The organism is Leyella stercorea, assembly GCF_021531655.1.
Genome location: NZ_JADYUF010000028.1, coordinates 1 through 48,039 on the forward strand (window position 1 = coordinate 1; position 48,039 = coordinate 48,039).

General features: G+C 47.4%; 33 protein-coding genes, 1 tRNA gene and 2 pseudogenes. 19 read left to right on the forward strand and 17 right to left on the reverse strand.

Annotation, left to right across the window (positions count from 1 at the left end):
• Window positions 1-88: 88 nt before the first annotated feature.
• Both I6E49_RS09140 and I6E49_RS09145 read right to left on the reverse strand, forming a co-directional pair.
• Complete coding sequence (locus tag I6E49_RS09140; protein ID WP_235401887.1) at window positions 89-1,342, reverse strand: M56 family metallopeptidase; 1,254 nt, start codon at window positions 1,340-1,342, stop codon at window positions 89-91.
• A 2-nt stretch (window positions 1,343-1,344) separates the two neighbouring features.
• Window positions 1,345-1,752, reverse strand: a complete 408-nt coding sequence (locus I6E49_RS09145; protein WP_235401888.1) for a BlaI/MecI/CopY family transcriptional regulator — start codon at window positions 1,750-1,752, stop codon at window positions 1,345-1,347.
• 245 nt (window positions 1,753-1,997) lie between these two features.
• Here I6E49_RS09145 and I6E49_RS09150 point away from each other — a divergent pair, with 245 nt between their 5' ends.
• Complete coding sequence (locus I6E49_RS09150; RefSeq protein ID WP_235401889.1) at window positions 1,998-3,293, forward strand: alpha/beta hydrolase; 1,296 nt, start codon at window positions 1,998-2,000, stop codon at window positions 3,291-3,293.
• Window positions 3,294-3,298: 5 nt separating this feature from the next.
• Here the strand turns inward: I6E49_RS09150 and I6E49_RS09155 are convergent, their stop codons facing one another.
• The gene (locus I6E49_RS09155) at window positions 3,299-4,885 is read right to left on the reverse strand and encodes a DUF6377 domain-containing protein (protein WP_235401890.1); all 1,587 of its coding nucleotides are present in this window, start codon (window positions 4,883-4,885) and stop codon (window positions 3,299-3,301) included.
• 262 nt (window positions 4,886-5,147) lie between these two features.
• On the opposite strand from I6E49_RS09155, the gene I6E49_RS09160 reads away from it, so the two are divergent.
• The 3 genes and pseudogenes from I6E49_RS09160 (at window position 5,148) to I6E49_RS09170 (ending at window position 10,747) form a co-directional block, all read left to right on the forward strand.
• Complete coding sequence (locus tag I6E49_RS09160) at window positions 5,148-7,466, forward strand: TonB-dependent receptor (protein WP_414602727.1); 2,319 nt, start codon at window positions 5,148-5,150, stop codon at window positions 7,464-7,466.
• A 49-nt stretch (window positions 7,467-7,515) separates the two neighbouring features.
• Window positions 7,516-9,696 carry an alpha-galactosidase gene (locus I6E49_RS09165; RefSeq protein WP_235401892.1) on the forward strand — a complete coding sequence of 727 codons (2,181 nt, stop codon included), beginning with the start codon at window positions 7,516-7,518 and terminating at the stop codon, window positions 9,694-9,696.
• 182 nt (window positions 9,697-9,878) lie between these two features.
• Window positions 9,879-10,747: pseudogene (locus I6E49_RS09170) on the forward strand (PD-(D/E)XK nuclease family transposase).
• A 105-nt stretch (window positions 10,748-10,852) separates the two neighbouring features.
• Here the strand turns inward: I6E49_RS09170 and I6E49_RS09175 are convergent.
• The 4 genes from I6E49_RS09175 to I6E49_RS09190 form a co-directional block, all read right to left on the reverse strand.
• Window positions 10,853-12,268, reverse strand: coding sequence for an MFS transporter (locus I6E49_RS09175; protein WP_235401894.1), 1,416 nt, complete (start codon window positions 12,266-12,268; stop codon window positions 10,853-10,855).
• Between the two features lie 429 nt (window positions 12,269-12,697).
• Entirely contained in the window at window positions 12,698-14,866 is a 2,169-nt protein-coding gene (locus tag I6E49_RS09180) for a S9 family peptidase (protein ID WP_235401896.1), read from the reverse strand.
• Window positions 14,867-14,964: 98 nt separating this feature from the next.
• Window positions 14,965-16,863 carry a membrane protein insertase YidC gene (yidC, locus tag I6E49_RS09185; RefSeq protein ID WP_235401897.1) on the reverse strand — a complete coding sequence of 633 codons (1,899 nt, stop codon included), beginning with the start codon at window positions 16,861-16,863 and terminating at the stop codon, window positions 14,965-14,967.
• Between the two features lie 258 nt (window positions 16,864-17,121).
• Window positions 17,122-18,738, reverse strand: coding sequence for a CTP synthase (locus tag I6E49_RS09190; protein WP_235401898.1), 1,617 nt, complete (start codon window positions 18,736-18,738; stop codon window positions 17,122-17,124).
• A 151-nt stretch (window positions 18,739-18,889) separates the two neighbouring features.
• Here I6E49_RS09190 and I6E49_RS09195 point away from each other — a divergent pair, with 151 nt between their 5' ends.
• Both I6E49_RS09195 and tsaA read left to right on the forward strand, forming a co-directional pair.
• Entirely contained in the window at window positions 18,890-20,173 is a 1,284-nt protein-coding gene (locus tag I6E49_RS09195; RefSeq protein WP_235401899.1) for a DUF3078 domain-containing protein, read from the forward strand.
• Between the two features lie 161 nt (window positions 20,174-20,334).
• On the forward strand, window positions 20,335-21,006 hold the full coding sequence (gene tsaA, locus I6E49_RS09200) for a tRNA (N6-threonylcarbamoyladenosine(37)-N6)-methyltransferase TrmO (RefSeq protein ID WP_235401900.1): 672 nt from the start codon (window positions 20,335-20,337) through the stop codon (window positions 21,004-21,006).
• 17 nt (window positions 21,007-21,023) lie between these two features.
• Here tsaA and I6E49_RS09205 read toward each other — a convergent pair whose 3' ends face one another.
• From I6E49_RS09205 to I6E49_RS09220, 4 genes are all read right to left on the reverse strand, one after another.
• Window positions 21,024-23,591 (reverse strand): beta-mannosidase, encoded by a 2,568-nt coding sequence (locus I6E49_RS09205; protein WP_235401901.1) that lies wholly within the window; start codon window positions 23,589-23,591, stop codon window positions 21,024-21,026.
• An 814-nt stretch (window positions 23,592-24,405) separates the two neighbouring features.
• The gene (locus tag I6E49_RS09210) at window positions 24,406-24,639 is read right to left on the reverse strand and encodes a hypothetical protein (RefSeq protein WP_235401902.1); all 234 of its coding nucleotides are present in this window, start codon (window positions 24,637-24,639) and stop codon (window positions 24,406-24,408) included.
• A 274-nt stretch (window positions 24,640-24,913) separates the two neighbouring features.
• On the reverse strand, window positions 24,914-26,338 hold the full coding sequence (locus I6E49_RS09215) for an SLOG family protein (RefSeq protein WP_235401903.1): 1,425 nt from the start codon (window positions 26,336-26,338) through the stop codon (window positions 24,914-24,916).
• Between the two features lie 133 nt (window positions 26,339-26,471).
• Entirely contained in the window at window positions 26,472-26,894 is a 423-nt protein-coding gene (locus I6E49_RS09220; protein ID WP_235401904.1) for a hypothetical protein, read from the reverse strand.
• A gap of 329 nt (window positions 26,895-27,223) precedes the next feature.
• Here I6E49_RS09220 and I6E49_RS09225 point away from each other — a divergent pair, with 329 nt between their 5' ends.
• The 3 genes from I6E49_RS09225 to I6E49_RS09235 all read left to right on the forward strand — a co-directional run bounded on the left by I6E49_RS09225 (window position 27,224) and on the right by I6E49_RS09235 (window position 30,751).
• Window positions 27,224-27,955, forward strand: coding sequence for a hypothetical protein (locus I6E49_RS09225; protein WP_235401905.1), 732 nt, complete (start codon window positions 27,224-27,226; stop codon window positions 27,953-27,955).
• A 165-nt stretch (window positions 27,956-28,120) separates the two neighbouring features.
• Window positions 28,121-29,002, forward strand: a complete 882-nt coding sequence (locus I6E49_RS09230) for a DNA-methyltransferase (protein WP_235401906.1) — start codon at window positions 28,121-28,123, stop codon at window positions 29,000-29,002.
• A gap of 186 nt (window positions 29,003-29,188) precedes the next feature.
• Complete coding sequence (locus I6E49_RS09235) at window positions 29,189-30,751, forward strand: ATP-binding protein (protein WP_235401907.1); 1,563 nt, start codon at window positions 29,189-29,191, stop codon at window positions 30,749-30,751.
• Between the two features lie 107 nt (window positions 30,752-30,858).
• On the opposite strand, the gene I6E49_RS09240 is transcribed toward I6E49_RS09235, so the two are convergent.
• The gene (locus I6E49_RS09240; RefSeq protein ID WP_235401908.1) at window positions 30,859-31,278 is read right to left on the reverse strand and encodes a DUF3127 domain-containing protein; all 420 of its coding nucleotides are present in this window, start codon (window positions 31,276-31,278) and stop codon (window positions 30,859-30,861) included.
• A 179-nt stretch (window positions 31,279-31,457) separates the two neighbouring features.
• Here I6E49_RS09240 and dnaN point away from each other — a divergent pair, with 179 nt between their 5' ends.
• From dnaN to I6E49_RS09270, 6 genes are all read left to right on the forward strand, one after another.
• Complete coding sequence (gene dnaN / locus I6E49_RS09245) at window positions 31,458-32,585, forward strand: DNA polymerase III subunit beta (protein ID WP_235401909.1); 1,128 nt, start codon at window positions 31,458-31,460, stop codon at window positions 32,583-32,585.
• Between the two features lie 198 nt (window positions 32,586-32,783).
• On the forward strand, window positions 32,784-33,635 hold the full coding sequence (locus tag I6E49_RS09250) for a 3'-5' exonuclease (RefSeq protein ID WP_235401911.1): 852 nt from the start codon (window positions 32,784-32,786) through the stop codon (window positions 33,633-33,635).
• Between the two features lie 156 nt (window positions 33,636-33,791).
• Window positions 33,792-35,000, forward strand: coding sequence for a bifunctional phosphopantothenoylcysteine decarboxylase/phosphopantothenate--cysteine ligase CoaBC (gene coaBC, locus I6E49_RS09255; protein WP_235401912.1), 1,209 nt, complete (start codon window positions 33,792-33,794; stop codon window positions 34,998-35,000).
• 26 nt (window positions 35,001-35,026) lie between these two features.
• Window positions 35,027-35,944, forward strand: coding sequence for a DUF4835 family protein (locus I6E49_RS09260; protein ID WP_235401913.1), 918 nt, complete (start codon window positions 35,027-35,029; stop codon window positions 35,942-35,944).
• A gap of 3 nt (window positions 35,945-35,947) precedes the next feature.
• Window positions 35,948-37,624, forward strand: coding sequence for a DNA repair protein RecN (gene recN / locus I6E49_RS09265; protein ID WP_235401914.1), 1,677 nt, complete (start codon window positions 35,948-35,950; stop codon window positions 37,622-37,624).
• 20 nt (window positions 37,625-37,644) lie between these two features.
• Window positions 37,645-39,318, forward strand: coding sequence for a tetratricopeptide repeat protein (locus I6E49_RS09270; RefSeq protein ID WP_235401915.1), 1,674 nt, complete (start codon window positions 37,645-37,647; stop codon window positions 39,316-39,318).
• 126 nt (window positions 39,319-39,444) lie between these two features.
• On the opposite strand, the gene I6E49_RS09275 is transcribed toward I6E49_RS09270, so the two are convergent.
• On the reverse strand, window positions 39,445-40,260 hold the full coding sequence (locus I6E49_RS09275) for a hypothetical protein (RefSeq protein WP_235401917.1): 816 nt from the start codon (window positions 40,258-40,260) through the stop codon (window positions 39,445-39,447).
• A gap of 221 nt (window positions 40,261-40,481) precedes the next feature.
• Here I6E49_RS09275 and I6E49_RS09280 point away from each other — a divergent pair, with 221 nt between their 5' ends.
• The 4 genes from I6E49_RS09280 to I6E49_RS09295 all read left to right on the forward strand — a co-directional run bounded on the left by I6E49_RS09280 (window position 40,482) and on the right by I6E49_RS09295 (window position 43,559).
• The gene (locus I6E49_RS09280) at window positions 40,482-41,762 is read left to right on the forward strand and encodes a replication-associated recombination protein A (RefSeq protein WP_235401919.1); all 1,281 of its coding nucleotides are present in this window, start codon (window positions 40,482-40,484) and stop codon (window positions 41,760-41,762) included.
• A gap of 4 nt (window positions 41,763-41,766) precedes the next feature.
• Window positions 41,767-42,726, forward strand: coding sequence for a D-2-hydroxyacid dehydrogenase (locus I6E49_RS09285; protein WP_235401921.1), 960 nt, complete (start codon window positions 41,767-41,769; stop codon window positions 42,724-42,726).
• On the forward strand, window positions 42,723-43,355 hold the full coding sequence (locus I6E49_RS09290) for a trimeric intracellular cation channel family protein (protein WP_235401922.1): 633 nt from the start codon (window positions 42,723-42,725) through the stop codon (window positions 43,353-43,355). Before I6E49_RS09285 ends, I6E49_RS09290 begins: the two co-directional genes overlap by 4 nt.
• 126 nt (window positions 43,356-43,481) lie before the next feature.
• Window positions 43,482-43,559 (forward strand) — tRNA-Arg (locus I6E49_RS09295).
• Between the two features lie 292 nt (window positions 43,560-43,851).
• Here I6E49_RS09295 and I6E49_RS09300 read toward each other — a convergent pair.
• The 4 genes and pseudogenes from I6E49_RS09300 to I6E49_RS09315 form a co-directional block, all read right to left on the reverse strand.
• Window positions 43,852-44,421: pseudogene (locus I6E49_RS09300) on the reverse strand (IS1634 family transposase); the annotation flags it as partial.
• Window positions 44,399-44,557, reverse strand: coding sequence for a hypothetical protein (locus I6E49_RS09305; RefSeq protein ID WP_235401926.1), 159 nt, complete (start codon window positions 44,555-44,557; stop codon window positions 44,399-44,401). The pseudogene I6E49_RS09300 and the gene I6E49_RS09305, both read right to left, overlap by 23 nt.
• Window positions 44,558-44,666: 109 nt before the next feature.
• Window positions 44,667-46,394 (reverse strand): alpha-amylase family glycosyl hydrolase, encoded by a 1,728-nt coding sequence (locus tag I6E49_RS09310; protein ID WP_235401927.1) that lies wholly within the window; start codon window positions 46,392-46,394, stop codon window positions 44,667-44,669.
• A gap of 432 nt (window positions 46,395-46,826) precedes the next feature.
• Window positions 46,827-47,780 (reverse strand): helix-turn-helix transcriptional regulator, encoded by a 954-nt coding sequence (locus tag I6E49_RS09315; RefSeq protein ID WP_235401928.1) that lies wholly within the window; start codon window positions 47,778-47,780, stop codon window positions 46,827-46,829.
• Between the last annotated feature and the right edge of the window lie 259 nt (window positions 47,781-48,039).

A 48,039-nucleotide genomic window follows, 5' to 3' on the forward strand; every position in this document is an offset into this window, starting at 1 on the left:
ACTTTTACCCAGGGTGTTGCCCTGGGCTATGAGCTTCTGCCCCTTCGGGGCGTACTGCTGTGACTTTTGACACACCCTCTTTTCTCAACTACTTCTGACTGAAGGTTATCGGCACAAAGTACTTCACATTTACAGGCTTGCCTTTTTGTTTGCCAGGTTCCCACGCAGGCATAGACTTAACCACACGCATAGCCTCGTTGTCAAGCACATCATATCCGGTTGACTTTTCAATGTAGACGTCGCTAACTGTTCCGTCTTTTCTGACAACAAATCCTACGATAGCCCTGCCTTGCTGTTTGGCTTTGATTGCAGACTCTGGATATTTCATATTCATCATAAGCAATTCCATCAGTTTAGCATCCCCACCTTTGAATTTTGGCATCTCCTCAACAACTCTAAAGATTTTTTTGTCAGACTTTTGTGTCTGCATATTGGTTGTTGATAGGGCGGCTGCTGTGGGGGTGGTTTCTTTTGCCATATTGCTCACGTCTGTACCGTTGGCAAATACACTCACTGCCAGTGTTGCCACTGGGATAACGAACAATGCCTTAAGCATCATCCATCTGTTTGATTTCTTCTGGTTCATCATAATGATTCTTCGTTTTAGTGATTCTTTGTTAAGGTTGTTGGCAAATGGCTGCAGACGATTGCCGACCGCCTTTATTACAAGAAATTTCTGATATTGTGTTGCATCAATGCCTTTGTTTAATACCGCCTCATCCACCTCAAACTCGTGTATGGCTTTCAGATTCTTGCCTATCAGCCACACGAACGGATTGAACCACTGTATGATAGTGGCTGCCTGAAGAACGACGAGGTCAATGCTGTGCCCTAAGCGTATATGTTCCTGCTCATGCGTCAGTATGTAGCTGCGGTTGTTGGCGTAGTCGTCACGGCTCATCACGATGTAGTGGAATAGACAGAACGGACTCGTTGCACAATCGGTGAGAACAACGGTGTTGCCTCTGTTGTCGGTGATATGCTCGCACTGGCGCAGCTGTCTTGTCAGACGCACGGTCTGAACCACTGTCATCGTGAATATAGCCACTACACCTATTATATATATACAGGTCATAATGTCAGCCCAACTCCATACTGACTGTTCTTTTGCATCGCCGTCTATCAGTACTTCAGGCAACTGCACCGCCTGCCGAACCATGTCTACTGTCGGATTTGTGCCACCGGTGAAGTGAACCAATGGAATAGCAAACGACATAATCAGACATCCAAGTATTAATATTCGGTTGAGCCGATGGAATGTCTCCTTTTCAAGCAATGGTATAATGCAAGCATATAGCAGAGCCAATGCCATGGCTGATTTAATAATATAAGGTAGTATCATAGTTATTCTGTTTTTGAATTATCTCTTTTCTCCGTACCTTTGTCTATCAGACTTAGTATCTCCTCCAGTTCCTCGTCCGAGATGTTTTCTTCTTTCACAAAGAACGAAATGAGCGAGTGAAGACTGCCGCCAAAGAACGATTTCTTTACTTCCTTCATGGCATGGCGTGTGTATTCGGCTCTTGTTATGAGTGGCGAAAATACGTATGTCTTACCGCCGCCGTCGCGCTTGTAAGAGCTGACGTACTGCTTGTGGGTGAGTATCTTCATAAACGTGGCGATAGTGGAGTAGGCAGGATGTGGCTCGGGGTAAGCGTCGATTATCTCGTGCGTAGTCATACCGCAACCCTTGTCCCACAGAATGTTCATTATCTGCATCTCGGCACGTGTCAATGTATTGAAATCTTTCATTTTTTTTCTGTAGTTTATTGTGGGGTTTATGGGCTTATCTAATGTTTTAGATTTTCTATTGGCAAAGATACTTTAAATGCCTATTCGTTGGTTGCGGATACAAACAAAAACTGTTTGTGGAATATTGATTTTAACGTATGTTGTTAGATATTAGTTTCGATTTATTAGATATTAACCGCAATTTTTTATATGTTCTGATTATTTTATTTACATTTGCAACATATAAAACCATAAAACACCAAAATATGAAAGCATTAAGAACATTGACATCCGTTGTTTTCGCAATGATGGCATTCGCTGCCAATGCCCAGGAAGGCACATGGAATGGCGAACTTAACGTTATGGGAAACAAAGTGCCCTTGGTATTTAATTTCTCTACTAACGGATGCACCATCGACTCACCATCACAAGGAGTGAACGGTATTCAGGCTGAGAAGACCGTGAAGGACGACGGCACGATAAGCGTGAAAGTGGGGATGATAGGAGCTACCTTCGAAGGAAAGATGACAGACGGAGAGATAAAGGGAACGTACGTACAGAATGGTTTCCCATTGCCGCTGACACTAAAACCTGGTAAGCTGGTGGTGAAACGTCCACAAACGCCCGTTCCGCCATTCCCATACAAGGAAGAGCCTGTGAGCTTCACGAATGCACAATATACATTTAACGGAACACTAACATTACCGGAGAACTACTCGAAGAACACTCCTGTGGTGCTTATGGTGACTGGTAGCGGACAACAGAATCGCGACGAAGAACTGTTCAGCCATAAGCCATTTGCCGTGATAGCCGATGCCCTGGCTCGTCAAGGCATCGCCTCATTGCGTTATGACGACCGCGGATGGGGCGACAAGAGCGTCAACTTCGCTGATTTCACTACTGACGATTTCCGTCAGGACGCAGCTGCTGCAATACCATTACTGCGCAAGCGTTTCAACAAAGTGGGCATACTCGGCCATAGCGAGGGCGGCACCATTGCCATGATGCTTGCCGCAGAAGGCAAAGCCGACTTCATTGTGTCGCTTGCAGGAATGGCCATATCGGGCAAGGAGACGCTCATCATGCAGAACCGTCAAGCCATGTCGGCCATAGGACTGCCAAAGGAAACGGTCGACTCCTACTGCAATAGCATCAGCAAGGCGCTCGACGAGATTGCCAGTGGCAAGAAAGCAAGCGAAATAAACATCGATGATGTGCCTGTAGCTCTCAAACCTGTCACCATTAAAGCGTTGCAGCAAGCTGACACACCGTACATACGCCATTTCCTGACTGTAGACGTAGGCAAGCTGCTGCCTGAAATAAAGTGCCCGGTATTGGCTCTCAACGGCAACAAAGACACACAGGTGGATTGTGATGCCAATACAACAAGAATAGAAAAGGGACTTGCCGACTGCAAGCACTCTATAAAGAAAATAGACGGTGTCAACCATCTGTTCCAACATTGCAATACTGGCATTGTTACAGAATACCAACAAATAGAAGAAACCATTGCACCGGAAGTGCTGCAAGAGGTGGCGAAATGGATTAAGACGAATATTTGAACAGCTTACCCTACATGACACAGTCGGTTGATGTCATCGTCAAAAGTGTCGCGGTTGATGGCACGGGCACGCATCGACGACTTGTAGTTGTAGATGGTTTGGGTAGAGTAAAACAGTAGCGTGGCTATCTCCTGACTGTCGGTCACTCCAAGTCGCATAAGCGCATAGATACGGACTTCGGTGGTGAGACTGTTCGGAGATGGCTGCGCTATTTTTGATTCTGGCAGAAGCAGACTGTTCAGTTCATCAACAAAGCCAGGATATAGTTCGATAAATGCTCGGTCGAAACGTGTATAGAAGGTAGTGGCTTCCTCCTCGGCAAGTTTGTAGCTGTTGATAGTCTTCAACAAATCGGCAGCCTGATTAGCCTTTATCTTACGGCTTACGAGTTTGCGATATTCAATGATTTTGCGTATATACACGGCACTGATGTCCATAAACAGTCGCATATAAGTCTCGCGTCGGTGGTTTGTGGCTATCAGTTTTTCGTTCAGTTCGGTGAGTTGACGGTTCTGGCTCTTCACCTCGCGTCGGCTTGTAACAAGCCATTTGTTCTGCTTGTAGCCGAATATTGCCATAGCAAACAACACGAGCGATAGGAAACTTACCACGGCAAGCACCCCACGCACAATGCGCTCCTTATGAGCCAGTGCCTCTTGGTTGGCAGTGGCGATGATGGGCAGAATGTTTGAAATCTCAAGCATACGTAAGCGATTGTTGTAAAACTTTGCGTCTTCCATTGAGCAATAAATATAGCGTGCTGCACGGTCGGCATATTTAGTGTCTTTCTTATACAGATAAGTAGATAGCTCTTGCAATGCGAGGTTTTCCTTCAGTGGGCACACAATATCCGATATGGCAGCTTCTACAATGTATTTCTCGTAAAGCTGCATATTGCCTATTTCACGGTAGTAGCGTGCTATGCAGTAAGCGGCAGATGCATGTACGCGGCTGTTTACCGGGCTATTGTTGATGGCTATAGTGTAATGGCGCAGCACGTTCTTGCCTAATGGGTTTTCGAGATAAGCGAGCTCACCACTAAGATAGGCATACAGTCCAACGTAGTTGCTGTGTGTGGTATTGACCGTTAGCCGTAGAATTTGCAGTTTCTTTTGGCGGTAATAGTCTTTAAACTCAGACTTGTCGCAGAATGCTTCCCAGTAGCTGTACAGCCATGTTGTAGTATAATAATAGTATTGTTTGAGTTGATGAGGTACATTATTCTCTCCAATTTCATTTATCAGAGTTTCTGCCTGGCTATAGAATCCGCCGGTAGACAGTACGGCAGCGCGGTTTATACGGTTGAGTGTTGTGTAATAGGCATTGTTTACGCTTTGTGCAAGTGCAAGTCCGCGATTGGCGTATACCATCGCCGAATCATAGCTGTAAGTATAGTATTCGTGGTATATCGTATTCAGAAGGTTGAGCCGAGAAGAGTTATTGTCGGCTGTCCGTAATCTCAGTTTTAGTTTTTTTATTTTTTCTTCCTTTATTTCAGAGTATGTATTGCGCTTGTCGATATAACTATCGAGAAGTTTCAGCAGTTGCTGTTCTTTGTCGGCATTAGCTGTTGCCAATGTCGATTTTGCCATTACATGCAATGGAAGGAGGGCGAGAATTATATATAAAAACAGGCGCATAACGAAAGGTTTAAGGATTTATAGTGCAAATTTAGCTATTATTATCGAGATAAAACTGTCTACTTTGATAAAAAAGTATAATCTCTTAAATATATTGATAATTAATGCTTTATGATTTTATAAGTCTTAATAGTCATTTACTTTGAGTTTACGCATCCATACATACAGCCAATATAGCGAGTAACTTTGCAACCGTAATCAAAACATCACGAATATGAACCTAAAACTCAAAACATTTTCATTTGCCCTTTTGGCTTCTGCCTCTACGGGTATGTATGCACAAACGCATACCGATAACAAAACAACAAATGATTCGGAGCAGACTAAGAAGGAGGAGCGCAATGTAATGCTCAATGCTGCTGATGCCAATAAGCCTCGCGAAATTCAGATAGGATTACCGAGTGAGGATGTCACCGTATACGAGAACGGACTACCTGCTGTATATTCTTCGTCGGTGCATAAGCTCTCTGCCCATTGGCGCAGTGATGCATCGCTCAAGGGTACTGATCTGATGACTCCATCTGAGAGTGCTATCAAGACGGGCAACATTGCTTATGCTGTATCGGCATTCAGTGAGTTGGGCGAGAAGAAATTCAGCGGCAAGCTCAACTACAAAGCCAATCATTTCGGCATGCAGAACTTCGACCTTAATCTCTCTGGTGGTATTGGCGACAAATGGTTGTATACCGCAGGTATGTATCAGAACTTCGATCCGGGTAGCTTCAAGCTGCGTTTTACCGATTATGCCGACCGCACACAGATTTATCACTTAGGTTTGACACGTATCCTTGGTGATGGCAAGGGACGCATCTCCTTATTATATAAGTATTCCAACAGCAAGAATCCCGGCAACTTTGCCAATGCGGCACCGTTTATCTATGTCGGCGATGGCAGCATAAAGAAGCTTGCAGGTTTTGATCCTGGCATGGACTCATACGTTCAGCGTCAAGGCTCATTCAAGTATCTGAACACCAAGACCGGCAAGATGGAGACGTGGAATATGACCGATGGCAACGACAATCGTGCCAATGAGGTGGCTCTTATCAGCCAGTATCAGTTTGACAATGGTTGGTTGTGGAAGCTTAACGCCAAATATATGAATGCTCCTCGTGCCAACTATGTTGATTATGGAGGCAGTACAATCTCTGAGGTTAGTGCTGCTGACGGCTATCAGCTTTCTGACGGTTCAGCCTATAGCGGACTAATTGAGGGTCGCCGCACATGGCTGCACTTTGGCAAGGTGAGCAACGCTCTATTGACAACTGAGATGAGCAAGCAGCTCAACAATCACAAGCTTATGATCGGTTTGAACGAGTGGTATTATAATCTCAACTACTATTCGTCGTCGTTCCAGTGGGCGGGTACCGTTGAGGCTTATCCCCAGACATTGAGCCAGATGTATGTCAATCCGCTTGACCCTACACAGACTGCCCGTCGTTCGGAAACATTCGGTTACAATGAGCTTAGTCCTGAATATACCAAGGGTTCGGAGAATAAGCTTGCTGTATACTTTACCGACGAGTGGCGCGTGTCGCCAAAGTTCAAGGTGTTCTATGGCGGTCGTCTGGAATACTATCGTATGTCTGCCGATCAGATAGCCACTTCTCGTTTCAGTGGTTTCCACCTTGGCAACTACAACACCTACTCAAGAGCAGAGGATGGCTCGATTGTTGCTGCTGAGCATAATATAGTGCCAGCCAATGTCACAAAGAATAAGCTCAACTATGCTGCAACATTACAGATGACGTACAATCTCACCAAGCAGTTTGGTCTTACTGCCGATGCTACCGTAGCCACTCGTTTTCCACGCATCAGCGAGTATGCCGGAACAGGTCCTACTGAGGAGCAGTACAAGCGAGTTACAATTCCATTGATTCGTGGCGGTATCTTCTACCGAAACAACTGGCTCGACCTCTCATCAATGGTGACATACATCTCAAAGTCGAACAATATCGATCAGCAGAACCTCACCAAGCCCGGTACGTCTGAAGGCAAGACTGTATTGCTTATCTACAACATCCAGACCCTGGGTTGGACTACTTCTGCCGAGATCAATCCATTCAAGAATTTTCACATGCACGCCCTCTTCACCTATCAGAAGCCGGTGTACAAGAACTATAACGCAAGCGTAACGTTCAGCGACGGCCAGTCGATGGGTGTCAATGCCAACAATATGATTGTCAAGGAGATTCCGCAGGTGCTTATCGAGCTTGACCCCAAGTACGACATCACCAAGAATCTCAATGCATGGCTCAGCTTCCGCTACTTCGGCAAGACATACGCCAATCTTCAGGAGGCTCTCTACTTCAATGGCCACTGGGAGACATTCGGAGGCGTAAACTGGAATGTAAACAAGAAGCTCAGTCTCGGTGTGAGCGTGGTGAACATCTTCAACGAGAAGGGAGCCAAGGGTACAATCAGCGGTTCGGAGCTTATCACTAAGGAAGAGGCAGGCAAGTATGCAGGCAAGTATATGAGCGGCAGCTATATGCGTCCGTTCACTGTGGAGTTCAGTGCTGGCATAAAGTTCTAAGTGAGAAGTTAAAGAAAATATAGAATTTAATAATAAAAACCATTCGACAATGAAAAAGTCTATTATTTTGATTGCAGCGATGTGCATGACTTCTGTTATGACATTTGCCCAGAAAGTAATCCGAGTGTCTACCGACAAGACCGACCTCGTGATGAAAGTATCGCCTAAGGGCCGCCTATATCAGGTCTATCTTGGCGACAAGTTTCTGAATCCTGCTGATTACGACAACCTGAAGTGGGACGTATATGCAGCATCCGATGGAGCTGTTTGCCAGCGTGGACATGAGGTGTATGCCACTTCTGGTGCCGAAGATTTCTTTGAGCCTGCTGTGGCAGTGACTCATGCCGATGGCAATATGACAACATACCTGTATTATCAGTCGTCTGAGCAGAAGGCTGTAAAGGGTGGCACCGAGACCATAATAACGCTTAAGGACAAGGTTTATCCATTGACAGTGAAGCTGCATTATGTGGCTTATGCCAAGGAGAACGTCATCAAGGCTTGGAGCGAGATTTCACATAATGAGAAGGCACCTATCACTCTTTGGCGTTATAGTTCTACCATGCTCTATTTCAAATCTTCAAAATATTACCTCACCAATTACCACAGTGACTGGGCTAAGGAGGGACAGCCCGAGACCACACAGCTGAGCACAGGCAAGAAGATTATCGACACTAAACTTGGCACACGTGCTGCAATGCAGGCAGAGCCTTTCTTCGAACTTGGTTTTGACGAGCCTGCCAAGGAGAACGAGGGCAAGGTGATGCTCGGTACAATAGGATGGCCTGGCAACTTCCGCTTCACTTTCGAGGTGGATAACGTGGGCGCTCTGCGTGTTATTCCTGCCATCAATCCTTATGCTTCCGACTATAAGCTGAAGGCTGGCGAGGTGTTCGCAACACCTGAGTTTATCTTCGCTATGAGCGACAACGGTATGGGTGAGGCTTCGCGCAATCTGCACGACTGGGCTCGTCAGTATCAGGTGAATATGGGTATGGACGACCGCCTCACTCTTCTTAACAACTGGGAGAACACTGGTTTCGATTTCAACCAGCAGAGTCTTGCCGAACTGATGAAGGATGCCAAAGACCTGGGTGTAGATATGTTCTTGCTCGACGACGGATGGTTTGCCAATAAGTATCCTCGTAAGGACGACCATGCCGGTCTTGGCGATTGGGAAGCCACTAAGAGCAAGCTGCCAGAGGGAATACCAGGATTGGTAAGAGATGCTAAGAAGGCAGGAGTGAAGTTTGGTATATGGATTGAGCCGGAGATGGTTAATCCAAAGAGCGAACTCTTCGAGAAGCATCCTGATTGGGTGATTATGCAGCCACAGCGCGAGACATATTATTACCGCAACCAACTGGTGCTCGACATCTCTAATCCTAAGGTTCAGGACTATGTGTTTGGCATTGTTGACCGCATTATGACCGAGAATCCCGATGTGGCTTACTTCAAGTGGGACTGCAACAGCGTTATTACCAATATATACTCGCCCTATCACAAGCAGAATCAGGGCAACTTCTACATCGACCACGTACGTGGCATATACAATGTGCTCACACGCATCCACAACAAGTATCCTAAGCTCCCGATGATGCTTTGCTCTGGTGGTGGCGGCAGAATGGACTACGAGTTGCTGAAGTACTTCACCGAGTTCTGGTGTTCGGACGACACCGACCCCTACGAGCGTATCTACATACAGTGGAGCTTGTCTAAGTTCTTCCCGGCTAAGACTATGGGTTCGCATGTTACCAACTGGAACAAGAACACTTCCGTGAAGTTCCGCACTGACGTTTGCAGCTCATGCAAGCTTGGTTTCGACATCGACCTCAAGTCGCTCTCTAAGGACGACTACAAATTTGTGCAGCAGGCTGTAAAGAACTATAATGAAATGAAGCCGATGATTCTTGAAGGCGACCAATATCGTTTGGTTTCTCCATACGAGGGCAGCCACTGCGCCATCAACTATGTAAGTAAGGACAAGCAGCGTGCCGTACTCTTTGCCTACGACCTGCACCCACGCTACAAGGAACCACAGCTTAACGTCAAGCTTCAGGGACTCGATGCAAGCAAAACATACACCGTCAAGGAAACTAACCTTATGCCAGGCAAGACTTCGGAGCTTGAGTGCGACGGCAAGCAGTATAGTGGCGACTATCTTATGAAGGTTGGATTGAATGTATTCACAGCCCAGGATGGAACAAGCCACGTGCTGACATTAGAGTAAGAGGATGATTTTGTAAGTAGTTAGTTTTAACAAACAAGTCAGTTATGAGCGAGGTCATGGCGATGCTGTATTCAGCGTCGGCTATGGCTTCGCCTTTTCTCAATAATATTTGCCATTCCGATTAAAAATCTCTATATTTGTAGCGTTCAACTGATAATTAACAAATCAACGCCTATAAAGTTATGGGAATATACATACGATTTGATTGGGCTATGAAGCGCCTGCTTCGCAACAAGGCCAACCATGCCGTGCTTGAAGGACTGATGGCCTCGCTGCTTGGACGCAAGTATACTATACTAAGGTTCTTGGAGAGCGGGTCGAATCAGGAGAGCGAACTCGACAGTTCAATCGTGTGGACATACTTGCCGAGAGCGAAGAGGGCGAGCTTGCCATCGTTGAGATTCAGAACAACCGTGAGCTGACGTATTTCCACCGTATGCTGTATGGAGTGTCGAAGGTGATAACCGATTATATCGAATTGGGCAACGACTATGTTTATCATGGCAAGACCCTCTTCAAGGGATTGCATGACGAAAACGATATACTAAAGCTATCGGTACGTCAGAACGGGCGCTTCTTCGGACTTGCAAGTAAAGACATCCTGCAACGCAAGGAAGCTGGCGACCTCTTCCCTGAGTATTATGTGTTGCGCGTCAACGATTTTGATAAGGTGGCAACCACACCGCTCGATGAGTGGATGGAATTTCTTAAGACGGGCAAGATAGCCCGTGAGTCAACGGCACCCGGACTGAGCGAGGCGCGTGAATGTCTGCGTATCGACTCGCTAGGCGCTTCGGAGCGTAGCGCATACATCCGCCATATGGAAGCATTGCGCTATCAACGCAGCGTGCTTGATACAAGCCATGACGACGGATATGTAGAAGGACGCGAGGAAGGACGAGCTGAAGGACTGAAGGAAGGTCGTCAGGAAGGAATTGCCCAACGCAACATAGAAATAGCCAAGAGTATGCTTTCCTTAAATCTTCCCATTGTACAAATTGTGCAAGTGACGGGACTTGCAGAGGACAAGATAAAAGAATTCACACGCTAAATCATTTTATGCTACAATAATAAAAAAGGGAATGTAAAAGTTTTGCACTTTTTACATTCCCTTTTTCTGTTTATGTGAGTTTCGCTATAACTCTTCTTACGCTGTTTATCCCTTGATGTTGGGCTCTTCCAGACCGAAGCCACGCTTCTTGTCGAGAGCCTTGAGATAGATGGCGAAGAGCAGGGCGAGAACGCCGAAGCTTGCGAATACTATCAATGGCACGGTGTAGTCGTAGGGGATGAAGTCGGCACCGGCTTCCTTGGCTGCTATAACGGCTGGATTGTCGGCGTTGGTGGAAGCGAGGAGGTTGCCGATGAGCTTCGGTACGAAGCAGAGGCCGATGTTCTGTACCCAGAAGATGAGGCAGTAAGCCGAACCGAGTATCTTCTCGTCGATAATCTTCGGAACGCTTGGCCACAGGGCTGCCGGCACGAGGGCGAACGAGATGCCGAGCAATACGATGGTAGAGTAGGCGATGAGCGGACTCTTTGTTGCCGGCAATACGAAGGCGAACACGAGATGGCAGCAGATGAGGAGCAATGCGCCGCCCATAAGCATTGTGGCGCCCTTACCCTTGCGGTCGAGGAAGTTGCCGAGGAACGGAGTGATTACGGCAGCACCAATAGGGAACCAACGGAAGATGTTGGCAGCATCCTCAGGCGAGATACCGTCGAGGTTGCACTGCAGCATGTTGGCACCGTAGCGCTGGAACGGGAAGATGGCCGAATAGTAGAGCACGCAGAGCAGAGCTACAATCCAGAACACCTGCGAAGAGAAAATCTTGCCGAGGTCGCTGAACTTGAACTCCTCCTCGGGGTCGCCTGCCTCTTCGGTTGTGCCCAACTGCTTGTCGAGCGTCTTGTCCATGAAGGTGAACACGATGAAGGTGATAAGGCCGATGAGCAGCAATACTGTGCAGAATGCTACAGGGGCCACTACTGTGCCGAAGTGGTTGGCGATGATTGGCGAGATAGAGAAGATAGCGAACACGCCTACACGTGCGATAGCCATCTCCAGTCCCATAGCAAGCGCCATCTCCTTACCCTTAAACCACTTTGCTATGGCCTTAGACACGGTAGTACCTGCCATCTCGCAGCCACAGCCGAAGAGCATGAAGCCGAAGCAAGCCATCTTGGCACTTGCAGGCAGAGTCACCCACCATGAGTTGAGCCAGTCGGCAAAGGCTGTCTGAGCGAACCAGTCACTGATACCGATAAGCTTGATAAGCGCACCGATGAACATCATTGAGGCTGACAGAACGCCAGTGAAGCGAACGCCCATCTTGTCGAGGATAACACCTGCAATGATGAGGAAGCCGAGCACGTTGACGATGTACTCAGATGCTGCATAGGTACCGAATGTGTCCGGACCCCATCCCTTCTGGCTTTCCATAAGGGCCTGGATTGGTGACATTACATCGACAAACATGTAGCCGAAGAACATCATGGAAGCGACAAGCACAAGGGCTGTCCAACGTGCCCAAGCCTTATCGTTCAATAATTGTTTTACTTGTTGAACCATATTTTAAATTTTGAGTTTTGAATTTTGAGTTTTGAATTGTTGCGCGGTGCGCAATTTTGAGTTTTGAGTTTTGAGTTTTGAGTTTTGAGTTTTGAATTGTCGCCTGCGGCGATTTTGAATTGTTCAATTTGGAATTTTGAGTTTTGAGTTTTGAGTTTTGAATTGTTGCGCGGTGCGCAATTTTGAGTTTTGAGTTTTGAATTTTGAGTTTTGAATTGTCGCCTGCGGCGATTTTGAGTTGTTCAATTTGGAATTTTGAGTTTTGAGTTTTGAGTTTTGAATTGTCGCCTGCGGCGATTTTGAATTGTTCAATTTTGATTTTTGAGTTGTTGATTCTTTGTTTTCCTATAAGTAATTTTCAATTCAAAACTGAACAATTCCTAATCGGCTTTGCCGATAATTCAAAATTCAAAACTCAAAATTCCTAATTCACTTAAGCCACTTGTCGAGCCATCCGAAGAATGTGCGCTGCCAGAGCACACCGTTCTGCGGTTTGAGTACCCAGTGGTTCTCGTCGGGGAAGATGAGCAGCTCGGCGGGTATGCCGCGCATACGTGCCGCGTTGAATGCGCCGAAGCCCTGGTTGGCATTGATGCGGTAGTCCTTCTCGCCGTGGATGCAGAGTATAGGTGTGTCCCACTTGTCTACAAACTTGTGCGGCGAGTTCTCGTAGGTGCGGCGTGCACGGTCGGTCATGTCCTTGTTCCAGTAAGCGTCTTCATACTCCCAGTTAGAGAACCATGCCTCCTCGGTGTCGGTGTACATCGACTCAAGGTTGAAGGCACCGTCGTGCGAGATGAAAGCCTTGAAGCGCTTGTTGTGGTGACCGGCAAGATAGTAAACCGAGAATCCGCCGAAGCTTGCGCCTACACATCCCAGACGGTCCTTGTCTACGTAAGGCAGGTTGTTGGCAGCGTCGTCGATAGCTGACAGATAGTCGTCCATGCACTGTCCGGTCCAGTCGCCCGATACAGCCTCGTTCCACTCATGGCCGTAGCCCGGCAGTCCGCGACGGTTGGGGGCGATGACTATGTAGTCGTTGGCAGCCATAATCTGGAAGTTCCAGCGATAGCTCCAGAACTGGCTTACGGGGCTCTGTGGTCCACCCTCGCAGAAGAGCAGCGTGGGGTACTTCTTGTTGGGGTCGAAGTGTGGAGGCAGAATCACCCATACCTGCATCTGCTTGCCGTCGGTGGTCTTCACCCAGCGCTCCTGCACCTTACCCATTTCGAGCTGGTCGTAGAAAGCCTTGTTCTCGTTTGTAATCTGCTGCACCTTGGTCTTCTTCACGTCCTTGCCCGGAGTGATGACGTACAGCTCGTCGGCCTGCGAGATGCTGTGGCGTGAAGCCAGAATCTTGCCGGTGTTGCCGAGCATCTGTATTGATCCGAAGTCCATCCAGTCGTCGGTGAGTGCACGCACGTCGCCATTGAGGTTGGTCTGATACATGTTGATGCATGCGTGCCAGCATCCGATGAAGTAGAGAGTCTTAGAGTCGGCATTCCAGCAGAATGCGTCAACGTTCGAGTCGAACTTCTCAGCCACATACTTCTTTTCGCCGGTAGCGAGATTGTACACGCAGAGACGGTTGCGGTCGCTCTCATATCCGTTGTTCTTCATCGACTGCCAAGCCACGTACTTGCCGTCGGGCGAGAACTGCGGATTAGTGTCATATCCCATGTTCAGGTCGCCCTGCTGATGGTTTACGGCCTGGGTCTTCATGGTCTTGGTGGCGTTGATTTCGGGGTCTTTATATCCCTCAGGCTTGCAGAGGTTCTTGGTCGAACCTGAAGCCACGTCATACAGATAGATGTCAGAGTCGGTAGAGATGGCGTAGTTTACACCAGTCTTCTTGCGGCATGTATAGGCAATGGTCTTCGAGTCGGGACTCCAAGCCAACTGCTCCACACCGCCGAAGGGTGCCATAGGGCACTCGAAAGGCTCGCCCTCGATGATGTCCTTGCCATCATCTACACCATTCTCAGTTACGTCAGCCACAAACGGATGAGCTACGCTTTCCACGTAGTGGTCCCAGTGGCGGTAGTTGAGGTCGGTAATGCGTCGACCGGTAGCCAGTGGCAGGTCATCGGGATTCTTCTGTATGCTTTCGTGATAAGGCAGCGACTTGATTAGAATCACCTTCTTCCCGTCGGGCGAGAACTTGAATCCTTCAATGTCGATGTCGCTCTTGGTGAGCTGTCGGCGGTCGGTGCCGTCGGCGTTCATCGACCACAGCTGTCCCTTTGTTAGGAAAGCGATGCGTTTGCCGCCCTCTATCCATGCTGCGTCAGTCTCGCTGGCAGCGGTAGTGGTAAGGGTGCGCTGTAGCTTTCCGTCGGCGCTTACGGTATAGAGCATCTGGTGGCTCTTGTTCTGCTTAACGCTGTAGTAGCCCACCTGATAAACTACGGTCTTGCCGTCGGGCGAAGCTGCAGCTCCGCCTACGCGTCCCATTGCCCATAGTGTTTCGGGTGTCATACGGTCGCCCTTGCTGATAGCAGCAACATTGGTAGTTTTTCCAATCATAGTTTGTGCTTCGGCATTGATGCTGGCGCAACCTATAAGGGCAGCGGCAGCGATTGATAAAGCTTTGTTCATTATAGGTATGTTTAGGGTAAGATATTTAAAAATAAAGTTGAGAGTTGTTTTTAAACTCTCAACTCTCAATTAATGTAGCTCTCAACTGTCTATTTCTTTTAAAGTCCCTTGCGCTTGCGTTCCAGTTCTTCGCGCTTGCGCTGCATTTCCTGCTGCTGCTCCTGCATAGCCTGGAGGCGTGCAGCCAGTCCGCTCATCTTCTTAGGATTGTTCTTGTTCTCCTCATACTTCTTCTCGAGAATGGCGAGCAGCTTCTCGTCGTTTGTAGTCTTGCGCAGAGTCCACATAATGGCAGCGCTGAAGAACAGCGAGATGAAGTAGTAGAAGTTCAATCCGGCAGAGTAGTCGTTGAACATGAAGAAGAACATCAGCGGCATGAGGAACATCATCCACTGCATCATCTTCATCTGTTCGGCCTGCTGTCCTACCATCTGGTCGCGCTGCTGGCGCATAGTCATCAGCGAGTACAGGATGTTGGCTACGCAGAAGAGAATACATGTCAGCGAGAGGTGGTCGCCGATGAGCCACAGATTGGTGTTCCACTCGATGATGGGGTCGTATGTCGAGAGGTCGCTAATCCAGAGGAAGCTTTCGCCACGCAGCTGAATGGCGTTAGGCACGAAGTTGAACATCGCAATCCAGATAGGCATCTGTATGAGCATAGGCAGACATCCCGACAGCGGGCTTACGCCATACTTGGCATATTCGGTCATCATGGCTTGCTGCTTCTGCATCTGGTCCTCAGGCTTGTTGAGGTGCTTTGTAGCCTCTTCCAATTTCGGCTTCAGCACACGCATCTTTGCCGACGACATATAGCTCTTCTTCACCATAGGATAGGTGATGAGCTTCAGCAGCAGAGTGATAAGTATCAGCACGATACCCATGTTGATGTTCAGTCCGGTGAGGAAGTCGAACACATAGATTGTAAACCATCGGTTGATGATGCGGAAGAGCGGCCAGCCGAGGTATACGAGGCGCTGCATGTCGAGATCCTTGTCGAATGTACATTCCTTTTCAACACGCTTCAGCAGACGGAAGTCGTTCGGACCATAGTAGAAGTCAAACTCCGACGGTGTCTTACCGCTTGGGTCGAAGAAGGTCTTCATCTTAGCCTCATACTGCTTCAGATAGCCCGAGCCCTTCTCCTGCGGGATGCTCGTCATCTGCGAGTTTTCGGCGAAGTCGTTCTTGGCAATCATCACAGCCGAGAAGAACTGGTTCTTGAAAGCCACCCAGTCAATCTTCTTCTCGATGGTCTCGTTCTCCACCTTCTTGCTTTCCGACAGGTAGTCGGTGCCACCGTCGGCCTTATGATAGGTCAGAGTAGAATAGCGGTTCTCGAATGTGAATCCGCGCTCCTGCTGACGCGCCATGTCCTTCCACTGCACGTCCATCTGTGTAGTCGACGGAGCGAAAGCGCCAGCCAGTCCTATGGCCTGCACCTTAGTGTGCAGCATATAGTCCTTGCCCAGCACATAGTCGATTACGAGCGACTTGCCGACACCAGCCGTTGCAGTCATAGTCACAGTAGAGTCGGTCTGGTTTGACGGTGTGAAGTAGAGGTCGGCAGTATTGATGTTCACCTCCTTGGCAGCCAGAGCGAAGTTGAGGCTCTGAGTCTTGCTGTCGAAGAGAGTGACGTCCTTGTTGCCGTTACGGTCCTCAAAGTTCTTGATAACAGCCTTCGACACTACGCCGCCCTTGGTGTTGACGGTCAGTTCCACGTTCTTGTTCTTCAGTACAACGTCTGTAGCGTTGCCCTGCAGAGCAGCGTAAAACAGAGCAGTAGTGTCGGCTTCGACAGCTGCCTTAGCCTGAGCAGTCTTCTGCTGTGCTGCCATTTTTGCAGCATTTTCGGCCTTTGCCCGTGCCACGTTCTCGATTGAGTCCTGCTTCTGTTGTGCAGCAATCTGCTCGGCAGAAGGCTGGCTCCAGATGCCAAATCCAATCAGTACGGCGGCTATAAGCACAAAACCGATGATGTTGTTTTTGTCCACTTTTTTTAGTTGTTAATTAGTATTTGTTTAATTTCTATTTTTATTATTGTTATTTTTTCTTTCTGTTTCTTTATAGCTTTATTGCCCCCGCAAGGGGCGACGATGCGAATTTTGAATTTTGAGTTTTGAATTTTGAATTTTGAATTATTCTCGGCTACGCCTGCGATTAAGAATTAACGAATTTTGAATTCACAATTGAATAATTCAACATCGCCGTAGGCGACCAATTCAAAATTCAAAACTCAAAATTCCTAATTTCTAATTCGCAGCTCCGCTGCGTTGCGCTGCTGCTGTCTTTATGAAGTCGACAAACAGGGGGTGGGGGTGCAGCACGGTGCTTTGATATTCGGGATGGAACTGTGTACCGATGTACCACTTCATGCCCGGAATCTCCACAATCTCCACGAGGTCGCTTTCGGGGTTGCGTCCCACGCATTGCATACCGGCACGCTCAAACTCCTTCTGGAAGTCGTTGTTGAACTCGTAGCGGTGGCGGTGGCGCTCCTGTATGTGCTCCTTATTATATATATTGAACACGCGCGAGCCCTGCTTCAGTGTGCACTCGTATGCACCCAGACGCATTGTTCCGCCCATATTCGTGATGTTCTTCTGCTCCTCCATGATGTCGATGACGTTGTGCGGAGTCTTCTCGTCCATCTCGCGGCTGTTGGCGTCGGCATAGCCCAGCACGTTGCGGGCAAACTCTATCACCATCATCTGCATGCCCAGACAGATGCCGAAAGTCGGGATGTTGTGCGTGCGGCAGTAGTGGGCAGCTACAATCTTGCCCTCGATGCCACGCTGTCCGAATCCCGGACAAATCAGTATGCCGTCCTGGCCTTCTATCTTCTCAGCCACATTCTCCTCGGTCAGATATTCCGAGTTGATGAATGTGATGTTCACCTTGCGGTCGTTGTACGTACCGGCGTGCGAGAGGCTTTCGCGTATCGACTTGTAAGCGTCCTGCAAGTCGTATTTGCCCACGAGTCCGATGTTCACCGTCTCGGTAGCCTTGCTGCGACGTTCGAGGAACGAGCGCCACGGACCGAGCGACGGTTTCTCTCCGATAGGTTCGCCCATCTTGCGCAGAATGGCTGTGTCCAGCCCCTGGTTCTGCATGTTTATGGGCACTTCGTATATACTGGGCAGGTCTTCGCTCTGTATCACACAGTCGAGGTCGACATTGCAGAATCCTGCCACCTTTTTCATTATCCCCTCATCCAAGTGTTTCTCGGTGCGTAGTATCAAAACGTCTGGCTGAATACCCACACTCTGCAGTTCCTTCACGGAGTGCTGAGTAGGCTTGGTCTTCAATTCGCCGGCTGCCTTCAGATATGGCACGTATGTCAGGTGGATGTTAATGGCGCGCTTGCCCAGTTCCCACTTGAGCTGTCGTATGGCCTCCATGTATGGAGCGCTCTCGATGTCGCCGATAGTTCCGCCAATCTCGGTTATCACGAAGTCGTAGCCATACTTCTTGCCGAGCAGCTTCACGTTGCGCTTAATCTCGTCGGTTATGTGCGGCACCACCTGAATGGTCTTGCCCAGATAGTCGCCACGGCGTTCCTTGTCGATAACGGCCTTGTATATGCGGCCAGTTGTCAGCGAATTGGCTTTGGTGGTTTGGATTCCGGTGAATCTCTCGTAGTGGCCTAAGTCGAGGTCGGTTTCCATTCCGTCAACCGTCACATAGCATTCGCCATGCTCGTAAGGGTTGAGTGTTCCAGGGTCGATGTTGATGTACGGGTCAAATTTTTGGATAGTGATGTTGTAACCTCTTGCCTGCAAGAGTTTACCGATTGACGACGAAATGATGCCTTTACCAAGTGAAGACACAACGCCGCCTGTTACAAATATGTACTTTGTTTCAGCCACGGTGATATAAATTATAAAGAATTAAATATTCTAATACGTACAAAAATACAAGGTGCAAAGTTAATATAATTATGCGAAACCTACAAAATTTTTATTTTTTATTCTTACCTTTGCACCATTATTTATCAGCATTTAATTTATTTTTATGCATATGAAAATCTTACATATCGCCATAGTGGCAATGTTGTTTTTTGTGGGTCATGCCGATGCACAGGTGCGTTCGCGTCATGCCAAGGTGCATGATGCCGACACGGTGCCGTTCATTGTACGTTCGTATGTCGACTCTTTGCAGGTGGGCCGCATGCGTGTCGACTCGCTTTTCGCCATGCGTCGCGACAGTCTTTCGGCACCCGATGGCCGCTATTACCGCCTCTTCGTTCCCCTCACTTTCTATCACGGCATAGCCGGCAATGCCTTCAAGCTTGATGGTAACATTCCCGAGCTCGACCGCAGTCTGCTTGATGTTTATCTGCATCGTCCCGACCTTGTGGTCAGCACGCAGAGCCAGCTCGACCGTGTAGGCCCTATCATCGAGCCATCTGCCACTCCCGTCAAGCCCGAAACCGACATAGTCGACCTTGTATCGCCTAAGGTAGACGATGACGATGTGGTGTCGCCCGTGCAGATATACGTCGAGAAGCCCAACTTCTGGAAGTTCAGCGGCGACTACAGCCTGCAGCTCTTCCAGAACTATGTGTCCGACAACTGGTATAAGGGTGGCGAGAGCAATTACTCTATGATAGCTGCCGTGACTCTACAGGCCAATTACAACAACAAGCAGCGATTCCAGTGGAACAACAAGCTCGAGATGCGTCTCGGACTGCAAAACTCTCGTGGTGACACCCTCCACACGGTGCGTGCCTCCGAAGACCTTATACGCTACACCAGCAAGCTCGGACTGCAAGCCTCCAAGCATTGGTATTACACATTCCAGCTCATAGCCAGTACCCAGTTTATGCGTGGATTGCGCAGCAACGACCCCAGGATGTATTCGCGCTTCCTCTCGCCGCTCTACGTCAATCCCTCGCTCGGTATGGACTACAAGGTCAACTGGTTTAAGGGTCGCATGACGGGTTCTATCCATCTTGCTCCCGTAGCCTACAATCTCACTTATGTGCGCGACAAGGAACTCGCCACACGCTTCGGCATCGACGAAGGTCGTCATGCGAAGAACGACTTCGGTTCGGAGGTGACAGTCGACCTTGTATGGCAGATGTCTAAGGACGTACGCTGGAAGACGCGTCTCTATGGCTATACCACCTACCACCGTATGCAGATGGAGTGGGAGAACACCTTCACCTTCGTTGTCAACAAGTACATCTCGAGCAACCTCTTCCTCTATCCGCGCTTCGACGACGGTGTGAAGCGCGACGACAAATACGGCTTCTTCCAGTTTAAAGAGTACGTGTCGCTCGGATTCAGCTACGGAATATAGCACGAAATCGCGAATGTTGAATTTTGAGTTTTGAGTTTTGAATTGGTCGCCTGCGGTGATTTTGAATTATTCAATTGTGAATTCAAAAATCGTTAATTCTTAATCGCAGGCAAAGCCGAGAATAACTCAAAACTCAAAATTCAAAACTCAAAATTCAAATCATGCAAATCGAACCTATAGCTTATTTCCACTCACCGTTTGCCACGAAGTTTGGCGTTCCTAAGCAGAGCGGACTGGTAGAGAATCTGGAGGGCACAATCGAGTTTGTGCCCCAGTATCGCAATGCCGATGCCTTGCGAGGCATAGAGGCTTTCGACTATCTGTGGCTTGTGTGGGAGTTTTCTGCCAACAGCCATGCTGCCGTCAGCCCCGTAGTGCGTCCGCCGCTGCTTGGCGGCAATACCCGTATGGGAGTGTTTGCCACACGCTCGCCGTTCCGTCCCAACCGTATAGGACTCTCGTCGGTGCGTCTTTCGCACGTCGAATACAATGCCTCCAACGGTCCGCTTATACACGTTCTTGGTGCCGACCTCATGGATGGCACCCCCATCTACGACATCAAGCCCTACGTGGTCTATGCCGACTCCCATCCTGATGCACGTAGTGGCTTCGTCGACACCCACGCCTTGCAACGCCTTCAGGTCGTCATACCGCAGCCGTTAGCTACGCGTTTTACGTCTGCCCAGCTTGAAGCCTTGCGCGGAGTACTATCGCTCGACCCTCGTCCGCATTATCACAACGACCCCAATAAGATCTACGGCATGTCGTATGCCGGTCGCGACGTGCGGTTCAAGGTGGCAGATGGCGTGCTGACAGTAGTAGAAGTGGAGTAAGCCTGCAAGCCGCCTTTTTATCTTACACCGCCCAATTGGTGCAGTCTGAATGTGAAGTCCTTCAGCGAAAGTCCTTCAGTCGAGGTTATGACAATCGTCTTACGTTGTCCGGGCAGAAGGTCGAAGAAGTTGTCTGTGAAGCGCACGCCTTGTACTGGCACCTCTATGAATATGTCGCGTGCCAGTCTGTCGGTCTTCAATGTCATTTCTACGCTGTCGCCCCGTCTTCTCAAGCTTGTCTCTATATGGGCCTCGGGCAGCTTCTGTTCTTTCGGATAAGCAAAATAATATACATTGTCGGCCAGCGTCGCTCCGTTCTTAGCCTTCAGCGTTAGGTGCAGTAATGAGCTTGTAGCATCCTGCTTGCCAAGCCACTCGCCGACAGGCTTCTTCATGAAGAGCAGGGAAGAGTTGGCTGTTAGCCTGCCGTTGCAGGTCCATCTGCCGTGTGTCTTTCCGTCGAAATCCATCAGTTCTACAGTCATACTTACATCATCGCGGTCGTGCAGTTCGTCCGAAATCAGATAAACGCACAGGTCGTTGTCCTCCCTTATGGCATTGATAAGGATAGGGGCAAAGGCCCTCTGCGACTGATACATAAGGGCCTTCCAGTTGCCGTAGTAGTCTATGGCCGACCACGACACCACTGGCCAGCTGTCGTTAAGCTGCCAGAAGAGGCTGCCCATGCAGTAGGGCCTATTGCGGCGATGGGCCTCAATGCCGTGTCGCATGCCCTGTCCCTGTAGCACCAGTCCCATGTACACAAGGTCTTCAAACCTTGCAGGCACCTTATAGTACAGCCCCATGGTCTGCTTGATGAGCGCATTGCCTATCGTGGCCTTCTGATGCGCATTCATCACAGGCGATTCCAGTTCAAAGTCTTTCTCTTCGGCAAACATCCGTATTGTCTTCATTTCGGGGAAAGCCTGAAATCCGTATTCGCTCATAAAGCGTGGTATGCTGGAGTCGAAACTCTCAAACGGTTTGCGTCCGTGCCATGTGCCCCAGTTGTGGCTGTCGGCAATCTTCCAGCTTTCGGGTCTGCCCCAATTGGCTTCGTATGGCGAACTGTGCATATAGAAGCGGGTGCTGTCCAGACGCTCTACCATCTTCGGCAGCAACTGACGGAACAATACGTCGTATCCGCGTTCCATTTCGGCAAATGTCTCGGCTGTGTATTTTCTCTTCCATCCCCAGTAGCGCATACCCTCGTATATCTCGTTGTTGCCACACCACATGGCGAGCGACGCATGTCCGCGCAGACGCTTTATGTTATATTCTGCCTCAGTCTCCACGCGTTTGACGAACAGCGGGTCGTGTGGATAAGTACTGCAGGCGAACATGAAGTCCTGCCATATCAATATGCCGTTGCGGTCGGCTTCGCTGTAAAAGTCGTCGTCTTCGTAGATGCCGCCTCCCCACACGCGCAGCATGTTCATGTTGGCAGCCTTTACGTCTTCAAAAATACGCTTGTAGCGCTGGGGCGTGACGTTGGGCAGCAGGGCGTCGTCGGGTATGAAGTTGGCACCCTTGGCAAACATCGGGCGACCGTTCACTACGAAGTAGAACGACTTGCCGTGTTCGTCGTCGTCCATAACCACATTGACTGAGCGCAGTCCTACCTCTCGTTCTTGTCGGGCTATCTCTGCTCCGTCTACCGTCACCGATGCCTTAAACCTGTATAACGAAGGCTCACCCCATCCGTTGGGCATCCATAGGTGCGGATTGTCAATACTTGCAGGCAGGCTGACCGTATTCTCTCCAGGGCGCAGTTCTATACGCTTGCTTATTTCTTTAGTGTCGTTGGCAGAGTAGTGATAGTCCACCTTGAGCAATGCCGTTACAGTACGTGAAGTGACATTGTTTATCTCCAGACGGTTGTCCACCTCAGCCCTGTTAGCCGACACCGACTTCTGGCATACGTAGTAGTCTTCAATCCTTGCCACGTCCGAAAACACAAGGCGCACGGGGCGCCATATCCCGCACGTAGCCAATCGTATGCCCCAATCCCATCCGTAGGAGTATGGAGCCTTGCGTGTGTAGACGCTGGTGCGCCATGGCGAATGGTCGTTGCTGGCAGGATATTCGAAGCCGTTGGTAGCCAGTTGCGGAAGCACCTCCTTCACCGTCGAGCGGAATCGTACAAGCAGATGGTTCACACCCTTGCGTAGCACGGGTTTCACCTGTATCTTGTGTCCTACAAACATATTGTCCGAGTGCAATATCAATGCACCGTTCAGATATACGTCGGCATACGTGTCGAGTCCGTCCATTTCCAGTACGGCAGCATCACGACTGAGCTGCTGTTCGTTTACGACAAACGATGTGCGATACATCCAGTCCTCGTTTTCCACCCATTGCACGGCTTTCTCGTTCATGCCGTAAAAGGGATTAGGTATTCTGTTGTGGTTCAGCAGGTCCTGATGTACGGTGCCTGGTACCTTGGCGTCGCTCCATAGCGTATCGCCCACCTGGCAGAAGGTCCAGTTGGTATGGAGAGTGCAAACCTGTGGTCTTTCATAGGCGCTTGCAGTCAGCGACACAATACATGTAGCCAAAGAGCATGCAAAGTCTTTTCCTGTCATATATACGGATTAGTATGATTTCTATTAAACAATATTTTGCTGTAACAGCCAAAGCAAAAGTACTGAAAAATTCCAGTATTGCGTATTGTTTCCGCAAAAAAACATGTAGAATGTTGAATTAGTAGCTTCTGGCGAAGCAGAGTTGTGAGTTTTGAGTTTTGAATTGGTCGCCGATTTTGAATTAGGATTTTTGAGTTTTGAATGTTGAATTGGTCGCCGATTTTGAATTAGGATTTTTGAGTTTTGAATGTTGAATTGGTCGCCTACGGCGATTGTGAATTATTCAATTGTGAATTCAAAAATCGTCAATTCTTAATCGCAGGCGAAGCCGAGAATAACTCAAAATTCAAAATTCAAAACTCCTAATTCCGAATGTAGTCCTTTTGGTGTCTAAAAGGAGTCGTTTTGGACTGTAAAAGGAGTCCTTTTGGTGATCAAAACGAATCGTTTTGAAAGGCAAAAGGACTCCTTCTGTTTAGGCATCGTTTAGGCATCGTTTTGGCTTCGTTCATCCTATGTTATGCCTCCGTTGTGCCTCAGATACATTTCCGTTGCTTCTTCGTTGATTCTGTTATTGTTCTTCGAATCCCGAACGAATCCCGAACGAATCCCGAACGAAGGATGAACGAAGGATGAACGAAGGATGAACGAAGACCGAACGAGAACCGAACGAGAACCGAACGAGGACCGAACGAGAACCGAACGAGAACCGAACGAGGACCGAACGAGAATAATAACGTTGTATAGTGCATTTAACCCTAATCGGTCATTTGTGCCTTGAAACGATCGTATCATGCCTTGATACGACGTTTGTTCATTGCTCAATCTTCCATTTGCTGTTGCCGTACCATTCTTTGACTTCGCTTTCAATGATTGGCGAGAAGGGCCAGTCGCGCGTATGCATAAACGTTCGTTTCTGAGCGTCCCAATACCAGTAATGAGTAGAGCCAAGACGATGGCCCAAGTAAAGTCGGCATTCCTTCTCATCGTCGGGATGAGCCTTAAGATAGGCTATGAGTTCAGCGGTTGTAATCCATTCTTTATTCATTGTCTTTATCCGTTTGTTGTAATGTGATAGCAAAGGTCGTAGATCAAATGCACATCTGCAAATCATTTAGATCACCTTAGATCTTGCAGTCGGATATTTATAACCTTTTAGATCTTGCCGTTCTGCTTTCATCAGTAGAGTCTCAATAGTCGTTTTAGTAGTCCTAATAGCTGTAGGATGTTGTGCAGCTTACACAAAATGTAGTGTAGGAGGGCATGGTGTCCTCGCCGTGCCCTGAGCAAGCAAAGGGATGACCAATAGGAACATACCAATTTTAGTATTCTATTATCTTACACTGAATACCTTTCAATTTTGCTTTATTTATAAGTTCGCCAGTTATTCTTCCTTGTCTATTCCAAAATGCAATAATAGCATCTGCTTCATTTATCATTTCGTCCAAGAAATCCAATGCTCCCCTTTCTTTATACTTACCCCAATTTGCTTTGTGTTGTTCTACATGGATGTTCTTTTCCTCGGCATATTCATTTATCAGTTCTTTTGTAAAAGTTGATGTTCCTGCTAGGATTATTACATTATGGGTTTTTATCTTTCCTGACAAATAGTAATCTATTTTTTTCCGAAAAGTACTCTTGTCATGAAAATCGCTACTTCCTGCAATAATCACTTTGTATTCTTCTTTCTCGTTCTTATGTATTGCAGGTGCTTCATAACAGCGGAATTCATCGTTTGTAAAAATCCTATTATTATCAATGCTAAAACTGCTACATTGCTCTGCATAATTAGTGTTTGGATATTTGGGCTTGCCGTATTTCTTGCTAAGTCTACAAATTGGGTATTCTTCATGTATTGTCGCATAGTAGAATTTGCAAATATTGCAACGTCGAATTCCCTTATTCCAGTATAGCCAATGTAAAACACTTATTATTTCATTGCTACTATAAAAGTTTCCTAATACATTAAGTTCAAACAAAGAATTTTTTCTTAAACGATAATTTGCGTCTGAGCAATCTATTTGTGTTAAATATCCTTCTGCTATACTCTGTGGATTGTAAATATACCTTGTTATTGGCACTATTCGTTGTTTTTGAAATATTCTCTTGAATGAAATAAACTCTACATTAGAAAATTTTACATCCCAAGATGGTACAATTTCTTTTAATATTCCATCTGAAAAGATTTTATCCAAATCAGTTTCGTCTTTTATTTTTATCTCGATGATTTTTAATCCAGAATTTCGTTTTTCCTCTTCACATGCATGAGATACACATATTTCAATTAATATTGGAGGGATATTTGGATTCTTGCTGCTTGATAAAAGTAGATCGGCAACAAAGCCGTTAATAGAAACCTCTTCCTTGCAGGTGTCATAGATTTCTTTCAAGTTAACTTCATGTGGCAGATTGTCTTCTTTACATCGTTCATGTCTAAGCGCACATGCAGAATTGTCGCAAGCAATAGTTACTGGGTAGGATATATTAAAATGTTCAGAATTATAAAATCGTTCTTTTATAATTCTCTTGCCTAACTTGTGCAAATAAGTCTCACCAGAACAGTCTATATATTCTTTATGATAGAAATGAGCACGGCGTTTCATACTGCCTATAGCTCTAGGAAGTAAAATATTGCCACAACCAATACACCTATATGTATGTAGGTGTCGACTTTCACTCGTTAAACTATTAATGTTTACGAGTTTTCCATTTTCATCTAATGAATATTGATATTTTACTTCTGCCATGGTATAAATTCTATTAGATAATTTATGACGTAAAGTTCTTGTGTGTTTATTGAACTTTACGTCATTCACAGGTCTTCTGGTATTGATTTCACTCCTTAAGTGTTCATAAGGGAAATAATGACTTGAACCGTGCTTATTTGTCATAGATAGCAATCACCGGAACCGTCTTTACCATATCCTGCTGGGTGGTATAACGATAAGTGCCAACCTGTTTAAAGCACTTTCCCTTTGGTAATGAAATCACTTGATCATCGTAATAAGAGTTCTCTTCTGAAACTTGAAACATTACAACCATACCATATTCTGGAGCATCTTTTTCTGGAATAATATTATCATAAGTAGCTAATGCACTACCATCTGGTAATACCTGTATAACCTTGAAAGATGTTGCCTTTATTTCTTGTTTGGGGCTGTCAAAAAGTTGCACAGCTTGATTTTTTGTTTCCCCTTCAGAAAAATTCATAACGGTATAAAAGCTAATAGCAAATACAATTACAACACCTGTGATAATTCCTGCAACATAGGTGAGAATAAATTTTGTTCGAGTACTCATCATTTTGGTATTTAAGTTTAATTATTGGTTTTGTTTTATATATAATACGCAAAGGTACATAAAATATAATTACCCATTGTCATTTATTGTGTAAACTTTATAAAATGCTATTTGCTCGTTGGATGGGACTTCGCCGTTCCAGTAGATGTTTGGCTTGTGCTGTGAAGACTGGAGACATTCACAACTTATAAATGTTGCAACCTCTGATATTTAATTAGTAACTTCGTAGTAATTATTATAATGTTTCTTTCTCCGTTTTTCAAATGAAAATGCTACCTTTGTAAGAAGCTAGTACAAAGATAGAACAAACTATTCTCTAATAAAGTAAGACAATGGGACAGAAGAAATATACACAAACCCAACAGGTGATAGACACCCTACGTAAGTATGGTGGATATGCTACGCTTGGAAATTTGTATCATTTGGTTGATACTAAATCATGGGCTACTAAGACACCTAATGAGTCTATAAGAAGAATTGTGCAGAAGTCGGATGAGATTTTCAGAATTCAGCCAGGTCTTTGGGCTTTGGAAGAATGCCGTGATGAGGTTATGCGCAAGTTTGACATTCAGCCCACAGAGCAAGAAAGTGTTGACAAGTTTAATCATAGTTATTATCAAGGGCTTATCATTGAGATTGGCAACATGAAGCATTATAGCACCTATGCTCCAGCTCAAGACCAGAATCATAAGTTTCTTGACAAGCCGTTGAAAGATATTTGTACAACGGTTCATATACCGGACTTTTCGTTTGACAGTATCAAGAATAGAGCAAGAACTGTAGATGTGATATGGTTTAATGAGCGCAATATGCCCGACAGTTTCTTTGAGGTAGAACACTCTACAGATATTCAGAATTCTGTGGCAAAATTCTGTGACTTGCAAGATTTCTCCAGTCGTTTTTTGATTGTTGCTCCCAAAAATCGTGAGGAACAATTCAATAAGGTAATGAGTAGAACGGCTTTTAAAGATATGCGAGAGCGCATAAAGTTTCACAATTACGAGAGTATTTTGCAGCAATATGAACTTATGTGTAAGTTGCAGAAGAATGATGGGTTTATCTGATTCGTATGATCAATAATTAACACAGCCGTATATCGGTGGATGTTGCTATACGGCTGATGCGTAAACATTTGTAACTTATTGATAATGATCATTTTTGATCACAAAAGTCAAAGATTGATCTTTTCGGGTTCGCTTAAGTTTTTTGATATACTTTTGTGTCCGAATATGGAATATCAGAAACCGAAAACATATTATCAATCGAAGACAAATGACTTTGTTCTTGCTCATGGCGATTGCTTCAAACTCCTCAAAGAGTTTGACTTCAAGTTCGACATGATATTTGCCGACCCTCCTTATTTTCTCTCCAATGGAGGAATCTCGTTGCAGAATGGTAAGGTGGTGTGTGTGGACAAAGGCGATTGGGACAAGGGCAGGTCGCAAGAGGATATGATGGATTTCAATATGGAGTGGCTGCGACTGTGTCGTGACAAGTTGAAAGACAATGGTACGATTTGGATTAGCGGAACTTATCACAACATTTTCTCGGTGGCTAACTGTCTGACTACTCTTGGCTATAAGATTTTGAACGTGATAACGTGGCAGAAGACCAATCCTCCTGCCAATATATCGTGTCGCTTCTTCACGTATTCTACGGAATTTGTGATTTGGGCACGAAAGAAACAGAAGGTTGCCCATAAGTTCAACTATGGTCTGATGAAACAGCTGAACGATGGCAAGCAAATGACCGACGTGTGGCGTATGCCGGCTATAGGCACTTGGGAAAAGACGTGTGGCAAACATCCTACGCAAAAACCTTTGCGCCTTCTTGTTCGTATGATTCTTGCATCAACCAACCAAGGCGATTGGATTCTCGACCCTTTCAGCGGAAGCTCTACAACAGGCATTGCAGCCAACTTGTGTGGCAGACGGTTTGCAGGACTGGAGCAGGAAGAGAAGTTCTGCCGACTAAGCATGGCACGGCGAGAGGAAATAGAAAACCTGACAAGCTACGACCGGCTTGTCAAGCATATCGACGACTTGCAAGCTCTGCAGGATTGCAATGTGGTGAACGAGAATGACAGCGAGTGCATACAAATGCCATTTTAAGGACTGGGCATGCTGCAACGTAAGCTACGGCGGGGACGCCATAGCCACCTACAATTTTTGCGTTATGGCTTGCTTCTTGTCAAAATTGTTTCTATCTTTGCAAAATATTAATTATGCAAGAATGACTTTTATTTCAACTTTTATGCTGAAGGTTGAAAGTCCAACGAAGTTAAAGACAAGAAAATTATGGCATTGAAGTTATATCCTATAGGCATACAGACATTTGAGCGAATCCGTAAGGAAGACAAACTCTATATCGACAAGACGGAATATATTTATCGTATGGCCCATACCAGCGGTACTTATTTCTTCTTGGGACGACCACGCCGTTTTGGTAAGTCGCTCCTTGTCACTACGATGCAAAGCTACTTTGAGGGCAAGAAAGAACTCTTCAAAGGACTTGCCATCGAAAAGTTGGAAAAAGAATGGACGGAATATCCAGTGCTTCACTTCGATATGAGCGGTGGAAAGCACATGGATAAGGAGCAACTGGAAGAGTATCTGGATTATCGTCTGCAAGAAGAGGAAAAGAAATGGGGTGTCACGAAACCTGTCAAAGGGGCAAACAATCGTTTGATAGACCTCATCAATACTGCTTACGAGAAGAGTGGCAAGCAGGTGGTGGTGCTCATTGACGAATATGATGCGCCAATGCTGGATGTCGTGCATGAGAAGGAACAGTTGGATATGCTTCGCAATATGATGCGCAACTTTTATAGCCCGCTGAAGTATAGCGAGGCTAAGCTTCGTTTCGTCTTCCTCACAGGCATCACGAAGTTCTCGCAGGTTAGTATCTTCAGTGAGCTTAACAATATCATCAATATCTCAATGAGTGATGAGTATGCGGGAATTTGTGGCATTACCAAAGAGGAATTGCTGACACAGATGTCGGAAGATATAGACGAATTGGCAAAATCGCAAGAATTGACTCGGGAGGAAACGATTGCCGAATTGAAGGAAAACTATGACGGTTATCATTTCTCTGCCAAATCGCCTGATGTGTACAATCCATTCAGCTTGCTCAACTGTTTTTCGACAAGAGAGTTTGGAGCTTATTGGTTCTCCTCGGGAACGCCAACCTATTTAATCAAAATGATGCGTAAGTTCAAGGTCATGCCTACAAACATTAGCAAGATGTACGCCAAGTCTTCTGCCTTTGATGCTCCGACTGAGAACATGACTGCCATCACTCCTTTGCTGTATCAGAGCGGATACCTTACCATCAAGGGATATGATAAGTTTAGTAAGCTTTATACTCTCGACCTTCCAAACAAGGAAATCAAGGTCGGCTTGTTCGAGAGTCTCTTGCCTAACTATCTGGAAGGTATGTTTGCACAGAATGGTGATGTTGCCATCGCTCAGATGTCTGTGCTGATACGTCAGGACAATATGGATGGAGCCTTACAATTACTCCAGACTTTCCTCGGCACCGTGCCTTATTGCAATGTTACCAATTATGAGGGACATTACCAGCAGATGCTCTACATCATATTCTCGCTCCTTACGGGATACGTGGTGGATGTGGAGGTTCATACGCCAAAAGGAAGGTTGGATATCGTGATGCTGACACACACTCGCCTCTACATCATCGAACTGAAGTTGAACAAGAACGCTCAGGCCGCATTGCAGCAAATCAACCTCAAGAACTATGCTCAGCGTTTCGCCCTGTGTGGCAAGCCAGTCTCCAAGGTTGGTATCAACTTCGACTCTACCACTGGAAATATCGAAGATTGGGTGATTGAAGAGTAGGAATATTGTACACGAAAAGCCCTCTTGTCTTTCAGCATGCTGAAGGCAAGAGGGCTATATTTATTTGGTTGGTTTTGTCGAAATGTCGTTGCTAAGCGGTCGGCGGCTTAGAAGGGCAGATCGTCTTCTGAACTCTGCTCGGCTGCGGGTGCTGCAGACTGTACGGGAGCAGCAGGCTGTGCCGGAGCTGCGGGCTGTGCAGGAGCCGGGCCGAAAGCTGCGCCTGGAACTACACCAGGCTGCATGCCTACTGATGCGGGATCAACCTGACGCACGTCGAAAGCGCGGATGCTGTTAAACCAGCGTCCGTTGTACTCGTGAGCGTCGATGTCGAACGATACGTTCACTTCCTGGCCCAACTGTATGTTGAAACGGCTGATGCGGTCGGCACCGAATACGCTGAACACCATCTTGCGCGGATAAGCGTCGTGAGTCTCGATGACGTAATCCTGCGCCTTCCATTCACCACGTGCTGAAACACCGCTTTTCGGTTCCATTACGGCGATAACTTTTCCTTGAATCTCCATTTGTCTTTGATTGTATTTAATGTGTTATAATTGCGTAGTATATATTTTATCGGAGTGCGAAATTAATAAAATTGTTCAAGATAGAAAAACTTTTGTTGTAGTTTTTGTTTTTGGTGTTGCTTTTTAAGCATTTTTCATTACCTTTGTACCCAAAACAATAATATAAAAACATACGAACAATGCAATTCACATTATCAAGCGGAACGCTAAATGCGCGACTTCAGACCCTCGTTAGGGTTATCGGTGGCAAGAACGCCATAAGTATATTGGACTGTTTCCTTTTCGAGGTTGCCAACAACACCCTCACCGTCACAGCAAGTGACGCGGAGAATGTGATGCAGGCCACTATAGAACTCGACGAGTGCACAGGCGAGGGACGCTTCGCCCTGCCTAATCATACTATACTCAATGCTGTGAAGGAGCTGCCCGAGCAGCCGCTTCAGATGACTATCGACGACCAGAGTCTGTCGGTGGTTGTCGACTACCAGAACGGTTCGTTTGGTCTGGCTGCCCTGGCTGCCGATGACTACCCGGAGATGCCAGCCATGAGCGACGACGCTACTGTGCTCACGCTCAGCCAGCAGCTCTTGGCTGAAAACATCTCACGCTCGCTGTTTGCTACTGCTCAGGACGAGATTCGTCCGGTGATGGGCGGTATTCTGTTCGACCTCAAGGCCGACGGACTTACCGTTGTGGCTACCGACGGACACAAGCTGGTGCGCAACCGCATACTCGATGTTGTGGCTGAGGAAGAGCCTACATCGTTCATCCTGCCGCAGAAGCCGGCGCAGTTGCTGAAGGGTGTACTTGCCAAGGGAGAGGGCGATGTTGTGGTGCGCTTTGCTGCCAACAGCTGCGAGTTCAAGTATGACGGAGGCGAGTTCCGCTGCCGTCTGATCGAGGGTCGCTATCCCAACTACAACTCGGTGATTCCTACCAACAACACCAACTGTCTGACTGCCGACCGCAAGACCATGCTCGGTGCCTTGAAGCGCGTATTGCCGTTCTCAAGTGAGAGCAGCCGTCTGGTTCGCTTCCACCTTGAGAAGGGGCTGCTGCGTCTGCAGGCTTCTGACATCGACTTCGCCACAAGTGCCAAGGAGAGTATTGCATGCGAATATAATGGCTCTACTATGGACATCGGCTTCAAGGGCGACTCGGTATGCGAGATTCTCAACAATCTTAATAGCGACGAGGTGACCGTGCAGCTTGCCGACCCAAGCCGCGCAGGAGTGTTTGTACCGGTAGAGCAGCCTGAGAATCAGGAAATCCTGATGCTCATGATGCCAATGTTGCTGAACGACTAAATAGAATTAGGAGTTAGGAATGTTGAATGTTGAATTAGTGCGCTTCGCGCATTAGGAATTTTAGAATTCCGAATTGAGAGTTGTCAATCAAATCAACATTGAACAACTCAAAATCGGCAAAGCCGACTAATTCAACATTCCTAATTCAAAACTCAAAATTCAAAATTAATACAGCGGCTCTGCCGTTTATATTATATAATGAAACTAAATCTTACACGACCTCTTGTTGTCTTCGACCTTGAGACAACAGGACTTGACCTCGTGCGCGACCGCATAATCCAGCTTTCTTACATTAAGGTTATGCCCGACGGCGAGGAACGACGCGAGAACCTGCTCGTAAATCCAGGTAAGGCCATTCCGCAGGAAGTAACTGAGCTGACCGGCATCAGCAATGATGACGTGAAGGATGCTCCTACATTCAAGGAGATTGCTCAGAAACTGAATGAGAAAATGAAAGACTGCGACTTCGCAGGATATAACTCCAATCACTTCGACATTCCGATGCTCGCCGAGGAATTTCTGCGTGCCGGCATCGACTTCGACTTCTCGAAGTGCCGACTCATCGACGCTCAGACTATATTCCATAAAATGGAACGCCGCAATCTGGCTGCCGCATACAAATTCTTCTGCGGACGCAAGATGGAGGACGACTTCACCGCTCACCGTGCCGACGAGGATACTGAGGCTACCTACCGTGTGCTCATGGCTGAACTCGACATGTATGCTCCTGATGTACAGGATGAACCCGACCGTGTGCTGGAGAACGACATGGACTTCCTGGCTGAATTTTCAAAGCAGAACGACAATGTGGACTTTGCCGGTCGCATAGTATGGAAACCGTTGCTCGGTGCCGATGGCAAGCCATTGCTCGACAAGGACGGCAAGGAACGCAAGTTTGAGGCTTTCAACTTCGGCAAGTATAAGGGACGTTCGGTGGCTGACGTGCTGCGTGCCGACCCTGGCTACTATAGCTGGATGATGACAGGCGACTTCACATTCAACACCAAGCAGGTGCTGACACGTATCCGCCTGAAGGGATTTAATAAATGAATTAGGAATTTTGAGTTTTGAATTTTGAATTAGTCGCGGCTTAGCCTGCGATTATGAATTTTTGAGTTATGAATTTTCAATTCAAAAATGAACAACTCAAAATCGGCAAGGCCGACCAATTCAAAACTCAAAATTCAAAACTCAAAAATCAAAACTATGCTAAAAGGCAAGAAAATAGTATTGGGCATAACAGGCTCTATAGCCGCCTATAAGTCGTGTCTGCTGATACGCGAATTCGTAAAGCAGGGAGCTGAGGTGCAGGTGGTGATAACACCTGCCGGTAAGGAGTTTATCACTCCCATTACGCTGTCGGCTCTGACACACAAGCCCGTGGTGAGCGAGTTCTTCTCGCAACGCGACGGCACGTGGAACTCGCATGTCGACCTCGGATTGTGGGCTGATGCAATGGTGATAGCTCCGTGTACTGCCAGCACTATGGGCAAGATGGCGCACGGTGTGGCTGACAATATGCTCATCACTACATATCTGTCGATGAAGGCTCCGGTGTTCATAGCTCCAGCCATGGACCTCGACATGTATCGACACCCGTCTACACAGGCCAATATGCAGACTCTGCTGTCGTACGGCAACCATATCATCGAGCCGGCTGACGGTTTTCTGGCAAGCGGACTGGAGGGTAAGGGACGTATGGAGGAGCCGGCTGTGATAGCACGCCGCATATCCGAATACTTCGACCGTCAGGACTGCAACTCGCCATTGGTGGGCAAGAAGGTGATGATAACCGCCGGCCCTACATACGAACGTATTGACCCAGTGCGCTTCATAGGCAACTACTCGAGCGGCAAGATGGGTTTTGCCATTGCCGAGGAGTGTCGACGACGCGGTGCCGACGTGACGATAGTATGCGGACCTGTTAGCCTGAAGTGCGATGACGGCATACGGCGTTTGGATGTGGAGAGCTGTGAGGAGATGTATCAGGCTGCTACACACGAGTTTGCCAATGCCGACGTGGCTGTGCTGGCTGCTGCCGTTGCCGACTTCAAGCCTGCTGATATAGCCGACCGTAAGATAAAGCGCGAGAAGGACGACCTTGTGATGCGTCTGTGTCCTACGCACGACATTGCTGCGGCTCTGGGACAGGCAAAGACCGAGCGCCAGACCATCGTGGCTTTTGCGCTTGAGACCAACGACGAGGAGGCAAACGCACAGCGCAAGCTCGAAAAGAAGAATGCCGACTTTATCGTGCTCAATAGTCTGCGCAACGAAGGTACGTGTTTCCGCACCGACGACAATCAGATAGAGATAATCAGTCGTACGGACAAGAAGCAGTATCCCAAGTGCTCGAAGGCTGAAACGGCTAAATATATTGTGGACGAGATTGAGACCACAGTAAGCCGCAAATAGTCATAACTATACATTATATATATAATATGTCAATTCGATTGCTAACATCGTTTGTCGCCGCCGTGTTGGGTGGGGTAGGGTGTGCCGACGTGCATGCTCAGGAACTCGATGCACGCATCAGCATCAACCACTCACAGGTGCAGGGTACTGACGCAAGCGTGTTCGACGATCTCGAACAGAATCTGACGCGGTTTGTCAACGAGCGCCAGTGGACCAGTATGCAGTTCTACAAGAACGAGCGCATACAATGCAGCTTCAACATAACGGTGACAAAATACGACAAGGCATCGAATGTGTTCACATGCAAGGCTGTGGTGCAAGCCAACCGACCCGTGTACAATGCCTCGTACACCACGACGCTGTACAGCAATACCGACAACGACTTCAACTTCGAGTATGCGCAGTTCGACCAGATACAGTTTAACGAGGAGCAGGTGGACAACCAGCTCACGGCGCTCATGGCTTATTATGCCTATCTGATTATCGGACTCGACCTCGACTCGTTTGCTCCGATGGGAGGTGAGGATGTGTTGCAGCGGTGCATGAATCTGACCAACAATGCTCAGAACCTCAACTATCCGGGATGGAAGGCTTTTGACAGCAGCCGTAACCGATTCGCCATAATCAACGACTACCTGGACGGAGCGATGAAGCCATTCCGACAGTTGCAGTACGACTATTATCGCAACGGACTCGACGTGATGGCGACCAACGCCGACCGCGGACGTGCAGCCATAACGACGGCGCTGGAGGAAGACCTTAAGAAGGCACATGCCGACCGCCCATTGAGTCTGCTACCGCAGATATGGACCGACTACAAGCGCGACGAACTTGCCAACATATATCGAGGCAAGGGTACGCAGAAGGAGAAACAGAGTGTTTATGACATATTGTTTGGTATCAATGCCAGCCAAAACACGGCTTGGGAAAAGATAAAGGAATAGACTATGCTGAAAAAACTTGACATAAGAAACTTTACGCTTATAGACCATCTGGAGATGCTCTTCTATCCCGGATTCTCCGTTATCACGGGCGAGACGGGAGCTGGCAAGAGTATCATCATCGGGGCTATCGGACTGTTGCTGGGCAATAGGGCTGACACCAAGATGGTGAAGCGTGGGCGCGACAAGTGTATCGTCGAGGCAACGTTCGACCTTAGTGTGTATCACTCGGACGTGCTGAAGGACTTCTTCGAGCGCAACGATCTCGACTATGAGCCTGAGGAATGTCTGCTTAGACGCGAGGTGAACGCCAACGGCAAGAGCCGGGCTTTCATCAACGACACGCCGGTGACGCTGGCGCTGATACGCGAACTGGGCGAACAGCTCATCGACATACACAGCCAGCACCAGAATCTGCTGCTTAATCGCGAGGACTTCCAGCTGAATGTGGTGGACATCATCGCCCACGACAAGAAGCAATTGGCCGACTACCAGGTGTCGTACGGCAAGTATCGCAAGGCGCAGGACGAACTGGCACGTGTGAAGGAAGAGATTGAGCGCAATCGTGAGAACGAGGACTTCCTGCGTTTTCAGCAGAAGGAACTCGCCGACGCCAATCTTGTAGACGGCGAACAGGAGATGCTCGAACAGACGGCTGAGATGATGAGTCATGCCGAGGACATAAAGCGTGTGCTGCACGAGGCCGACCAGTGTCTGGCTGGCGAGGATATGAGCATTGTGAACGAGGTGCGCCAGCGTGCGTCGCAGTTGCGAAGCATAGCCGACATCTATCACGAAGCGCAGGAAATGGCCGAACGACTGGACAACTGCTATGTTGAGCTGAAGGACATTTCGCAGGAGATAGCATCGCATATAGACGATGTGGAATTCGACCCCGTAAAGTATAACGAAACTACCGAACGCCTCGATACTATCTACTCGCTACAGCAGAAGTATCATGTGGCTACTGTTGAGGAGCTTATTGCCAAGAAGGCTGAACTCGACGCACAGCTCGGCAATATCGATAATAGCGACGAGCGATTGGAGGAGTGCAAGCAACGTGTTGAGGCGCTGAAGACTGAGTGCACGCAGAAGGCTGCTGTGCTGAGCGAGGTGCGCCGCAAGGCTGCCGTAGAGGTAGAAGGCGAACTTGCCAAACTGTTGGCTCCGCTGGGCATACCCAATGTCAGGTTTAAGGTGCAGATTACTACCGGCGAACTTGCCCAAAAGGGTGTAGACAAGGTGATGTTCCTATTCAGTGCCAACAAGAGCACCGACATGCTGCCCGTATCGCAGGTGGCTTCAGGTGGTGAGATTGCACGTGTGATGCTGTCGCTCAAGGCCATGATAAGCAAGGCGATAGGATTGCCTACTATCATATTCGACGAGATAGACACTGGTGTGAGCGGACGTGTGGCTGAACAGATGGCGCATATCATGCGTGGCATGGGCGACGTTAACCGACAGGTTATCTGCATCACCCACCTGCCGCAGATTGCTGCTTACGGCTCTACCCACTATAAGGTGGCTAAGCACGAGGCTGAGAGTGGCACGGTGAGCACGATGACACAACTCACGCCCGACCAGCGCATAACGGAGATAGCCCAAATGCTTAGCGGTAGCGATGTGACACAGGCGGCTATAGACAACGCCAAGTCGCTATTAATGAAAGAAAAGAAATAAAAGTATATAGAATATTTATTATGAATCGATTTTTTGTTACTGTCTTTGCAGCTTTTGCTATGGCGGTGGCATCGTTTGCCCAGCCGTCAGCTGTCAAGAATGCTGCAAAGTCAACGTTCCGTCTGGTATGCTATGACGCGAACGGCAACCGCAATGCCGAGACTTACGGTGTGTTCACATCGGCCGACGGCGAGGCTGTTGCACCATGGTCGGCACTGTCGACGGCAGCTCGTGCCGAGGTGGTCGACTTCAATGGCAAGACATATAATGTACGCACACTGGTTGGCGTAAACGAATTGTATGACGTGTGCCGTTTTCGTGTAGATGCTTCAAAGACTCAGCCGGCTGCAATGGCTACTGCAACGGTGCCTGCCAACTCAAAGGTGTGGCTCGTCAACTTTGCCGACAAGAAGGTAAAGACCGACGAGTATTCGGTGGAGCGCAGCGAGAAGTTTATGGACAAGTATGCCTACTACATCTTTGCTTATAACGACAAAAGCGGTGTGGCTGGCAGTCCGTTTGTCAATGCCAACGGTCAGGTGATAGGACTGTTGCAGCAGTCGGAGACCAACATCGAGACTCATGCCGTAGACCCGCGTTTTGCAACGACACTGGCATTCAATTCTTTGGATGTGACTCGTCCCGATTACAACAAGACAGCTATACGCATGCAGTTGCCCGACGACAGCAAGCAGGCGCTGCTGATGATTATGCTCACTTCGGAGCGTCAGGATTCAGCCAAGTATGTGGGCTATATCGCCGACTATATTGCTAAGTTCCCGCAGCAGGTGGACGGATATACTACGAGTGCTTTGCGCAAGAGCAGTAATGGCGACTTTGCCGGTGCCGATGCCGACATGAAGCAGGCGTTGAAGCATGCTACAAACAAGGCTGAGGCTCATGCCGAATATTCGCGCGTGATGTATCAGAAGCTTATCTACAGCAACGACTCGCTGTATAAGGAGTGGACTCTGGACAAGGCTCTCGGCGAGGCTGAGGAGGCTTATAAGATTGACCCGCAGCTGGCTTATCGCCACAGCGCTGCCCAGATACTCTTCTCGAAGCGTGAGTATGACAAGGCTTACGAAATATTCGACCAACTGTCGAAGACTTCGTTTGCTAATAGCGAGGTGTTCTACGAGGCTGCCCAGTGTAAGGCGCAGCTTGGTGCCAAGAACGAGGAACTGATAGTGTTGCTTGACAGTGCTGTGGCACGATGCACCAAGCCATATACATCGGTGGCTGCTCCGTATGTGCTTGCACGCGGACAGATGTACGATGCCATGAAGGACTATCGTCGCGCCTTGGCCGACTACAACGACTACGATACTATAATGTATGGTCGTGCCAATGCCGATTTCTACTTCACACGCTACAAGTGTGAGGTCAATATGCGTCAGTATCAGGTGGCTCTCAACGACATCGCACACGCCGCTTATGTGTGTGAGCCGCAGATGCGCCCCATCTATCTGGCTGAGATGGCTTCGCTACAGCTTCGTGTAAACATGCTTGACAATGCAGTGAAGACTGCCGACCTCTGCTTGCAGCTGGATGCCGACAACACCGACGCCCTACTTATCAAGGGTTTAGCCCTCGTAGGACTGAAGAAGAAACCTGAGGCTATGGAGTGCCTGCAACGAGTCAAAACTCTGGGAGACCAGCGTGCCGATGAGTATATAAAGAAATACAAATAAAAAAAGCGCTTGAACACTAAATGTTGTGTTCAAGCGCTTTTTAATATTGTTATAATCTAAATGTATTCAAATTTTGAAAATTCAACATCGGCGTTAGCCGACCAATTCAAAACTCAAAATTCAAAATTAATAATTGTCGTCGTCGTCGGTAACGTCCTCAGCCTCAAGATTGAGGTCTTCGGGGTCAGTATCGAATGTGGTGCGATAACTCTCCTCTGTGAGCTTGTCCTCATCGAATGTATCGTCGTCATCCTCATCGTCGTACTTGTCCGCTGGCAAGTCGAGATCTTCTTCGTCTTCTTCGTCTTCGTTGTCGTAGCTCTTGCTCTTCTTGGTACTCTCGCTTTCGAGGCTTGCAACCGGCTTCTCCATTTCAGGTTTCTCCTTAGCGAAGATGGCCTCAACCCATGCGCCCTTGGCTATCTCGAGCACCTCAAAGCCGTCGTTCACCTTCTTCTCGTACATTCCGCCCGGCTTGTGCAGACGATCCTTAGGCAGTGTAGTGGTGCTGATGTCGAATCCGCTCTCGATGATGTCCTGAATGCTCTGAGAGAGAGAGTCCCATCCACCGCCAAAGTTGCGGTCGAGCACTTCGATGAGCTTAGCAGCCGAGATGTGACGTATGTTCTCGTATGTAAGGTCAGTGACGCGCATAATCTGACGCTTCTTGATACCCCACTTGCTGTTGTCGCCTTCGTCAGCACCCAGCGAACCAATCTTGAAGCCGCGAGCTTCGTATTTCTTGATTACTTCAGGGCGGTCAATCTTTATCTCTTCTATCTCGAAAGCGCTTTTGATAACATCAAAGTAGTGTCTCTTGTTGTCCTTGAAATCAGATTCCTTTCTGGCCGATTCCCACATACGTAAGATGTCATTCTCCTGCAATTCCCATACATTACTCTTTGTTAGAGTCTTGAGTGTCAAAGCTTTCTGTTGTTTCATATATTATTAATTTGTTTTCGTTTTTTGTTTTGTTTAGTCTATCTTGCTCATCTGCGCTATCTCCGATGGAAAAACGTGCTGCAAAAGTATATACTTTACTCCTAATTCACAAGTTTTTATCGAAAAATATAATAGGTCGAAGCTATAAAAAATCATGAGTTAAGTTTTTTGAATACAAGTGTTGCGTATATCATTTATATTTAATAATTTTGTCAAGATTTATGAGTGAACCTTTAGCTGAGAGAATGAGACCTCGCACTCTTGACGATTATGTCGGGCAGAAACATTTGGTGGGCGAGGGGGCCGTCTTGCGCAAGATGATTGACGCAGGGCGCATATCGTCGTTTATATTGTGGGGACCTCCGGGTGTGGGCAAGACCACGTTGGCGCAGATTATAGCCAACAAACTTGAGACTCCATTCTACACACTGAGTGCCGTAACGTCGGGTGTGAAGGATGTGCGCGAAGTGATAGAGCGTGCAAAGAGCGGACGTTTCTTCAGTTCGGCATCGCCAATACTGTTTATCGATGAGATTCACCGCTTCTCGAAGTCGCAACAGGACTCGTTGCTCGGTGCCGTAGAGCGAGGTGTGGTGACGCTGATAGGTGCCACAACAGAGAATCCATCGTTTGAGGTGATACGCCCATTGCTGTCGCGCTGTCAGCTGTATGTGCTCAAGTCGCTCGACAAGGACGACCTGCTCGAACTGCTTCAGCGTGCCATTACTACCGATACCGAACTATCCAAGCGCCACATCGAACTGAAGCAGACAGACGCCATGCTGCGCTATAGCGGTGGCGACGCGCGCAAGTTGCTCAACATCCTCGAACTTGTGGTTGAGGCCGACAGCAACGACCATGTTGTCATCACCGATGACATCGTGGCAAGTCGTCTGCAACAGAATCCACTGGCTTATGACAAGGGGGGCGATATGCACTACGATATCATCTCGGCATTCATCAAGAGCATTCGTGGCAGCGACCCCGATGCCGCCCTCTACTGGATGGCACGAATGATAGAGGCTGGCGAAGACCCGCAGTTCATAGCCCGTCGTGTGGTGATATCTGCTGCCGAAGACGTAGGACTTGCCAATCCAAACGCCCTGCTGCTTGCCAATGCCGCCTTTGATGCCGTAATGAAGATAGGTTGGCCCGAGGGACGCATTCCGCTGGCTGAGGCTGTGGTATATCTCGCCACAAGCCCCAAGAGCAATTCGGCATACAAAGCTATCAACGATGCCCTGTCGCTGGTGAAGCAGACCGGCAATCAGCCAGTGCCGCTGCATCTGCGCAATGCTCCCACACAACTCATGCAAAGCCTGGGTTATCACGACGGATATAAATACTCGCACGACTATCCAGGCAATTTCACACCCCAACAATACCTCCCCGACGCTTTGGTTGACAAACGCCTATGGCATGCCCAACACTCGCCAGTAGAGGAAAAATCATATCAACAGATGTTGCGCCTTTGGGGCGATAGATTTAAAGATAAAGATTGAAAAAATGAAAATAGTAGTATTAGACGGAAAAGGTGTTAATCCTGGCGATATGTCGTGGAGCGGCATAGAGCAGTTTGGCGACCTTAACGTATATGAGCGCACTGCGCCCGATGAAGTTTTGAGTCATGTTGGCGATGCCGAGATTGCGCTCACCAACAAGACTGTATTCAGTGCCGACACCATTGCACGCCTCACCAATACTAAATATATAGGTGTGCTGGCTACAGGATATAATGTGGTAGACCTTGAGGCGGCTTCACGCCACGGCATCGTAGTGACAAACATTCCTGCCTATAGCACCGACAGCGTGGCGCAACATACATTTGCACACATTCTCAACGTAACCAATCAGGTTGACCATTACGCACGTGCTTCGCGCGACGGAGAGTGGAGCCGTTGCCCCGACTTCTGCTATTGGGACAGTCCGCTGGTAGAGTTGGCTGGCAAGAATATTGGTATTGTAGGATTGGGACATATCGGTATGAAGGTGGCTGCTATAGCTCTCTGCTTCGGCATGAACGTGTATGCATATACAAGCAAGAGTCCCGACCAGTTGCCTCAGGGCATAAAGAAGGCAACGATGGAAGGACTGCTGAGCATAAGCGACATCATCACCCTCCACTGTCCGCTAAATGAAGAAACCAACCGACTCATCTGCGCCGACACTATACAGTATATGCGCGATGGCGTGATAATAGTGAACACAGGTCGTGGACCTCTTGTCGACGAGAGCGATATGGCGGCAGCACTTAATGCTGGCAAGGTAGGAGCCTACTGTGCCGACGTGATGTGCTCAGAGCCTCCCTCTGGCGACAATCCGCTGTTTCGTGAGCCACACGCCTACATCACACCGCATGTGGCATGGGCATCGGTAGAGGCACGCACCAGACTTATGAGTATTGCCGAGAACAATATCAAGGCTTTTCTTAATGGAACACCACAAAATGTAGTGAACAAAATATGATGCCTAACGAAGAACTTTACGGCCCTTTGCTCAATGTGATAGAGTTTTTGGGAACATTTGCCTTTGCCATTTCGGGTATACGCCATGCAGCAGCTAAGCGTTTTGACTGGTTTGGAGGATTTGTATGTGGCGTTGCCGTGGCCATTGGTGGCGGTACGCTGCGTGATATGATGCTGGGAGTGACGCCTTTCTGGATGACATCTTCCATATACCTCATCTGTACGTTTATGGCACAGCTGTTTGTCATCGTCTTTGCCCGGTCGCTAAAGCGATTGGACAATACATGGTTTTTCTTTGACACATTAGGTCTGGCTCTCTTCACGGTAGCCGGTCTGCAGAAGACGCTTGATTGCGGTTATGCGTTCTGGGTGGCGATAATAATGGGAACCATAACTGGATCGGCAGGCGGTGTAATACGTGACGTGTTGCTCAATAATGTGCCCGTTATCTTCCAGAAGGAAATATACGCCATGGCGAGCGTCACAGGAGGTTTAGCCTATTGGGGACTCGTGGAGTGTGGTTGTGACATGACAGTTTCGGTCATCATCGCATTCTTCCTCATCGTGGCAATACGCATCCTCGCTGTGAAATATCATATCTCGCTGCCTGTGTTAAAGGGCGAAGAATAATATATTCGCCCCTAACTATAGTACTATTTATAGTTAAAAGATACCTCTATAGCAATTTTTTTGCATAAAAGTCGAGTCTGTTTTGGTGGATTAGAAAAAAAACATTACCTTTGCACTCGATTTGTAGGTTCCGTAGCTCAGTTGGATTAGAGCAACAGCCTTCTAAGCTGTGGGTCTTGGGTTCGAACCCCAACGGAATCACCAATCACACATTTTGCATTACATCTGATAATACCGATAACAGCTTCTCAATCAAGCCGTTATCGGTATTTTGCTTCGTGTAAGTTGCTGACTATAAGCGTATTATATACGTGTACGTGTTTATAAAACGTTTTACGTCGCAGCGTTCGAGTACACCTGCATATATCGGCTTTCTGCGCGTTTCGGACGCAATTTTGACGTATTTATATTACCAAAGTATTACCAAATACCAAAAATTGTATTACCAAATGCGTGATTCTATTCCCGATACATTATGAACAATTTCCTGACTTCATTATCGTGTCACCCAAAAATTTTTGTCAAAGAGTTTAGCTATTTTCTGATGCCTTGCCATCAGCATGGTTTGGGTGTAAACCTCCTTGTTCAGAGGTAGCTTAATTTGTATGGTTGTTATTGTCTTTGCCAATGCAAGCACCTTGTCTACGCTCATCTTAATCTCTGAGACTTTCAGCATACGCTCCAGTTCCTTGTATACTTTCAAAGCCACAAAGCAGATACATATATGAGCCTCGATGCGTTTGCGTGTAAAGTGAAACATGGGGCGTATCTCTATCTTTGATTTGGCTATACGGAAAGCCCGTTCTACGTGCCAAAGGTTGTGATATGCTGTGTATACATCCTGTATTGGTATATCCGTATTGGTGAGATATCCTTTTAGATCGTCCCATTTGGAGTCATCAGCTACACGATCATAATTGATGGCGACTTTCACCTCACCATCCATGGATAAAAACTTATTGTAACCTCTTTTGTTGATGTTGCCTTTAGTGAGCGCACCAAGCTTGTAAGCCTTTTCCAATCTGCGTATTCCCTTTTCTCGGTTATAGGCATCTTTCTTTTGCTTCTTTGACAAGATATTCGACCTCATCTTCATTATATGCAACACCAATTGTGACAAGTTCCTTCATATTGCCACCGATTTTCTCAACAACAATAACTCCGATATTTCCAGAACGATGTCTTTTCTTTCTGATAAACATAGTTAAAAAACCTTTTGCGTCACCCAAAATTAGGTGACGCAAAGATACAAAATATTGTTTATCAATCAGTTATAAAATAAGTGTTTTTTGAGTGACGAAGTCAGGAGCTCTATCTTTCCACCTTGAATATGGCGGCACTTATGCCAGAAGCTTTAATCACATCAGTCTTTTTTCCTGATTTATACACAACCTTTCCTGTGGAAAGAACAGAAACTGCCTTACCACCAACGGAGCTGATATTGAGAGAGGCTGCCTTGGCACCAGGATTCACGACAACAACATACTTCTCCTCACCCAAAGTGCGCTCATATACCATCGGATATTCCTGCCCCTTCTGGTTCAGGAGCTTCCAATCACCCTCATTGTCAAGAGCCTTTGCAGAATGACGCAAAGCGGTCAACTTACGGGTATATGACAACAGAGAATTCTGATCTCCCTGCTGAGCTTCAACGGTCAACTTTCCGTTTTCCGTATCTACAGGAAAGTAAAGCTTATCGGGTGCACTCGTAGAGAAGCCGGCATTCTTGCCCTTGGTCCACTGCATCGGAGTACGGGTACCCGAACGCTCATTGCTACCCTCCTTGTTAGGGAGATTCATCTGATACTTCATACCAATCTCATCACCATAATAGATAAACGGAATACCAGGCATGGTGAGGAAGAAGGTCATCGCCACCTTCAACTGGTCTGGCGTGTTGCGGGTACCGATGTTAGGGCGCTGGTAATCGTGGTTGGCAGATGGAACAGCGATGTAGCCGAGATTCTTGGTGGCATTGAATGCCTTGGTATAGTTCTCGCTAAACTCCTTGAGCGAACCCTTGCCCTGCTTGTCGAAATAGCAGTTCTGGTAACTCTGCTCCCACTTGCCCCATGGAGTCTTGCGGTCGAAGAACAGAGAGGCATAGCCCTTGAGACCGAAATGGATGTAGAAATCGATGTTGAAGCCGGCAGGAATGGCTTGCTGCGGATTAGCCCACTCAGAAATCAAGACGGTCTCTGGATAATACTTATCCTTCCAGGCACGCATCTCATTCCAAAGCTTGGAAACCTCCTTCTTGTCAGGGTCGTTCTTGACAAGCGATGACGCCATATCTACACGGAAGCCATCCACACCCTTATCAAACCAGAAAGCCATGATGTTACGTATTTCCCTGCGGACAGCCTGTGGTCCTGGAGCATCTACGCCCTGCTCCCAAGGATGATTTGGATCTGGATGAGCAAAACCATAGTTCAAGGCAGGCTGGCACTCGAAGAAATTCTTCTCATAATACTTGGCACGAGGAGCATTAGCCTCCACATATCTGCCTCGGGTACTAGACTCCGGACTTGCCTCCTGATGACGGGCTTCTATTTCTTTCTTCTCACTCTCAGGGATATCATTCATCCAGATATAATAGTCGCTGTAACGCTGGTTAGGATCTTTCGCGGAAGACTCCTTAAACCAGGCACACTTGGTACTGGAATGTCCTGCCACCAGGTCGAGACAAACTTTCATGCCACGCTTATGGGCCTCATTGACCAATGTAACCAAATCGGTATTGGTACCGAATCGAGGATCCACCTTGTAGAAATCGATGACATCATAGCCACCATCAAACCATCCCGACTCAAAGATCGGATTGAGCCAGAGGGCGTTCACCCCCAGAGACTTGATGTAATCCAACTTGGAAGTGATACCCGGCAGATCGCCAATACCGTTGCCATCAGTATCCATATAGGAAGATGGATAAATCTGATAGAAAAGTGCATCACTCAACCAAGCCGGTCCCTTCTTCTGTTCTGCCTGAGCAGAAAGTGTGGTTGCCGCCAAGGCAACAACCAACAACATTTTATTCATTCTTTTCATGAGCATTATTATTAATTCAAGAAAAACTTTCATAACAACTTAAAATCCTGCATTTTATTGTGCAAGTTGGCATTTTTGCGATTGCAAATTTAATAGTTTTTTCAAGATTTCCTAACCTTATTAATAAAATAGTGGAACAAAAACGACAAAAAACGCAATAACTACCTCATTATCAAACAATTTTCTTCTTTAACAGAAAAAAATCCACATTTTCACCCTTCATCCTATGTGGGCCATTGCTCATATCATTCCTTACATATTATATTAAGTATGGGAATGGTTAGTAATAAGTAGGAAAAGATTGATTCATAAAATAATAAATCCCGGTAGGAGATAGCATGCAGCTATTCTCTTGCCGGGATTTTTAGTAATGTAGCTTAGCCCCTTGAATTTCCCATTTTCCTGGAGAGAAACTTAAAGCCCTTATTCCTCCCCATTCAGGCATTCGCCCGTCTCATAACTCTTCGTCATATCCTTTAAGATACCAATCATCTCCTGCCTCAAGCTCTCAGGCTTCAGTACGATGATATTTCTGCCATGCCACAACAGTTCCTGAAGGAAATCACGGCTGGGCCGAACGGTGAGGGTATATTCCCGATACATTCCATCTTCCGACTCCTTTACTTTCTGCTGGCTCTCGTGCAGCGGAACCTCCTCGATGTAGTTGTATTCCGGATAGAAGGCACGGATGCGGATTTTCTCCACGGGCACTTCTTCCATCCGATAGATGCCAAAGCAATCTTCATAATAATTCTCTGGAGTCAGGAACTTCTTCATCTTTGCCGGCAACGGATGCTTCTCGCAAATAAGCTTCAGAAAACTGATGCGGTCGAAAGGAAGAACCCGAATGAGCTTCCTCCCATCCTGTTCAGCACTTGAATTTTTAACTCCCACAACGTACCACCGTTGTTTGAAATATCTCACGAAAGCCGGTTGCAGAATAATATCACTCTCTGCTCCAAATCCCGAAACGTATTTAAACTTCAGCAGATATTGCTTATCTATCGCTGCAAGAATATCATCCAGATATTCCGTATTGTATGGCGGTGTATCGAGCATCACCTTATTGTGAAACTTCAGCATATCACCAAGCGAAGCCAACCGCAGGGAACTCAGCATCCATTCCGTCACATCATCATTAGCAATCGGATCACGCTTCAGATAATACCGATAGCCGTCGCTCTTGTCGCATTTCACAGTAATGCCAAACTGCGACTGGATATTATCACGATAACGATGGAAGGTACGCTTGTCCAACTCATCCTCATCCTGATTAGCGTTGGCATCACGCCACTCATTAGCAATCTCCTCAAAGGTAAGATGCTTACGATCCAAGAGGCCAATCAGCCAACTATAGAATTTTACACGATTGTCCATTATCTCTAAATATTTACAAGAAATGCCTAAAAAGAAAAGGAGAAAAGATAGCCAACAAAATGGTAATGCTAAATGCTGGCGTTTCTGACTTTTGTCATATACCAATGCGCGATACACTTGTGCCCGATGCTTGAAATGAACTGTGAACAAACTCGTCTCTTTGCATGAAACACATGAATTTTTAATAACCTGAGTTCGGGATAAGCGACTGTCGTTTTTCTTGCTATGCTAGATTTCCGATAGGTGCATATTACATTTG

Bases quoted from the DNA above. Each gene is read 5' to 3' on its own strand.
- I6E49_RS09140 (WP_235401887.1), bottom strand. From the start codon at position 1,342: ATGATACTACCTTATATTATTAAATCAGCCATGGCATTGGCTCTGCTA.
- I6E49_RS09145 (WP_235401888.1), bottom strand. From the start codon at position 1,752: ATGAAAGATTTCAATACATTGACACGTGCCGAGATGCAGATAATGAAC.
- I6E49_RS09150 (WP_235401889.1), top strand. From the start codon at position 1,998: ATGAAAGCATTAAGAACATTGACATCCGTTGTTTTCGCAATGATGGCA.
- I6E49_RS09155 (WP_235401890.1), bottom strand. From the start codon at position 4,885: ATGGCAAAATCGACATTGGCAACAGCTAATGCCGACAAAGAACAGCAA.
- I6E49_RS09160 (WP_414602727.1), top strand. From the start codon at position 5,148: ATGAACCTAAAACTCAAAACATTTTCATTTGCCCTTTTGGCTTCTGCC.
- I6E49_RS09165 (WP_235401892.1), top strand. From the start codon at position 7,516: ATGAAAAAGTCTATTATTTTGATTGCAGCGATGTGCATGACTTCTGTT.
- I6E49_RS09175 (WP_235401894.1), bottom strand. From the start codon at position 12,268: ATGGTTCAACAAGTAAAACAATTATTGAACGATAAGGCTTGGGCACGT.
- I6E49_RS09180 (WP_235401896.1), bottom strand. From the start codon at position 14,866: ATGAACAAAGCTTTATCAATCGCTGCCGCTGCCCTTATAGGTTGCGCC.
- I6E49_RS09195 (WP_235401899.1), top strand. From the start codon at position 18,890: ATGAAAATCTTACATATCGCCATAGTGGCAATGTTGTTTTTTGTGGGT.
- tsaA (WP_235401900.1), top strand. From the start codon at position 20,335: ATGCAAATCGAACCTATAGCTTATTTCCACTCACCGTTTGCCACGAAG.
- I6E49_RS09205 (WP_235401901.1), bottom strand. From the start codon at position 23,591: ATGACAGGAAAAGACTTTGCATGCTCTTTGGCTACATGTATTGTGTCG.
- I6E49_RS09210 (WP_235401902.1), bottom strand. From the start codon at position 24,639: ATGAATAAAGAATGGATTACAACCGCTGAACTCATAGCCTATCTTAAG.
- I6E49_RS09215 (WP_235401903.1), bottom strand. From the start codon at position 26,338: ATGGCAGAAGTAAAATATCAATATTCATTAGATGAAAATGGAAAACTC.
- I6E49_RS09220 (WP_235401904.1), bottom strand. From the start codon at position 26,894: ATGATGAGTACTCGAACAAAATTTATTCTCACCTATGTTGCAGGAATT.
- I6E49_RS09225 (WP_235401905.1), top strand. From the start codon at position 27,224: ATGGGACAGAAGAAATATACACAAACCCAACAGGTGATAGACACCCTA.
- I6E49_RS09230 (WP_235401906.1), top strand. From the start codon at position 28,121: ATGGAATATCAGAAACCGAAAACATATTATCAATCGAAGACAAATGAC.
- I6E49_RS09235 (WP_235401907.1), top strand. From the start codon at position 29,189: ATGGCATTGAAGTTATATCCTATAGGCATACAGACATTTGAGCGAATC.
- I6E49_RS09240 (WP_235401908.1), bottom strand. From the start codon at position 31,278: ATGGAGATTCAAGGAAAAGTTATCGCCGTAATGGAACCGAAAAGCGGT.
- dnaN (WP_235401909.1), top strand. From the start codon at position 31,458: ATGCAATTCACATTATCAAGCGGAACGCTAAATGCGCGACTTCAGACC.
- I6E49_RS09250 (WP_235401911.1), top strand. From the start codon at position 32,784: ATGAAACTAAATCTTACACGACCTCTTGTTGTCTTCGACCTTGAGACA.
- coaBC (WP_235401912.1), top strand. From the start codon at position 33,792: ATGCTAAAAGGCAAGAAAATAGTATTGGGCATAACAGGCTCTATAGCC.
- I6E49_RS09260 (WP_235401913.1), top strand. From the start codon at position 35,027: ATGTCAATTCGATTGCTAACATCGTTTGTCGCCGCCGTGTTGGGTGGG.
- recN (WP_235401914.1), top strand. From the start codon at position 35,948: ATGCTGAAAAAACTTGACATAAGAAACTTTACGCTTATAGACCATCTG.
- I6E49_RS09270 (WP_235401915.1), top strand. From the start codon at position 37,645: ATGAATCGATTTTTTGTTACTGTCTTTGCAGCTTTTGCTATGGCGGTG.
- I6E49_RS09275 (WP_235401917.1), bottom strand. From the start codon at position 40,260: ATGAAACAACAGAAAGCTTTGACACTCAAGACTCTAACAAAGAGTAAT.
- I6E49_RS09280 (WP_235401919.1), top strand. From the start codon at position 40,482: ATGAGTGAACCTTTAGCTGAGAGAATGAGACCTCGCACTCTTGACGAT.
- I6E49_RS09285 (WP_235401921.1), top strand. From the start codon at position 41,767: ATGAAAATAGTAGTATTAGACGGAAAAGGTGTTAATCCTGGCGATATG.
- I6E49_RS09290 (WP_235401922.1), top strand. From the start codon at position 42,723: ATGATGCCTAACGAAGAACTTTACGGCCCTTTGCTCAATGTGATAGAG.
- I6E49_RS09305 (WP_235401926.1), bottom strand. From the start codon at position 44,557: ATGTTTATCAGAAAGAAAAGACATCGTTCTGGAAATATCGGAGTTATT.
- I6E49_RS09310 (WP_235401927.1), bottom strand. From the start codon at position 46,394: ATGAATAAAATGTTGTTGGTTGTTGCCTTGGCGGCAACCACACTTTCT.
- I6E49_RS09315 (WP_235401928.1), bottom strand. From the start codon at position 47,780: ATGGACAATCGTGTAAAATTCTATAGTTGGCTGATTGGCCTCTTGGAT.